The sequence below is a fragment of the Pseudoalteromonas sp. TP27 genome, from assembly GCF_056470645.1.
Map to the genome: position 1 here is coordinate 1 of NZ_JARDAK010000024.1, position 49,116 is coordinate 49,116.

Below are 49,116 nucleotides of genomic sequence, written 5' to 3' on the forward strand. Positions count from 1 at the left end.
AACAAAAAAATAAATGGTGGCTAAGACGGGATTTGAACCTGTGACCCCATCATTATGAGTGATGTGCTCTAACCAGCTGAGCTACTTAGCCATCTTTTTTTGTTAGCACTTCATCGCTGAGTGCGGGGCGTATTATGCTGATATGACCCAAATTCGTCAACACCTTTTTTGCAAAAAAACACTTAACTGTGTTTGTTTGCAGGAAAATTAAGCTAACAGGCTAAATTTTAATAAAAATGCTGTTTTTTTAGCTGCCTTAAATGCGCAGAATCTTAATTAACCCTGTACTTCTTTAATTGAGCGATATTACAAAGATGATTAGGGCCTGTTTATCTTTTGAGGTTAAATTTGCAGCAGTGTGTTTGGTATTTAGACAAGGCAGAGCCTATGTAGTGTGGTTATTCCCCATAAATAGGCGATAACGCAGCATAAATGCCAAACATGCGCTGCCCGAAGGGTTCTGCCTAGGGGCAATTTACTCTTTGTTGCTCGGTTTTTACTTAGCCCACTAGGTTACAAACCTCGCGCCGCGATTAAATAGCCCCTAGATTGAACAAATTTCAATCCTAAAAGGTCAACAGGCCCTGATTGTGCTCAATTATTATTTTTATAATACTTAAATACAAAAAAGGCTCGTAAAAACGAGCCTTTAAAAATTATTACCAAGCTAAATTGGTTTAATTTGTACTTATACGTTGAACAAGAAGTTCATTACATCGCCATCTTTAACAATATACTCTTTACCTTCTTGACGCATCTTACCTGCTTCTTTTGCGCCACTCTCACCTTTAAAGGCAACAAAGTCGTCAAAAGCAATAGTTTGCGCACGGATAAAGCCACGCTCGAAGTCGGTATGGATTTTACCCGCTGCTTGTGGTGCTGTTGCACCTACAGGGATTGTCCATGCGCGTACTTCTTTTACGCCAGCTGTAAAGTAAGTTTGTAATTGAAGTAATTCATAACCACCACGAATAACAAGGTTAAGGCCTGGCTCTTCTAGGCCAAGATCAGCCATAAACTCAAGCTTATCTTCGTCATCTAATTCTGAAAGCTCAGATTCGATAGCGGCACATACAGGAACAACAATCGCATCTTCAGCTGCGGCAATTGCGCGTACACGATCAAGGTATGGGTTATTTTCAAAACCATCTTCAGCAACGTTTGCAATATACATTGTTGGTTTAATCGTTAAGAAGTTTATAGAGCTAATTGCTGCTTTTTCTTCTTTAGTTAGTGCTAGACCACGTAAAGTTAAGCCTTCGTCAAGATGCACTTTTACTTTTTCAAGTACAGCATTTTGCTCTTTAGCGTCTTTATCGCCACCTTTAGCTTTTTTTGAATTACGGAAAAGGGCTTTTTCAGCACTATCCATATCAGCAAGCACTAACTCAGTGTTGATTACGTCAATATCGTCAGCAGGGTCAATAGTGCCTGCTACGTGGATGATGTTTTCATCTTCAAAACAGCGAACTACGTGGCCAATTGCATCGGTTTCACGAATGTTAGCTAAAAACTGGTTACCAAGGCCTTCACCTTTAGATGCGCCTTTTACTAAGCCAGCAATGTCTACAAATTCCATACTAGTGGTAAGAACTCGTTGAGGATTAACAATTTTAGCAAGTTCGTCTAGACGAGGATCTGGCACAGGTACCACACCTGTATTAGGCTCAATGGTACAAAAAGGAAAGTTAGCGGCTTCAATACCCGCTTTAGTTAGTGCATTGAAAAGCGTTGATTTACCAACGTTAGGCAAGCCAACGATGCCACATTTAAAACCCATAGTAAGATACCTTGTTTAGATTCGTTTAAACGATGTGCTTGAACCCAAGTTATTAGGGTTTAAACGAATGTAGTCTGTTTTGTGCTTTTAACACACCATCTTTTGCAAGTATTTCCATACAACGAACTGCTTCATCAACAGCAGCATCCATTTTTTCTTGGTCTACTTTGGCCGCTTTTCCAAGCACCCAACCAGTTACCATTTCACGATGCCCCGGATGACCTACACCTATGCGTAAACGCATAAAGTCTTTTTGATTTGCCATTTTTGCAATAATGTCTTTTAAACCATTATGACCGCCATGTCCGCCGCCTTTTTTTAATTTGGCAACGCCTGGGTCTAAATCCAATTCGTCATGGGCAACTAAAATGTCCTCGACAGGGATTTTGAAAAAATTAGCTAAACTACTGACCGCTTTACCACTTAAATTCATGTAAGTAGTGGGGATCAATAATTTGAATTCTTGGCCTTGAATTATCACTTTGCCAGTGAGGCCGTGATATTTAGGATCGTGTTTTAGAGTGCAGTTGTAGCGTGCAGCGATTTGCTCGATGAACCAAGCACCTGCATTGTGGCGTGTGTTTGCGTATTCGGGGCCTGGATTAGCCAGGCCCACAAGCATTTGAATAGAATTCAAGGTTGCGAGACCTTAAAAATTATTCTGCTGCTGCAGCGTCGTCTTCAACTGGAGCTGCTTTGTTTGCTTTGATAGTCAGGATAGACTGATCATGGCCTTCGCCTTTCGCTAAATCTACAGAGCTTACGCCTTTAGGGAAAGTAAGGTCAGAAATATGAACAGAATCGCCAACAACAAACTTAGACACATCTACTTCGATGAATTCTGGAAGTGCTTTTGGAAGACACGTAATTTCAACTTCAGTTAACTGGTGAACAACAGTTGCGCCAGCTTTAGTTACAATATCTTCACCGATGAAGTGAAGAGGAACTTTAGTTTGAAATTTATGAGTAGCATCTACACGTTGGAAATCAAGGTGAGTAAGCTTAGGTTTGAATGGGTGACGTTGGATATCTTTTAAGATTACTTCAACAGCTTCGCCATCTACGTTAAGCGTAAGGATATGCGTGTAGAAACCTTCGTCTTCTTGTGCTTTGATCATATCTTTATGAGCAAAAGTAAGAGATAAAGCTTCTTTGTCAGCTCCGTAAAGGATTGCAGGAACTTTGTCTTCGCGACGTAGGCGGCGGCTCGCACCAGTACCAGTTTCTACGCGAAGTTCAGCGTTATACGTATAAGTTTTGTTAGACATGATGTCTCCAGTTATTTAAATGTGTAGGGCCTTTGCGACCAAGGTCCCTAGCCAAAAGGCGCGCTATCATACCACCACGCTCAGACAAAATAAACATCGCTTACAAAAAAAGCGCCAAAAGGCGCTTTTATACTCAGGAATGTTTAATCTTAGTGTTCAAACATCGCTGAGATAGATTCTTCGTTACTAATACGACGAATAGTCTCTGCTAACATGTCAGCAAGCGTAAGTACCTTTATTTTATCAAGGGCTTTAAGCTCGTCAGATAGCGGAATTGAGTCAGTTACAATAACTTCGTCAATCATTGAGTCACGTAGGTTCTCTGCTGCTTTACCTGAAAGAATAGGGTGCGTTGCGTATGCAAATACACGCTTAGCACCATGTTCTTTTAGTGCTTCAGCGGCTTTACATAACGTACCACCGGTATCAATCATATCATCTACGATAATACAATCACGGCCTTCAACGTCACCAATAATATGCATTACTTGAGAAACGTTTGCTTGTGGGCGACGTTTATCAATAATAGCTAAATCGGTATCGTTTAGTAGTTTTGCAATTGCACGCGCACGTACAACACCACCAATATCTGGAGATACAACAACGACGTCTTCAAAGTCGCGTTCTTTCATATCTTCAAGTAATACAGGGCTGCCAAATACGTTGTCTACTGGTACATCAAAGAAGCCTTGGATTTGTTCCGCATGTAAATCAACCGTAAGAACACGGTCAACACCTACACTTGATAAGAAATCGGCAACAACTTTAGCGGTAATTGGAACACGAGCAGAACGTACACGACGGTCTTGGCGCGCATAACCAAAATAAGGAATGACGGCAGTAATACGACCTGCAGACGCACGACGTAGAGCATCAACCATAACGATAAGCTCCATTAAGTTATCGTTTGTAGGGGCACAGGTTGATTGCAAGATAAAAACATCCGAGCCACGAACGTTTTCATTTATTTGAACACTGATCTCACCGTCGCTAAAACGGCCAACAACAGCATCGCCTAATTCAATATATAAACGTTTTGCAACTTTTTGAGCTAACTCAGGTGTTGCGTTACCAGCGAAGAGCTTCATGTCAGGCACGGTAGGGTTCCTCAGGCACTGAATATTTGGACTAACGAGCAGTAATAAATACCACTGCAAGTTAACTTATGATTACTTGTACGTTACTTCATTGATCGAAAATGGCGGTTAACTCCGTATGAGCAGGTGAGACATTTGCGCTTGAAGCCACAAAACCCTGCCAAGTATGGGGGAGATTTTCAAGTACATCTTGTGCTTGAACTTGACTAGCAAATTCCACAAAACAACATGAACCTGTTCCGGTCATCTTCGACGGTGCGTATTTTAGCAACCACTGGAGGGTTTTTTCAACCTCGGGACAAAGCTTTTTAACTAAAGGCTCACAATCGTTGGTTAAAATATGGTGTTTCCAATCGCCTATTATTTTTGGTGTGTCGCGTTTTAAATCGGGGTGTGTAAATATTTTAGCCGTACTTACATGTTGATTTGGGTGCACAACACAGTACCATTTTTGTTCAAGTTCTACGTGGTGCAATTTCTCACCAATACCATGTGCTATGGCGCTTTGACCTTGTATGAACACCGGAACATCAGCGCCTAATTTAAGCCCTAATTGGGCTAGGGTTTCTAAACTCTGTTCTAATTTCCATAACTTATTTAGTGCTAATAAAGTACTGGCTGCATCGGACGAACCGCCTCCAACACCGCCACCCATTGGCAGGCGTTTAATTAAATTTATTTTTACACCAAGCGAGGTTTTGCAGTGAGTTTGTAATAAAAGTGCCGCTTTATAGATGAGATTATCAGTTAAAGGTATGTCTTGAGTATCCCCATCGATAGAAATACTACCATCCGTTGTTAGCTCAAAATGCAATTCATCACCAAAATTTAAAAAAGTAAATAAGGTTTCTAGTTCATGATAGCCATCTTCTCGGCGAGCATTTATATGTAAAAATAAATTGAGTTTTGCCGGAGCAATAAGGGAAAAAGAGGTTTTGTTATTCATGTTTATTTAAATTGCCAATCGTAGAGTTGAATCTTAATTTTTATTTGTTGATGCTTTAGCGTCAGTTTAGTTGGTAGCCAGTAACCTGCGTTTTGTATATAAGTGCCGTAATCTATTTGCCATTTTTTGCCTGTATTATCAAACCATAATACTTGCTTTGCGCGGCCTAACTCATCAACAACTAAACTTTGGTCATCAATAGTCCCTTTAAGCCAATTATCGGCATTATCAACAGGGAGTGTAAAACCCGTTAAGCGCTTTAAAAGCTCTGAAGCGTTAGTATCAAAGTACTCATCGCCGTCAAATTCTAATTCAGCACCGTTTGCTGTTTGTTTAAGCGACAAAATACGCGTACCAATAAAGGTAGTCAGTATTAAATTATTGGAATTTGTTGTTTGCTGCCAATTTAAGTTTGCAGATTGACGCTCTTGTGGGCTAATAAACGCGAGTTTACCCTCTACCTGCCAAGTTTTTTGAGCAGCTAAACGTGGTTTCCAATCATCATAAAGTGTTGTTTTTGTATCAATTTGATGAGCACAGCCACCTAAAAACAAAAAAAACATGAATAAAATCAAATATTGTCGAATCAAATGTTGTTCCTTACTTTCCATATTCCGCTGATTTTTGGTAAAATTACCGCCTTTGAAGTAGGGCTCAGCAATATTTGGCAAATATGACCATAATAGCACTAGGTATAAATCACAAAACCGCATCCGTAGAATTACGTGAAAAAGTGGCCTTTTCGCCTGAGCAAATTTCAGAGGCGTTGCAACAATTAAGCGGCCATGCCGACTTTAATGAAGCGGTTATTGTGTCTACCTGCAATCGAACCGAGATCTATTGTAGCCTCGCTCAGCAAAATTCCCAAACACTGTTAACTTGGCTTGCCAGTTTCCATGGTTTGGATGAACATGAACTGAGTAATAATATTTATTGCCACGAAGGTAATGACGCTATTAATCACTTAATGCGTGTAGCTTGCGGTTTAGATTCCTTGGTATTAGGGGAGCCGCAAATTTTAGGGCAAATAAAACAATCGTTTTTTAGCGCTAAAACCCACGATGCAGTAGGTGTTACTTTTGATAGATTGTTTCAAAAAACATTTTCGGTGGCGAAACAAGTTAGAACCGAAACAAATATTGGCGCAAGCGCGGTATCGGTTGCATTTGCGGCTGTTAATTTAGCGAAGCATATTTACGGTAAGCTCGATAAAACAAACGTATTATTAATTGGCGCCGGCGAAACCATAGAGTTAGTTGCTAAACATTTATATCAAAATGAGCCACAAAATATCACCGTTGCGAACCGAACTATTGAGCGAGCTCGAAGCTTAGCTGACGAGGTGTCGGCGGATGTAATTGCTTTAGCGCAATTGCCAGAGCGTTTACATAAAGCCGATATAGTGATTAGTTCTACAGCCAGTACTTTGCCTATTATTGGTAAAGGGGTTGTTGAACAAGCGCTTAAACAACGCCGTCACAAGCCTATGCTATTTATAGATATTGCGGTTCCGCGCGATATAGAAAGCCAAGTAGGGGAGCTAGATGCTGCCTATTTATATTCCGTTGATGACTTACAAACCATTGTAAGCGAGAATATGGCAGCGCGAGAGCAAGCTGCTGAGCAAGCACAAATAATTATTACTGAGCGCACCAAAGAATTTGCAATGTGGATGCGTTCACTCGATTCGGTAGATTTAATCCGCCATTATCGAAATGATGTACAAACAATTAAGTCAGAACTTGTTGAGCGAGCTGTTAGTCAGCTAAACACAGGTAAAGATGCAGAAAAAATTATATTAGAGCTCGCCAATAAATTAACCAATCGCTTAATGCACGCGCCTACCCGTGCAATACAAGACGCAGCGAAAAAAGGTGAAGTGGCGCAGCTAAACCAGTTGAAAAAAATGTTAGGTATTGATCAGGAATAACCGTTAAATGAAAGAGTCTGTTTATAATAAATTAGAAACCTTAGTAGAGCGTTACGAAGAAGTACAAGCGCTGCTAAGCGACCCGTCGGTCATTAGTGATCAAAATCGTTTTCGTGGGCTTTCAAAAGAATATTCTGAGCTTGAAGAGATTGTAAAAACGTTTTTAACTTACAAAGAAACGCAAGACGATTTAGCCAGTGCTGAAGAAATGCTTAAAGATTCTGACCCTGAAATGCGTGAAATGGCGCAAGAAGAATATAAAGAAGCTAAAGCACAAATTTTGGTAATTGAAGATCAAATTCAAGTATTAATGTTGCCAAAAGATCCGCGTGATAACAACAACGTGTTTGTTGAAGTGCGTGCGGGAACAGGTGGTGATGAAGCGGCTATTTTTGCTGGTGACTTATTTCGTATGTACAGTCGCTACGCAGAAACTAAAAAGTGGAAAGTAGAAGTTGTGAGCACCAATGAAGGTGAACACGGTGGCTACAAAGAAGTTATTGCGAATATTAGTGGTGAAGGCGTTTACGGGCAATTAAAGTTTGAATCTGGTGTGCACCGCGTTCAACGTGTGCCAGAAACTGAATCACAAGGGCGCGTTCATACCTCTGCGTGTACTGTTGCAGTAATGGCGGAAGTACCAGAAGCTGAAGCGATACAAATTAATACCGCAGATTTAAAAGTTGATACATTTCGTGCATCGGGCGCAGGTGGTCAGCACGTTAATAAAACAGATTCTGCTATTCGACTTACACATATACCTACCGGTGTTGTGGTTGAGTGTCAGGATCAGCGTTCACAGCATAAAAACCGTGCTAAAGCGATGTCGGTACTTGCAGCACGCTTGCAACAGGCTGAAGATGAAAAACGCCATGCGGCAGAAGCATCTGAACGTCGTGACTTAGTAGGTAGTGGCGATCGTTCTGAACGTATCCGTACTTATAACTACCCACAAGGTCGTATTACCGATCACCGTATTAACTTAACACTTTATCGTTTGAATGAAGTGGTAGCGGGTGATTTAAGCTGCGTTATTGACCCATTAATGCAAGAACATCAAGCTGACCTATTAGCGGCTATGGGCGACGAGTAATCGTGAGCCAAACTCTTGAACAAGCTATTGCTGCAGGCGCTAATTTATTAGCACCTAGCAGCGAAAGTGCTAAATTAGATGCACAAGTTTTACTTTTACATATTCTTCAAAAACCTCACAGTTACCTTTTTACTTGGCCAGAGCATGAGCTTAACGCTGAGCAACAACAGCAATTTGATAACTTTTGCCAAAGACGTTTAAACGGTGAGCCCGTTGCACATATTACCGGGCAACGTGAATTTTGGAGTTTATCGCTTGAAGTTAACGCAACAACCTTAATACCGCGACCAGATACCGAAACGTTAGTAGAGCAAGCACTTGAAGTGGCTGTACCTGCTACAGCTAAAGTGCTTGATTTAGGCACAGGTACTGGTGCAATTGCATTAGCACTGGGCAGTGAAATGCCTAACTGGCAAATTACGGCTGTAGATAGAGTAAGCGATGCTGTTGCACTTGCTACACGTAATCAGCAGCGACTGGCAATTAATAACGTGCGTGTTAAGCAAAGTAATTGGTTTAGCGAGTTACATGGCGAAAAGTTTAACCTAATTGTCACTAATCCTCCTTATATTGAAAGCAGTGATATACACTTGAATCAGGGCGATGTGCGCTTTGAGCCTTTGTCGGCATTAGTGGCCGATGATTGCGGAATGTCTGATATTAAACAAATAATTACACAATCACGTGACTATTTGTTATCTAGTGGCTATCTTTTAATAGAACACGGTTTTGAGCAAGGTGAAGCTGTTCGTCATTTTTTTAAAAAAATGGCATTCGTTAATATTAAAACAGTGAAAGACCTTGGTAATAATGACCGTGTAACGTTTGCACAGTGGCCCTAAAGAATAATAATTGCTTGCTAGTGCGTTAAATAATGCCATGAAGGAATTTCGATTATGATGGGTGATTTTTTATTTTCAGATGAGCCAGAAGAGACAATCGATGAGATTGAACACGGTACCTGGAAAGTATTAATTGTTGATGACGAACCTGAAGTTCATGCCGTTACAAAACTAGCGTTGAGTGATTTTGAGTTTCAAAATAAACGCTTAGAATTTATCAGTGCTTATTCGGGTGCTGAAGCCAAAGAGCTTATAAAAGAGCATACCGATGCAGCGATTGTGTTACTTGATGTAGTAATGGAAACCGATGATGCTGGGCTACAAGTTGCTAGGTTTATTCGCGAAGAGGCTAAGAATAATCATATACGAATTATTTTAAGAACAGGGCAGCCTGGACAGGCTCCTGAGCGCCAAGTAATTATTAATTACGACATTAACGATTACAAATCAAAAACAGAGCTTACTGCTCAAAAACTATTTACTGTTATCATGTCGAGCCTACGCTCATACCGCGATATTATTTCGATAGAGCAGTCACGCGAAGGGCTTGAAAAAATAATTATAGCGTCTCGTGATATTTTTTCTGCGCATTCAATAGAGCATTTTATTGAAGGGGTTATGCAGCAGTTAACATCTTTACTTGGCGTTACTGATCGAGCAGTATATGCGAGCACTTTGGTTGCGCAGAACCCAGGAAGTGGAAATAATAAAAAATTAATTGTGTGTTCTGGCACTGGCGATTTTGAAAAAAGTGAAGGTAAAGAGCTTGATGCGGTGCTACAAATCGAGCAGTTAAGTGCATACCATCAGGCCCTTAATGAAAAAAGTATTATTTATAAAGAAAACTACTTATTTGCGTATTGCAGCAGCAAATATAATCATAACTCAATACTATTTATATCAGGGATCCCAAAAGATTTAACTGATATACAGCGACATTTAATTGAAATTTTCACTCAAAATGTACAACTTGCGTTTGAAAACGTACAACTTCAGTCTGAAATGAGACAACACAGTAAAACGAATTGATAAGTAGAGGCGGTTATTAGCCGTTTGCTTAATTAGATTTTTATAAAACAGAAGTACAGGGGCATATGGATTATTTAGCAGTAAAGCACTCTCACATGGCAATTGCGATGTTAAGTGTGATTTTATTTTATGTTCGCGCATTTTCGCGAATGGGTAGTGGTAAATTAGCGAAAAATAAAGTGGTAATGATTGGCAGTCACAGCATAGATACTTTGTTATTAGTGTCTGCACTTACGCTTATATTTATGGCAAAAATAAACCCGTTTGAACAATATTGGCTATTAGAAAAAATAGTTTTAGTGGTTATATATATTGGTATTGGGGCTAAAAGCGCCAGACAAACTAAAATGACGGCTAAAGTTGCTTACGTTTTAGTTAACACTGCTGTTATTTTGGCTATAGGCTATTTGGCGACGTCTAAATCAGCTTTTTTGCTTTAAGTAATATTTAACTATTTGAGCTTTATAATTCTTTGTGAAGCTCAAATACGACTCCCTCTCAGAAAATATTCAAAAACATCTCTATATTGGTATATAGCTTTAAAGTTAGGTAAACTACGCTTTCGTTTTCTAAAATGTTGCAGTATTAATGACTACCCTCGGGTTTGACGAACACGATGAATCTTATCTTGATGATGCTTACGATGAATTTACACCTCCAGCGATTTATCGCTGTATTAAAGCAGAGTCAAAATGGGACCCTCAGATAGATTTAACACCATGTTATGAAACTTTAACTGACTTTGAACAGCAAATTTCAGCGCTGTGTTTAAAAGTGAGTGATGAGCACGATCGTCTCGAAAAATTATTAGATATGTTTTACAGCGATTGGCTATTTAGTGCCTCAGGCTTAAAAGTGCCTGAATATAAATTAAATACACTAAGCTATACGCTTTCTATGCGCAGTGGTTCACCTACAACACTGGCAATTATACTTTGTCACTTTTTACAACAAGCTAACTGTGACGCGAATCTTAGTCTTACACAAGGTGATGTTGGCGTACATGTGGCGATTAGTGATGAAGAAGGTTACATAATAGAGCCAAGTAGTGGACAACAAAGTTGGTATATCATCCCTGAAAATGCAGATGAAGATGATGGCCAAGAGCAAGAGCCACTCGAACTTATTTTTGATGATGAAGTATATAAGCTATTTTTAGCTCAGCAAAAATGGTCTTTCATTAGCGAAAACAAATTTGGTCACGCTTTAACCTGTGTAGAGATGCTAATGGAGCTAATAGGCGACGACCCGTATGAGAGACGCGACAGAGGTTACTTATTAAATCAGCTCGGTTGCCCTAAAATGGCACGTGATGATTTACAGTTTTTTGTAGATGAGTGTCCGGATGATCCTGCAATAGAGATAATTCAGCACCAAATTGAAGAACTAGAAGATAATAATAAAACGCACCATTAAGAATAGGAATAATTATGGTTGAAACTCAAAGTGCATTAATTACTAATGATGCCGTTGTGCTTGGTTTACTTGCTGTTATTTTGGGGTTTATTTTTAAAACTTCAAACAGTGAGCGTCCAGCTTTAAAACGATTTTACAAATACGTACCTGCTTTACTACTGTGTTACTTTTTACCCTCGTTATTAAATACTTTTGGTATTGTAGATGGTAATAAATCTAATGTTTACTATGTGGCTTCGCGCTATTTACTGCCTGCCTGTTTAATACTCCTTACAATAAGTATTGATTTAAAAGCCATTATTAACTTAGGCCCTAAAGCACTTATTATGTTTTTAGTGGGTACACTCGGGATTGTTATTGGCGGCCCATTAGCTATTTTAGTGGTCAGCGCATTTGATCCAAGTATTGTTGGCGGGCATGGGCCTGATGCAGTATGGCGCGGTATGACAACTGTTGCGGGTAGCTGGATTGGCGGCGGTGCTAACCAAGCATCAATGAAAGAAATGTTTGAAGTTGGCGGTGATATATTTTCTGTAATGATCACAGTAGATGTAATCGTCGCTAATATTTGGATGGCTGTTTTATTGTTAATGGCAGCAAATCATAAAAAAATTGATGCTGCTACTGGCGCCGATACAAGCGCAATTGAAGATTTAAAAAAACGTGTTGAAGCCTATCATGCAGAACATGCACGTATCCCTACTCTTAACGACTACATGACGCTGCTTGCAATTGCATTTGGTATAACCGGTTTAGCGCATTTTTGCGCTGACTTTTTAGGTCCGTACTTTGGCACGACTTATGAGTGGGCAAAAGAATACAGCTTAAACAGTAAGTTCTTTTGGCTAATAGTTATATCAACAACGATAGGTATAGGCTTATCGTTTACTAAAGTAAGGCAAATAGAAGCGTTTGGCGCTTCTAAAGTAGCCTCTAGCTTTTTGTATATTTTAGTCGCATCAATTGGTTTGCACATGAACGTAACGGCTATTTTTAATAACCCAGGGTTATTTTTAGTTGGCGCAATTTGGATGTTAGTGCATGCAAGCATAATGTTAGTAGTAGCTAAACTTATTAAAGCACCGCTATTTTATATGGCCGTAGGCTCTCAGGCTAATGTAGGCGGCGCAGCGTCTGCACCTGTTGTAGCATCAGCGTTTCATCCGTCATTAGCGCCTGTTGGTGTTCTGCTAGCTGTATTAGGCTACGGCGTGGGCACTTATATGGCTTATATTTGTGGATTAATGATGCAAGCAGTTGCACCTTAAGGAATTTAAATGAAAGACCAAATTATTAAAATTAATGAAATTGAACTGGCAAACAACAAACCATTTGTATTGTTTGGCGGTATTAACGTATTAGAATCTCGCGACTTAGCTATGCGTGTTGCAGAGCATTACGTAGAAGTGACGACTAAATTAAATATTCCTTATGTATTTAAAGCGTCATTTGATAAGGCTAACCGTTCTTCAATCAATTCGTACCGTGGTCCTGGTATGGAAGAAGGTTTAAAAATATTTGAAGAGATTAAAAACACGTTTAAAATTCCACTTATTACTGATGTACACGAACCGCATCAAGCAGCACCTGTGGCTGAAGTTGTTGATGTTATTCAGTTACCCGCCTTTTTAGCACGTCAAACTGACCTAGTTGTGGCGATGGCTAAAACAGGTGCAATTATTAACGTAAAAAAACCACAGTTTTTAGCGCCACACGAAATGCGCCATATCATTACTAAATTTAATGAAGCGGGTAATAATAACATCGCACTTTGTGAGCGTGGTTCTAGCTTTGGTTACAACAACTTAGTGGTTGATATGCTGGGTATGGATGACATGAAAGCCATGGCGCCTGTTATTTTTGATGCAACGCATGCTCTTCAGCGCCCTGGTGGGCGAGCTGATTCTGCTGATGGTCGTCGTGCACAAGCTGCAGAGCTTGCTCGCAGTGGTATGGCTTTAGGCATAGCTGGTTTATTTATTGAAGCGCATCCTAACCCTAACGAAGCTAAATGTGATGGTCCATGTGCACTAGCGCTTAGCAAGTTAGAAGGGTACTTAACGCAAATGAAAGCGGTTGATAATTTAATTAAAAGCTTTGCACCACTTGATACAAGTGCAAGCGACTTATAACTCAGCATAATGTTTATTAAAAAGCGACTTAAGTCGCTTTTTTTATGCCTTTAATATACACAAACTTATATGATGTATATAATCTCACGCATAAGAAAAACTAATTCTAAGCTTGGTTATTATGTCAAGACGGGTACCTCCATTAAACGCATTAAAAGCTTTTGAAGCGGCTGCGCGCCATTTAAGTTTTACTAAGGCTGCAGAAGAGCTCTATGTAACGCAGGCGGCAGTAAGTCATCAAATAAAAACACTTGAAGAGCATTTAGGCCTAAAGTTATTTTTACGTAAAAACCGCTCATTACTATTAACTGAAGAAGGCCAAGGCTATTTTTTAGATATTAAAGAGATTTTCACTCAGCTTATTGATGCAACTGAAAAGCTATTAGCCCGTGGTGCTAAAGGTTCATTAACAGTAAGCCTAACCCCAAGTTTTGCCATTCAGTGGTTAGTGCCTCGTTTGAGTTTGTTTAATGAGCTACACCCAGAAATAGACGTGCGAATAAAAGCGCAAGATCAAGATGAAAACTCACTGACTGATGACGTAGATATTGCTATTTATTATGGTAGAGGTCATTGGAATGGTGTACAAGCGTACAAACTTCATACCGAATACTTAGTACCACTTTGTAGTCCTATGTTATTAAGCGGGCCAAAGCCACTTGATCAACCTAGTGATTTAGCGCATCACACTTTATTGCACGACACGACACGTAAAAACTGGAAAACATGGATGAAAACCGCAGGTGTGCGCAATGTTCAAGTTAACCAAGGTCCTATATTTAGTCACTCATCTATGGTGCTGCAAGCTGCAGTACACGGCCAAGGTGTGGCAATTGGTAATAGTGTTTTAGCTAAACCTGACATAGATGCAGGGCGATTGGTTATCCCATTTAATCACAGCCTAGAGAGTAAAAATGCGTATTATTTAGTGCTACGTGAATCGCAAACAGAGCTTGGCAAAATAGTCTCGTTTAAAGAGTGGATGCTGAGCTTAGTAGAGCATGAGCAAGAATATGAGTATTAATAATGATTGAATGGTTTAAAAGCACGGCGCGACCTGCAATTGCACAGTTTATATTTGCGCATGGGGCAGGCGCCGGTAGCGATTCTGACTTTATGCAACACATGGCAAAATTAATAAGCGAGCAAGGTATTGATGTTGGTTTATTTGATTTTGAATATATGCAAATTGCTAAACAAACCAATAAACGCAGGCCTCCTGAAAGAGCGCCAAAACTACTTATTTATTATGAACAAGTGCTAACGAATGCGCAGCCAGATTTACCGTTATTTATAGGCGGTAAATCGATGGGTGGGCGTATGGCATCAATGCTCGCATGTACCACTGAGCAGCCCGTTAAAGGTGTTGTTGCATTTGGGTATCCATTTCATCCGCCGGGTAAGCCAGAAAAACTACGCACCGACCATTTTGCTGATATTATTTGTCCGTTTTTAGTATTACAGGGCGAGCGAGATACATTTGGTACGCGTGAAGAACTGCTTACTATGCAAATGCCAAAGCAGCCTTTGCTTACATGGCTAACTGATGGCGATCACTCATTAAAGCCGCGTAAAAAAAGTGGTGTAACTGAACTGCAAAATAGAGAAACAGCAGCATTAAGGGCTGTTGAATTTATTAAGCAACAAATTGAGATGTGTTAAAACTCGATTAGGAGGTTAAATGATTAAATTATTTTTAATGGCCGGCAGTATTTTTTGTATGCTTTCGGTTATGTTAGGTGCATTTGCTGCCCATGGTTTAAAAAGCCGTTTATCGGAGTATTCATTAGGGGTTTTTAAAACAGCTGCTGAGTATCAAATGGTTCATGGACTTGCATTGATTGCGGTGGCTATTTTAATTAAATGGGGCATAAACCTAAGTTGGGCTGGTGGCTTTTTTATAACGGGCACACTACTTTTTAGTGGCAGTTTATATTTACTCGCTCTAACAGGAATGAAGTGGCTAGGGCCGATAACACCACTTGGTGGGTTGTGCTTTATTATTGGTTGGATTGTTATTTTAGTGCAAGTTGCACGATTTAAGTTTTAAAGAGTTTAAGGGTTAATATGTCTAGTGTTGTGATTTTTTGTCGTAGTGGTTTTGAAAACGATGCCGCTGCTGAAATAACGTTTCATGCTGCAGAGCAAGGTTTTGCAGGGTATGTAAAAGCAAAACCAAATACAGGTTATGTTGTTTACGAATGTTTTGAAGCGCATCACAGCGACGAAATAATCAAAAAGGTCGATTTTAAAAACATGGTGTTTGCACGCCAATGGTTTGCCGGTACATTACTCGAAAATATGCCAGTAGAAGACCGTGTAAGTGCAGTAGTTGAAGCTGCTAAAGACTTTACATTATGCTCAGAGCTACGCGTAGAAACGCCAGACACAAATGAAGGCAAAGAGCTTTTAACGTTCTGTAAAAAAATATCAACACCGCTTAAAAAAGCCCTCGAAAAACAAAATACTGTACTGCGCGAGCCAAAAGCAAACCGCCCGGTAATGCATGTTATGTTTTTAACAAACAATACGGCTTATGTGGGTTACTCGTATAGCTTTAATAACTCTCCATTTTTTATGGGTATTTTACGCCTTCGTATGCCAAGCGATGCGCCGAGTCGTTCGACGTTAAAACTCGATGAAGCATTTAATGTATTTATTCCTGAGCAACAACGCGAATCACGCGTGGCTGCAGGTATGCGCAGTGTTGATTTAGGCGCATGCCCAGGTGGGTGGACTTATCAACTTGTTCGCAGAGGTATGTTTGTAAGCGCTATTGATAATGGCCCAATGAACGACGATTTAATGCAAACCGGACAAGTTAAACATTTTAGAGCTGATGGTTTTAAATATCGTCCTGAAAAAAGAAATATTACTTGGTTAGTGTGCGATATGGTGGAAAAACCGACCAAAGTGACTACGCTAATGATTGATTGGGCAGTAGCTGCATATGCAAAAGAGTTTATATTTAACTTAAAACTACCTATGAAAAAACGCTTTGATAGTGTTTATGAATGCCTCTCGATGATCAGAAAAGAGCTTGAGAAACAAGGTATTAATTACGAGTTACAAGCTAAGCATCTATATCATGATCGTGAGGAAATAACCGTTCATTTAAATGTAACTAAAGTGCCACAAAATCTATACAGCTAACATTTTTATGGGTAACAAAAATGGGTCGCTAGACCCATTTTTACTTTTAACTTCTGTATTTAGGGCGATAGTTATCAACCCATAAACGAGTTGCACCGCATACAGCCACAGGCATAACGATTAAGTTTATAAATGGTATAGCGGTTAATAGCATAACGGCAAAACCAAACCCATACGATAAACCTTGCTTAGATTTTAAATCGTCTTTCATCTGCTTAAAGCCAATTTTATGGTTATCAAACGCATAGTCTTCATACTGCACCGCGTACATCCAACAGGTAAACAAAACCCATAATATTTGGCCTATGACAGGTAAAACCCAAAGTAGTATGAAAAAGCCAATAGCGCGAGGAAGGTAATAACATAATTTTGTCCACTCACGGCCAAGCATTCTAGGCACATCTTTTAATAAATCGGCAAAGCCGTCATCATTAATTTTTTGACCCGTTAAATAAAGCTCAACTTTTTCGCTTAATAAAGCATTAAAGGGAGCTGCAATAAAATTAGTGATGACTGTAAAGAGCATACTATAGCTAAATAGCACGACTAATAATGCAATTGGCCACATTAGCCATTCAAGCCAGCTTAACCATTCTGGTAGCATGTTATTGATATAGCTAAAGCTATCACTTAACCATCCAAACAAGAAAAACAACGAACTACCAAATAGCAAAATATTAATTAACAGCGGGATAAGTACAAAACGCTTTAACCCCTTTTGGCTAATTAATTTAAATCCTGAAAAAAAATATTCCATACCTTGTGTGATCTGCACTATAACCTCAAAAAATATTCACCATTAGTGACAGTATAAATAGCTTAATAATTTTAAACAGTATTTTTAGGTAACAAAGTGTTTAAGTTAAATAATAACAACGGCCAGTTTACTATTTTTTCCTCCCAGCTTAATAAGCGACAATTAGTTTGCAAGCTTTATATATTGGCACTATGGCGTAACTAAACGCTAACTTAGCTTGATTTTTTGGCAGTGCAAAGCGTACTATAGCTGATCTAGCCACTCTAGGCTTAGGCATCGTTTTGATGCATTGTGGAGAAATTAGTAAAGTTGCCGCGTCAGTGCGTTGCAAAAATAAAGGGTATAAATAGTGATGTACAAAAATCAGGAAGTAATTTTACGATTGCGCGCTAATATTCCAGCGTTTGAATGCGTAAAAGGATGCCACGACTGCTGCGGGCCAGTAACAACGTCTTCAGAGGAAATGTCGCGCTTACCGATAAAAACAGATGCGGAGCATGAAGCGGCGTTAAACGAGTTCAATTGTGTGCATCTTGGTCCCGATGGCTGCACTGTATATGATGAGCGCCCATTAATTTGTCGCTTATTTGGTACTACGCCAAGAATGCCTTGCCCGAATGATCGTCGACCAGATGAGCCAGTTGACCCTAAAATTGAGCGCGAAGTACATCACTTTATAGCAAACACGCGTCAAGTATTAGTGTAAGTATCGTATTTATTAAAGTTATAGAGCGCTTATTAAGCGCTTTTTTTATGTGTTATGCGCGTTGCTAATAATTTAAAAACTATCAATAAATTTACCCAAAATAATATCTTAGTTATTTTTACAAAAATACTATCAATACATATTAAATATATGCGAGATTAATTATGCATTTGGCTATTAATATACTTAGCCTTATGTATCTTGTTCTATCGCTGTACTTTCCATCTCTTTATTTATATTGCTATTTCTGTTTTCCTAACCCCTTCAAAATTGTTGTTTTATATTTGTTTATTATTAAAAATAGCTGTAAGCAAGGCTTTACTATTGTGTAAATTCACTATTAATAATTAGAGTACCGTTGGATTAGGTGGCTGAAAAGGGTAAAATATTCACAAGTTGGCAGTTAAGATATTTGTTATGGCATTTTCTAAACTCGAAATAAAGCAAGATCGAAAGATAATTTAACCTTTTGATTCGCGTCGCTTCATTTCGTATTTAGGGTGGGTGTTGTGGTATGTCGCTATGTCGGTAACTAAAAATCCATCAAGAGACGATAAATGAGTACTACTGGAGTAACAAAACAACATGAGGATGAGCATTCATCTACAACAAAGTATTTGGCAGGGGTTGATATACCGGTATTTTTAATCAGTGGTGGCATTCTTTTGCTATTTGCTGTGCTAGCACTTTATGATATTGATTTGATGTCGGGCTGGATAAATACCGCTTTTGCTTTTTCTACTAAAACGTTTGGTGCCTTTTGGCAAATATTATTGCTTTCGACATTTATAATTGGGTTGTTTTTAGCCTTTGGACGTACCGGGAAAGTGGTATTAGGTGGCTTAAAAAAGCCAGAAATTAACACCTTTAAGTGGATCAGCATTATTATGTGTACACTCCTTGCTGGTGGCGGGGTGTTTTGGGCTGCTGCTGAGCCAATGGCACATTTTATTTCGCCGCCGCCAATTTTTGGTGGTGAGTCAGGGATTAAAGAGGCTGCATTTAATGCTTTAGCGCAAAGCTTTATGCATTGGGGATTTTTAGCTTGGGCTATTTTAGGCAGCCTGACTGGCATAGTTTATATGCATTTACATTACGAAAAAGGTTTACCACTTAAGCCGCGTACTTTGTTGTATCCGGTATTTGGCGATCGCGTAATGAAAGGCGCATTTGGTGCTATTGTCGATTCGTGTTGTGTTATAGCTGTAGTAGCAGGCACGGTAGGACCTATTGGTTTTTTAGGCCTGCAAGTAAGCTTTGGTTTAGAAAAACTATTTGGTATTCCAGATACTTATACGACTCAAGTGGCCATTTTGTTTAGTTTAATTGCAATTTATACTCTATCTGCCGTAAGTGGTGTTACTAAAGGAATTCAATTACTCAGTCGCTTTAATGTAATTTTAGCTGTTGCGTTAATGTTGTTTATTTTACTGATGGGGCCTACAGCCTTTATTTTTGATAGCTATATTCATTCGTTTGGGCTTTATATTAATAACTTTATACCTATGGCCACTTTTCGTGCCGATACCGCTTGGTTAGACTGGTGGACGGTATTCTTTTGGGGCTGGTTTTTAGGTTATGGACCTTTAATGGCTATGTTTGTTGCACGAATTTCACGCGGCCGTACTATTCGCGAAATGATCACGCTTATTTCAATAATTGCTCCTGTTATTACTTGTTTTTGGTTTACGATAGTGGGTGGTTCAGGTATATTTTTTGAGTTAGCAAACCCGGGTGTTATTTCAGAACCCTTTGCGGGCTTAAATTTACCTGCGGCACTGTTGGCTATTACTGAGCAGCTGCCTATGGGCTTTGTTATATCTGTGTTGTTTTTAATTTTAACCACAATATTTGTAGCAACCACGGGTGACTCCATGACCTACTCGGTATCTATGGTAATGACGGGTAACGATCATCCGCAAACATCCGTTAGAGTGTTTTGGGGCATTATGATGGGGGTTATGGCAGCAATATTAATTTCGATAGGTTCAGGTGGTATTTCTGCACTGCAGTCGTTTATTGTAGTAACTGCCGTACCTGTATCATTTGTGTTGTTACCATCACTTTGGACAGCCCCACAAATTGCGAAAAAAATGGCTACTGAGCAAGGTTTATAAGCAATAGGTATTAAAGCTAAATAAAGGATTGATTGCCCAACGAGAGGCAATCAACCTTATTTATAGGTTAGCGCCCCCTGCATCGAGTCTAGAGTGGTCGGGGTTTTCTACCAAGACTCCCGCACCGAGATAATTTATTTTTAGACAAATATCTTCGTTAATTTCGATCTCATGATTAATACCAATCTGCATAAATCTTTGATCAATTTAACGAATTAAATTACGCTATAACGTCGTTAAAAATTTTTTATTTAGAACAACTAGATACAAAAATTTTTGCCTAGTTACAGCGTAATTTTCTTAACGTTAAATAGACCCCGTATATAAGCAGATTGGTATAATAAAATTAGTGATGACTGTAAAGAGCATACTATAGCTAAATAGCACGACTAATACTGCAATTGGCCACATTAGCCATTCAAGCCAACTTAACCATCCAAATAAGAAAAACAAAGAACTACCAAATAGCAAAATATTAATTAAAAGCGGGATAAGTACAAAACGCTTTAATCCCTTTTGGCTAATTAATTTAAGTCCTGAAAAAAATATTCCATACCTTGTGTTATCTGCACTATAACCTCAAAAAATATTCACCATTAGTGACAGTATAAATATCTTAATAATTTTGAAGAGTATTTTTAAGTAACAAAGTGTTAGCTTTAATGCCGCTATTTTGGTTATATGGTAACTATAGATGTTTTGTAATATGCAATTATGATTGATCAAAATAGGCCTTATGAGTTTTTTATTAATATAATAATAAACTTACTAATCATGACTATAATGAACTTTACTACGTCGTAAAAAAGCATCTGCTTGAGGCTTTTGTTGTATCAATATGTATAAATAATGCGAGCAAGTGAAAATGGGTACGGACAGGTTAAAAAAGTTATTATCTCACCAGCAAGGCATATTATCTAAGATTGCACTAGGGGCACCTTTAAATGAGGTGCTTACTGAAATTTGTTTATCGATAGAACAAATCATGGATGATGAGTCAGCTAGATGCTCCATTTTGTCAGCTAAAGGCGATCAGCTTTTTCATTGTGCAGCCCCTAATATTCATCCAGAGTACTGTGGTTTGCTTAATGGGGTTTATATAGGGCCAAAAGTGGGTTCATGTGGTACTGCTGCATTTTCGAAATCGCGAATAATTGTAGAAAATATTGAAACTTCACCACTGTGGGTGGATTTTAAAGACTTAGCGTTAAAGTTTGATCTTAAGTCATGTTGGTCAACGCCTATTATGTCAACTCAAGCTGATTTGTTAGGCACCTTTGCTATCTATCACAGCACCCCTAGAATTCCATCAAAACAAGATTTAGAATTAATAGATTTTTTTGTACACTTTTCAAGTATCGCTCTTGAAAAAAGTAACGAATTTGAAAAGGCAAAACAGCTTGTCGCTAATTTACAGCACAGTAATGAAAAATTTAAAGCCTTTACCAAAGTGATGCCCGATCTCATCCTTATTTTAAGCGAAGAGGGCATATATACCGATGTTTATGGTACTTCTAATGAGTTACTGCTTGAGTCGACGGTAGATATTATTGGTCAAAATGTTAAAGACTTACTTCCTCAAAAAGATGCGCAAATGATAATGGCAGTCATTGCAAAAACGTTGTCGACTAACGATATGCAAATCTTTGAATATGAATTAAATGTCCCGAAGGGGAGTATAGTTTTTGAAGGGCGAGCCGCTGCTTTAGATCATTACCACCCTGAGAACCCGACAAAACGGCATATTGTATGGATGGCCAGGGATATTTCAATAAGGAAAAAAGCAGAGCAAGAAGTCCATAAGCTCGCATTTTATGACCCACTTACTAATTTGCCAAATAGAAGAATGCTTAGCGATAGGTTAAAAACGTGCGTAGAGAGCATCAAAAGTATAAAAAATATTGGAGCTTTGTTGTTTTTAGATTTAGATAACTTTAAGCGTATTAATGATTCGTTGGGGCATAGTGCTGGAGACGAAGTGCTTGTAGAGCTATCAAAAAGATTAAACGCCATAATCAAAAGCTCAGACACGTTAGCTAGAGCCGGTGGCGATGAGTTTATTATTTTACTTGAAGACATAGGTGAAAATACAAAGCAGGCAATTTATGAATGCGAATCCGTGGCTAAAAAAATTCAAAGCGTGTTTCATGACAATTTTGAAGTAGGCGAACTTGCCTTTCAAGTAAGCTGCAGTATAGGTATTTGCCTAATTGACAGCGTAAACGCACAAACTGACAATATATTAAAGTTTGCCGATACTGCTATGTATCGCTCTAAAAATAAAGGCGGAAACAGCAGTAGCTTTTACGATCCAGCGTCGCAAACACTGCTGGAAAAGCAAACTGAGCTTGAAACCGACATTGTTAGAGCTATTGCTTCTGATGAATTTTGTGCTTATTTTCAGCCACAAGTTAATACTTGCGGAGATATTATTGGAGCTGAAGCGCTAATTAGATGGAACCATCCGCAAAGAGGCCTGATAGCACCAAATGAATTTATACCTATAGCCGAGCAGTACGGGCTTATACAAAAACTACAAAATGCAGTATTACGCGATATATGTATTTTAATTAATGAACTTAAAGAAGCCAGCGCTATTGACGATTCGTTCAGTGTTTCAATTAATATTAGCCAAAGTCAGTTTAATTCATCAAATTTAAAAAAGGAGCTGTTTAGTACTATAAGCAAATTTGATATTCGAGCTTCACAAATTAAGTTGGAAATAACCGAGTCGATGATTTCAAACGATATAGAATATACAATTAAACAAATGAAAGAGCTTATTGCTGCAGGTTTTATATTTTCGATTGATGACTTTGGAACCGGGTATTCTTGCTTAGCTTACTTAAGTGCGTTTCCCGTGAAGGAATTAAAAATAGATAAAAGTTTTATAGATAAAATTTTAGACAATGAGATTGGTTTTAATATCGCGAAAACAATTATCAGCTTAGGAAAAAGCTTAAACTTAGCAGTAGTGGCAGAAGGTGTAGAGACCGCTGAGCAGTATAATTTACTTAAAAAAATGAATATTGATTCGATGCAAGGTTACTTAATCGCAAAACCAATGGATAAGGAGCGCTATTTAAAATGGCATAACGCTAAAAATAAGCCTCACGATCTCATTACTTAAAGCTCAACGCAATTTAAGAGCAATAATCTAACTGCTCATTGTGGTACTGGATTATTTATTGCTCTTATTGATGAAATTTCACAATACAGTCTCCCCTAAAGATTTTTTTGTTAAACAGTGCTAAGCTACGCCCGCTTAAATATATTATTTAAAGCTTAATCAACTTATAACAATGAATGGAAGCTTTATGCAGTTAGTCGATTTGAACCCTAATGACCCCGATGTAGTCAATGTATTTGATGATATAGACCGACTTATAAATTCGTTGTACCCTGTTGCTACCGCGCAGTCTCTGGAGTTAAACGAATTAACCTTACCTAATGTGTATGCGATTGGTTTAAAAACCGAAGAGGGAATTATAGCCTGCGGGGCGATTGTAGAGAAATTTGATACTCAACCTTATGGCGAAATAAGACGTTTATACGTTAAACCAAGCCATCGTGGTAAAGGGCTATCGAGACGTATTATGCAAATTTTATTGCATCAAGCTGGTGAAAAGCAAATCCCGTTAATACGTTTAGAAACAGGGCCAAAGCAAATAAAATCGATTAGTTTATATGAAAACTTAGGCTTTAAACGTTGTGGCAGCTTTGGCTCATATGTCGATAATCCACAAAGTGTATTTATGGAACTAGGGCTTAGCCAAGAAGTTAACTAGCTCTGCGGCATGTTAAAGTTTAACGTGTCGTAAATATCCTTCCCTACAATCACCCATTATTACCTTGCAATAAACGCTATACTTAAAACTAATCACTATAAAAATACTTTTATGGTGATGCAAAAAATACTTCACTGTTTTTAACACCTGTCTTCGTATAAAATCTGTCTCGATAATTAGTAATTAACTTACAAAGCGAGAATTTTTATCTTTTCTAATAGTAGCGATAAAGCAATGAGCGAAATAACAGTAGTAACCCACAATGGTAATTTTCATGCAGACGACGTTTTTAGTATTGCGGTACTTAAACATATTTTTCCAGCGTTTAAGCTTGTTCGTACTCGCGATAAAGCGCTTATAGAAAGTGCTGATATTGTGGTTGATGTAGGCGGCGAATATAACCCAGATACAGGTCGATTTGATCACCATCAACGCGGTGGTGCGGGTGAGCGTGAAAATGGTACTCCTTTTTCATCATTTGGTTTAATTTGGAAAAAGTACGGTTTAACGCTTTGTAATGATAATCAAGCAGTAGCAGATAGAGTTGACTCTGGTTTAGTATCGACTATTGATGCCATTGACTGCGGTTACGTAAAAGGCGTGGTTGAGGGCATAACACTGAGCCAAACAATTTCAATGTTTAACCCTACATGGGAAGAAGAAAGTAACTTTGATACCTGTTTTGATGAAGCGGTTGAATTTGCAGCGCGTATGCTAACGCGTTTTATCGCTTCAGCTCACGGTAGTGTTAATGCAAAAGCGATTGTTGCTAAAGCAATTGAAAATGCAGAAGATGCCCGAGTAATCGTGCTTGAAAAATACACTCCATGGAAAAAAACAGTCCATATTTTATCAAGTGATGCGTTATACATGGTTTATCCGTCGCATTCAGGGCAGTGGATATTACAAACAGTGCCAGTTGAGCCTGGTTCATTTGAAGATAGAAAATCGCTTCCTAAAGCATGGTCAGGCCTATCTGATGAATCTTTTGTAGATGAAACAGGTATTGATGATGCCGTGTTCTGTCACAATGGTTTATTTATAGCGGGTACTAAGTCGTTTGAAAGTACAATGAAGCTTGCTGCAATGGCATTAGCTGAATAAGTAAAATAGCTAAGTAACAACATTTGTAAGTTACTTAGCTAATTAAATTACGTGAGAACGTTATGTTTGAAGTAAAAACTATTGCGCTATTTGTCATAACTGCTCTTGCCGAAATTATTGGCTGTTACCTTCCTTATCTTTGGCTTAAAGAGGATAAAAGTATATTACTTTTAATTCCTGGTGCTTTAAGTTTAGCTTTATTTGCTTGGTTATTATCTCTCCACCCTGATGCAGCAGGTCGTGTATATGCAGCTTATGGCGGCGTATATATTTGTGTTGCGCTATTATGGTTATGGGTTGTTGATGGCGTAAAGCTCACTATGTGGGATGTTATTGGTGGAGCTGTTGCTTTACTAGGTATGGCCATTATTATTTTTGCACCTAAAAGTGTTTAATCTCGTCCAATTTCCTTTTGTTAAAATATCCTATACTCAAATAAATTAAACTGCAGAGATAGGAAGCTAATTATGAATATTTATAAATCACTGCTTTTACTCTTTGGCTGCTTTGTTTTGATAACCGCTTGTAGCAAAAATCCTTTAAAAACCAATGTTACTACCTCGATACCTACGCCTTGGTGGAAGCCATTAACACCTGATGTTGTTATTAATAACAATGAATTTTATTTACAAGGTTGCTCGTCTGTAACTCGAGTTGCTAGTGAAGGCAGTATAAAAACAGCAAGCATTGTTTTAAATATCCCAACTCGGTTATTGTCTAGCTGCCTAGAAAATCAAAGCAATAAACGCCTTAAATACGATGGCACATATCTTAAATTAACGCTTTGCAGGGTGACATTTGGCGCTGGTGGCTGCGCAGATGAGCGCTATAGAACTCTCGATTTTGTTAATTGGGAAGAGTACATAGGTATTACATGGTTCAAAAGTGAAAAGTACGAAGCATGGCGTAAACTTGGATCTACATCTTCAAAAGCAGACTCAATAACCAAAGTAGTAATTAATTAAGCAAAAATTTATATAATTTTGGAAGTGAAACTCACCATCATAACCCGCTATACACTGCTCAATAATAAAGTTAATTAGCAGCTAAGCCTTATTAATTAAGGGCTCGTTGGCTGTGCAATAAAGTGGGTATTTGTAATCTTAAAAATTACTCGTTACGAGTAAAAATACTTGTTGGACTTGAATCCCTATTTTTCTTTTAATGCGCGCAATCAGCCGATACTCACTATTGGCATTCATCAAATAAAAGAGAAAGATAAATGAAAGAAACAACATCACTAGAACAAGCTCGTACGAGCTACAATGTTCGTCATTGGAGCCAAGGTTTTTTTGGTATTAATGATCAAGGTGATGTGTATGTTGCGCCAAAGGCTCATGCCCCAGAGCAAACTATCGCGTTAACAGATATCGCAAAACAGCTGCAGGATAAAGGTTTAAGCCTACCTGCGTTAGTTCGTTTTCCGCAAATTTTACACCATCGTGTACACAGCTTATGCGGCGCATTTAATACTGCGATTGAAAACTATGGTTACCCTAAAGACTACTTATTAGTTTACCCAATAAAAGTAAACCAACAACGTGAAGTGGTTGAAGAAATAGTAGCAAGCCAAGCACAAGTAGAAAAAAAGCAACTTGGTTTAGAAGCGGGCAGCAAGCCTGAACTACTTACAGTATTAGCATTAGCTGAAAAAACCAGCGCCGTTATTGTATGTAACGGCTACAAAGATAAAGAATATGTACGTTTAGCACTGATTGGTGAAAAGCTAGGTCATAAAGTGTATATCGTTCTTGAAAAGCTTTCTGAGCTAGATATGGTGCTTAGCCAGGCAAAAGAGCTTAACGTAAAACCACGCATTGGTATTCGTGTGCGTTTAGCGTCGCAAGGTAAAGGAAAATGGCAAGCAAGTGGCGGCGAAAAGTCAAAATTTGGTTTATCTGCATCGCAAGTTTTACACGTAGTAAATCGTTTAAAAGATGCAAACCAACTTGATTTATTACAGCTAGTACATTTTCACTTAGGGTCGCAAATGGCGAACATTCGTGACGTACGTTTAGGTGTAAGCGAAGCTGCGCGTTTTTACTGTGAGTTACGCAAACTAGGCGCAGAAATTGATTGCCTTGATGTAGGTGGTGGTTTAGCGGTTGATTACGATGGCACACGTAGCCAGTCACATAACTCTATGAATTACAGTTTGGCTGAGTATGCAAATAACATTGTATACACCATTGGTGATACATGTAAGCAATATGAACAACCAATGCCGACTATTATTTCTGAGTCGGGTCGTGCGCTTACAGCGCATCATGCAGTGCTTATTTCTAATGTTATTGGTACTGAAAGCTATACGCCAGAAGAGTTAGTAGCGCCAGTAGCAGATGCACCACTTTTATTAAAAAATATGTGGGCGTCGTTTGTACAGTTAACTGATTTAACAGATGACCGTGCATTAATTGAGATTTATCACGACAGCCAAGGTGATTTAGCTGAAGCGCATAACCAATTTGCATTAGGTTTATTAGACTTATCGCAGCGTGCGTGGGCTGAGCAAATTAATATCCGTATTTGTTACGAACTTAATAAGCATATGGATAACAAAAACCGTTTTCATCGTCCTATTATTGACGAGTTAAACGTACGTTTAGCCGATAAGTTTTTTGTAAACTTCTCGTTATTTCAATCGCTTCCAGACGCATGGGGCATTGATCAAGTGTTTCCAGTATTGCCATTAAGTGGCTTAACTGAAGCACCAAAAAAACGTGCTGTATTACTTGATATAACCTGTGACTCAGACGGCGCACTTGAGCATTACGTAGATGGACAAGGTATTGAAAGCACATTACCAGTACCAGAGTTTAGTGCTGATAAACCATACTTAATGGGCTTTTTCTTGGTGGGTGCTTATCAAGAAATTTTAGGTGATATGCATAACTTGTTTGGCGATACGCACAGCGCAATTGTTAATATGGATGAGCAAGGCGTTGCAAGTATTACCGAGATAAACCAAGGTGATACAGTTGCCGATATGATGCGCTATGTACATTTAGATGTTGAGAGTTTTCAGCAATCATACGAGCACTTAGTAAGCACTAAACTTGAAAAACACGAACAGCAAAGCGTTTTAGACGAATTGCAAAGCGGCCTTGATGGCTACACTTATTTAGAAGAGTTATAAGCAATGTCGACTTTGTTTGGTCACGCAGATCACTCATTGTACTCAAATGGGATGACGTTTTTGCGTCGTCCTATGGTGCAAAACATTAATGCAATTGATGCAGACGTAGTGGTTTTGGGCTTACCGTTTGATTTAGCGACATCAGGCAGGCCTGGTGCACGCTTAGGTCCTGATGCAATTCGCAGAGCGTCGGTTCATTTAGCATGGGAAGACACAAAATACCCTTGGACGTTTCCTTTGTTTGAACGCTTAAAAGTGGCAGATGCAGGGGACTTTACTTACCCTGTTGGCGATCCTGAGTATTTTACTGCGCAACTAGAAATGGCTGCTGAGCAAATACTTCGTCAAGGTAAAACGCTATTAGGTTTAGGGGGGGATCACTTTGTGACGCTTCCGCTATTACGTGCTCATGCAAAAATACATGGCAAAATGGCGTTAGTGCACTTTGATGCGCACACAGATACCTATAGCAACGGCTCACGTTTTGATCACGGTACTATGTTTTATCATGCGCCAATGGAAGGGCTAATTGATGTTGAGCACAGTATACAAATAGGTATTCGTACCGACTTTGATCAAAGCAAACATGAGTTTGCTGTGATTGATGCAATGCAAGCTAACGATTTACATGCAAATGATATTGCAGCGCAAATACTCGAACGAGTAGGTGACCTACCTGTTTACTTAACCTTTGATATAGATTGTTTAGACCCTGCGTTTGCGCCTGGTACAGGCACTCCTGTGTGCGGTGGTTTAACGTCAGATAAAGTACTTAAAGTACTGCGTGCGCTAAAAGGCATAAACATGGTAGGTATGGATGTGGTAGAAGTTTCACCTTCGTATGACCAAAGTGAGCTTACCGCAATTGCCGCAGCAACCATTGCGAGCGAATTACTGCATTTGTGGACGCATAAAAATAAGTACTAATTTTATAAATTTTGTACTACAAAAAAGGGTATGCGCAGGCATACCCTTTTTTAGTTAGAGGTATCGATTATTCAGCAGCTTAATCTCTTTTAACCAAATAAAGCTTAGTCCAATAAGAGGCAGGTTAGTAGTTACAGGGTTAAATGCTTCAATAAGCAATTGTGGCTGCATTACAACTACAGCGAGTAAAAGGCCAATTAACGCTAAAATATTTAAAATTACTAGGTGTTTATTTTTGTAAAACACAAATAAACACAGTCCAAATATAATTTCGCCAACACCCGCCGAACGTGTAATCAAGTCAGACACTTCTGCTGAAAAGCCAGCACTGCCCGTCATTAATTTTTCAAGTGGCGCTACGTGATAAAGCTTTGGAAAAAAGCCGTGGTATATCCAACTTAAACTCACTATGTAGCGAGCAAGTTGAATATAACCGCGATTATTTCCTAGCATTATCAATACGCTCTTGTGCACTTGGGTGGCTAGATAAATACTCTAATAAGTTATTCACTTTTTCGAGATGTTCGTTTTCGCTAGTATGTGCACTTTGCAGTGCTTCAATTGCATCAGCAAAATCATTGCTCGAATACCCTAAGTGTTCAAGTTGTATGAGTGCAAAGCTATCTGCTTCACGTTCCATATCACGTGAGAATCCTTGCTGAGCAAACGAGGCACCAGTTCCTAACGCTACCTCTGCAACACCTTCTAGATCACCAAATACAACCGCCAGCACAATAGTACTTGCGGCAGATTGCGCTGTAATACGTACGCTATGCTGGTGGACTACATGACCCATTTCGTGTAGCAATACCGCTTTTAGTGCATTGGGTTTATCGGCAAGTAAATTGGCTAACTCATCGGTGACGACTATGCGACCATGGGGCAGTGCGAATGCATTAGCGCCAAAGCTGTCTGATTTATAAAACGATAATCTATAAACTGATTGATCAAGCGATAACGCATTAAGCATACTTTTAAAGTGTGCTTGTACTTTAGCTTGCTGCTCTGCGGGTAGCTCACTTGGGTCAAGTGCAATTTTTTTAATAAGGGTAAAACTCTGCTCACCCATTTGCTCTACAACACTACGCGGTAGAGTATCAACACTATAAACAGCAATGGCAGGTACCGCTTTATAAAGTACTAACCACATAAACAGTGGTGTAAAAATTACGGCGGCTAAAATGGCCCATTTACTTTTTTCGAGGCGTTCCATTATGTGATGGCCATTTTCTTTAAATGGCCACCTGTAACTTACATCAAGTGGAATAAAACGACTGCCATCTTCAAAGTTTAGTTCGTCAGCAAGTCCTGCCATCCCCGAACTTAAATTAAGACTTGAGATTGCGTGGCGAGCAATAACATATTCATCGTTAATAATTTCAATGTGTGTGTCGCTAATAGTTGCAACACACACTTGATAATTACTCGATGCTTTGGGGAAAAAATGTCCCTTTATATGCATGGTGAGCTCTTAAGTTAAAGAAAGGTCAATATCAAATACGTTTGCAGCTTCTTCAGCAAATGATGATTGCTGATCCTGCGCGGTATCAATCAGATTCAATACACCAGGATAAATAGTGACGTTCGTTACATCGGCAAGCATTTTTGTTGTACGCACTTTTGTCCATGGATATGCAAGCCCTAAAGAAAATACAATAGCCAACATATTAGTGAGTAGTAAAACAGCGAAAGGAACTGGTTTTAGCTCAGATTTAAATGTAGCAACGCCTTCAAAATGGCTATTATCGAAAATGTGATTACGAATAGCCGCGTGCCATACAGCTGAAACAATGGCAATCATTAGCACATAGGCAATCATCATAAAGATAGGAAGCATAATCATAGCAGGGGAGTTTTCTAAGTTTTGTGCATTTTCAACATCTAATAAGTTGAGGCCAAATAATCCTAAAACCCCCATAAATACGACCATGGTAATAGAGCTGACCACAAAACAAATTAGCGCTGTTAGGTAATAGGTTTCGCCTTTTAGATTTACAGTAAGTGGTTTGTCGCCGTAACTAATGTTGCTATGGATATAACTATCAATACGTTTTATAACATAAGGCATTAATAAATAGAGTGTAAATATGCTTGCTATAGGTAAAAGTATAAAGTTAACAAAGGCTTCGCCATAACTGCCTTTAAAAGCAAAGCGAACATTACGATGGCGTGTCATACGCAAATTAAAACGTAAACCTTGGTTAATAATCCATGGCATTAAAAAGATAAGACCAAGAGCAAAAAACAGGCCTAGTATAGGCATAAAACTGATAGAGAATGTGTAAATAAAAAACACAATAACCGCTAAAATCCGGCCTTTTAAAATTTGTATTGGTGTTGCTAGGTAGTCAAAGCTATGACCATCTATTCGAGTATGACCGTAAAAATAGCGATGCGTACGTACTTTAGCCCACGCAGAGTATATGCCAAGCGTAATAACACTCAGTAATATATTTACAATCCAAATGCCAAAAAACTCACCGCCTTTACCACTAAACTGCACTTTTCCGCTAAAAATGGGTGCAGCTGGCTCATTTACTGGTGGGTTTGCTTCGGGGGGAGTAGGGTGTATTGATTCCATTAAAATTATATCCATGTTTTTTTTGTTAATTTACCTAAATTTGGTGCAAAATTCAATGTTTATAATAACACCACAGTTTTGCAAGTAGCTGATTAAAAGACTATAAGTAATAGCAGTAGGCTTAAAACTGTGTGCCTATTAATTTTAAATTAAGCACAAAATTAATATAATCAGATATCTGCTTTATCGCATTCTACTTTTAACCGTTTTTAAACACATATGGATTTTTATTATGCTGCAAGCTGTTGTTTTAGGCGGGGTAGAGTTTAGCCCTTTGATTGTTTACTTTCCTATCGCTTTTATTTTAACAGCCATTACACGTTTTATATTACATCGTTTAGATTGGCACGACCGTATTTGGAAGGTGGCTTGGTTTGAGGTGTCTTTATTTATTTGTTATTTGGCCTTAACCGTTTACCTACTCAGTGGAAGATAAATTAGATGACAAAATATCTACGTATACTTTTAACCATAATCGTTGTTATAGCCGCTGTATTTGCAGGACGATGGGTATGGACTGATTACATGCACACTCCTTGGACGCGTGATGGGCGTATTCGAGCCGATATTGTCACGGTTGCTCCAGACGTGTCGGGTTGGGTGACTGCTTTAAACATTAAAGATGGTCAAAACGTACAAAAAGGCGAAGTACTTTTTAATGTTGATAAAAAGCGTTATCAAGCAGCGCTTGATAAAAGTAAAGCAAACACTGAAAACGCATTGTATACATGGGAACTTGCCAAACATAAATACGAAAGACGTGTTGAGCTAAACACTCAGCAAGCAATAAGCGAAGAAACGCTAGAATCAACACGTATTAATACAAAAATTGCTGAAGCAAATTATAACCTAGCTAAAACAGAGCAAACAATTGCGCAATTAAATGTTGATAGAACTAAAATTGTTGCGCCTGCATCGGGGCAAATAATTAATCTGAATTTACGCCAAGGTAACTATGTAGCTCAAGGTACACCTGTGTTTGCTATAGTGCAGTCAGATTCATTTTACGTAACGGGTTACTTTGAAGAGAGTAAAATACCGCTTATTTATCCTGATCAAAAAGCTAAAATAGCACTTCTAAGCGGTGGTAAGCAATTAACGGGGCATGTAGTGAGTGTAGGTAAAGCAATTGCAAATACGAATACACAAAGTAACGGACAGCTTTTACCACAAGTACAACAAACATTTAATTGGGTACGTTTATCACAGCGTATACCTGTTGATATTAAGCTAGATTCATTGCCCGAAAATACACAGCTTAGCGCAGGAATGACCGCCACTATACATCTCGCTACACGTTAAGGGGAATACAGTGGGCGTTGTATTACAAAATTTGTTTTTTCCTAAAAAGCAGGCAATTATTTTTGCGACTAAGGGCGTTATAGCCATGGTAATGGCGCTTACTATTGCTATGTGGCTTAATCTTGAAAGACCTTATTGGGCATTAGTCTCGGCTATATTTTTACAATTACGTCCGCAAAGCGGATTGGTTATTGAAAAAGCAATTTGCCAAATAATAGGCACCATAGTGGGTGGCTTATTTGGCATATTGCTTTTAACTCAGTTAATTCTCTATCCTTATTTAGCGCTCGGTGCACTTGCATTATGGCTAGGGGTAAACTCTGCGTTATCGGCAATGGTACGCCAAGCAAACTTTGTTTATGCGTTTGCTATGGCAGGTGTAACCGCCGCTATTATTGTACTTTTAGTCATGGTTACTCCGGCAATGGTAAGTAGTCAAAGCATATTTGATATTGCACAAGCGCGCGTGAGTGAAATAGTAATAGGCTCAATATGTGCAGGCCTTGTGAGCCATTTATTTTGGCCTGTAAAAGTTAAACACTTACTGCAAGTACAAGCGCGGTCGGTTATAAACCAAACGCTGCATTATTTAGTTACTGAGCTTGATTCTAAAGGCTCGCACGAAAATCGCCATCAGCAAATAGATGGCATTATGGCAACATTGGGATCAATAAACGAAGATTCCAGCGCAGTAAGGTACGAAGGACCAAAAGGTCCAGGGCGCTCACGTGCTGCAAATCAATTGTCGCAAAAAGTACTTTCTTTATTGGCTTCAATTCAAATAATTGGTCGCCTACAGCGAAACCACGCAGACCTTATAACACCTACTTTAGATAAATTAATAAGTAAACTTAAGCACGTATTTTCGCAAATTAAAGAGTCTGACGATTTTGATTACTGCGCCGAACAAGTTAAAACGCTACGTAAAGAGCTAACCGACTATAGAGCAAATACGGTGTGTGATTCGCCATTTGAATCTCACATGCTCAATGTGAGCTTAGAAGTGGCAGCCGACTTAACAATTTTACTACGCGCATACAGAGCGTTAGAGCAACGCGATAAAACATTATTAAATGCACCCAGTATGCTTACATATCGCGACCCATTAGCTGGCATTATTGTTGGATTTAGAACTGCGTTGGTGTTTTCTATCGGCGCATTTATTTGGATTAATACAGGTTCTTCAGCTGCATTATTAATTATGATATTACCGGTCATATTTTCGATAATGCTGGCGCGAATACCCTTGGCTATTTTACAGGTGGTAATAAAGCGTTTATTGGTAGGCGTGGTGGTTGCTGCTTTTGTAACTATTTTTTATGCTTTAAATTTATTGTCGCAAAGTGGTGGGCAATTAGAAATATTGCTATTTGTATTAGCAGGGCCTTATTTTCTGGGTTTACTGCTGCTAGCTGATCAACAAACATTGCCATATGGCTTGGGGTTTTGTATCCCATTTACGATTTTGGTAAGACCCAGTACCGATATGAGCCTTGCGTTTTCAATCGATTATACACTTAGCTCTGCAATTGCTATTTTTGCTGGCGTGAGTATTTTATTTTGGATTTTTCAGTTATTCACAGGACCAAGTGTTCAGTTACTTGTTCATCGTGTTTTTAAGGCTACCTATAAAGATTTACTTGAAATAAATACCCATCAAACTCCGAGTATTTGGTATAACCGCCGAATGGCAGATAGGTTAATCCGCTTAACTAATTACGATCAGGGCTCACACTCACGCGCTATTACTGATCTTGCACTAACCGGTCTAAACTTAGGGCATGCGTCAGTGCGATTAAAAGCAATTTGCGAAAATCTTGCAGGTAATACAAAGCTAAAATACTTAAATGAGTGGCAACGCACGTTGGCTGATGCATTTATGCTGGCTACCAAAGGTAAGTTTGATGAAAAGTTTAAGCAAGCGTCAGATAACCTTTACGAGGAACTCGCAGCAATAGTTGATGATTCAAATCAATTAGAAGCCATAAAAGGAATGTTTATTCGCATTAATCTGACCTTTGAAAGAAGTGCCAGCAAGATAAATTAATCCCATTCGCTGCTTTTCGAGTTCAGATGTTATGTTGATATCTGTTATACTGGGCGGATAATTTTATGGGGCTGTTATGATTTCAAAAAACCAACTCAAGCTTATTCGCCAACTTGGCCAAAAAAAGTACCGAAAGCAATATAATCAATACCTTGTACAGGGGGGGAAAAACGTACTTGAGTTATTAAACAGCCCATTAAATGTGGTTAATATTTTTGCTACAAACGAATTTATAAGTACGTATCAAGGTAAATATCAGCACGCTAACTTTATTGAAGCAGATGAAGATGTTCTTACTAAAGCCAGTACATTAGTGAGTAATAATGCAGCTATTGCTATTGTTGATATGCCAAATGCAGAGCTACCTAAAGCCAATGGCTTAATACTCGCGCTTGATGGCGTGTCAGACCCAGGTAATTTAGGCACAATAATTAGAGTGGCTGATTGGTACGGCATTAAACATATAGTAACCAGTACCGACAGCGCTGACGCTTACAACCCTAAAACAATTAGCGCCACTATGGGCTCGTTTGTAAGGGTATCGGTAAGCCAAGTAGATTTACCTGATTATTTACAGTCTTTAAACCTACCTGTTTACGGTGCTTTTTTAGATGGACAAAGTGTACATAAAACCCAGTTTACGGGCTCAGGTGTTTTACTAATGGGCAGTGAGTCGCATGGTATACGCGAGGCATGTGCAAAGTTAGTGACCGATAAAATAACAATACCAGCGTTTGGTGGAGCAGAATCGCTAAATGTGGCAATGGCTACTGGTATTATTTTAGATAACTTTAAACGCCAAGCTTAACTTTTTAACTATTTATGAGTTAAATTGTTTGTAATCAATAACAACAATAAATTGGTAATAACAATAAGATGCGCTTAAGCACTATTAAATTAGCGGGCTTTAAATCCTTTGTAGAGCCCACTAAAATTCCATTTCCTGATCAAATGACGTGTGTTGTAGGCCCCAATGGCTGTGGCAAATCTAACGTTATAGATGCAGTGCGATGGGTGCTAGGTGAAAGCTCTGCTAAAAACCTGCGTGGCGATGCCATGACCGACGTTATTTTTAATGGTTCAACTAATCGTAAAGCCATATCACAAGCTTCTGTAGAGCTTGTTTTTGATAACGATAAAGGTAGCTCTTCGAATACATTTGCCGACAGAAACCAAATTGCCATTAAGCGTTTAGTAACGCGCGACGGGCAGTCACTATATTTTTTAAATGGCAGCAAATGCCGTAAGCGTGATATTACTGATATATTTTTAGGTACAGGCCTTGGTCCGCGAAGTTATGCGATTATTGAACAAGGGATGATCTCGCGCTTAATAGAAAGTAAACCACAAGAATTACGCGTATTTTTAGAAGAAGCCGCTGGCGTTTCTAAATACAAAGAGCGCCGCCGTGAAACACAAACACGTATTAAAAGTACCCGCGAAAACCTTGAACGTTTACTTGATGTGCGCAAAGAGCTGCAAAGTCAGTTAGATAAATTGGCTGTGCAGTCGGTTGATGCAAAAAAATACCGAGAGTTAAAAGCGCAAGAACGAACGTTAAAAGGGCAAATTGCGGTTTTAAAATGGCAAAAGTTACATCAGCAGCAACTTGAAAAAAGCGCCCAAATTAAAAAACTTAATGATAAAATTTCGTTTTTTAAAACAGCTAATTCAGGGCATGACGATGTACTTGCAAGCTTAGAAGGGCAAGTACAAGCTCAGCAAGATAAACTAAGCGATGCACAGCACCAGCAACATGTAATACACACCGAGCTTACCCGCGCTGAGCAACAGCAAATAAATGTAAAGCAACAAACTCAAACGCTTAAACAAAATTTAATTAAATTACAGCAACGCCAAACCCATAGCACTGAGGTTAAAACGCAGCAGCAAATTGTGTGTGAACAACTTAATGAAGCCCTGCAAGAGGCAAGTGAAAACGCCTTAATATGTGAAGAGCAAGTTAGTGGGTTAACGCATGAGCTTGAGGACTTATTATCACTTAAGCAGCGCCGTAACACTCACTGGCAAGCTTTGTGTGAGCAACAGCAACAACTTAATAATAATGCGCAACTGCATAGCAGCCATATTAAGCAAACACAGCAGCAAATTGATCATGTTAACGAGAAAATTGATCAGTTAACTGCGCAGCTTACTGACTTACAAAGTAGCGATGTAGAACAGCAATTAGCGCAGCAAACACAGAAAACACAAACATTAACTCAAGAACTGGCCGCTAAACAAACAGCGCACACGCAGTGCAGTGCTAAGCTTGAAGTGCAAAATGAGCGTGTTAATAACTCACAAAAGCAATACTCAGCGCTTACTCAAACAATAAATGAATTAAAAGCCAGTATAACGGGGCTTAAAAGTACATTAGGGCTTGGTGAAGAAAGTGAAAGTACTAATGTTTTGTTTAATCAGCTAAGTGTAAAAGAAGGCTTTGAGCCCTTAATAGAGCAAGCACTTAAATCGCTAGAGCACCTAAATGTAAGTGAGCAGCAAGCTGATAATAGTGTGTGGCCAATTAGTACTAAGCACATTGCTGAAAATAGCTTAGCGGCATTTGTAAAAAGCGGCGTGTATCCAGAGCATTTAACGCGTATTGCTTATAGCGAGAGCGGTGATTTAACCCTGCTAAAAGATACTTTTTATACAGCCGTTATGGATAAAAAAGGTGCTTTATATGGTCGTAACTGGCATGTAAACGCCGATCGCAACGCCGAAAACTCATTACTTTTAAAACATAAGCAATTGCAGGATAAAGCTCAGCAGTTAACCAATGCCGAGGATGAGCTAAAACAAGTAACACACATTCGTGATGAACATACAGCTGATCAAATAAAGTTAATTAACGAGCAAAGCGAGCTAAAAGAAGCCATACATGAGCTTGCGCAAAATATAGCAGTAGCCGGTACGCGAAGCGATATGCTTGTGCAGCAAGTAGCGCACTTTAAGCTGCAACTAGAAAAGCTACAGCAGCAAAAGCTGCAGTTAACCACTCAGCATTTGCAATTAAATACCGTACTTGATGAACAAACTACACAATTTGAAGTGTTAAATGAACAGCAACTCAACTTAACGGATGAAGTAGACGCTGCAAATAGCCTGCGCTCACAAAGTGATAAAAATTATAGCGAAGCATTAAGTATGCTTGAGCAATATAAAACGCAAGCGCATAAGGCAACGCTCACTGAGCAAAAGGCACGCAGTGAATGGCAGTTAAGCCAAACCAAGTTGAGCCATGCAGAGCAAGAGCATGTTAGTGCCTCTGAAGGCGCACAAGAATTACTTAATGAAATAGAAGAACTACTTATACCAGAGCAAGAACTTGGCGATAAAATAACGCAGTTTTTAGCGCAGCATCAAAAAGGTGAACAGGCGCTGGTATTACTTCAAAAAGAATTAGTTCAAGCCAAAGAAAGCTTAAACACTAAGCAAGCAAGCCTTAAAAATTCACAAGGTGAGCTGGTGGGCTTGCAACAGCAACATCAAAAGCTAACAATTGAAGAACAAAGTTTACTAATAAAAGCGCAGCTTGCGCTCGAACCATTAGAAGATTTAAAGCAAAGTTTAAAAGCAATACTTGATGAATTACCTGATTCATTAAACTTAAGTGCAGCACAAAATCAGTTAGCCGGATTTACTAATCAGGTAGAAAAATTAGGCGCGGTAAATTTAGCGGCAATAGAAGAGTTTGATTTAGCTAAAGCGCGTAGTGATTATCTTGATAATCAATTAGATGACTTAACCAAAGCGTTAAGTACCCTTGAAGGGGCTATTCGTAAAATTGATAGTGAGACTAAAACACGCTTTAAAGCGACGTTCGATCAAGTAAATGAAGACTTTGCAGAGCTCTTTCCTAAAGTTTTTGGTGGCGGGAGCGCGTATTTAGAATTAACCAGTGACGATTTACTCGAAAGTGGTGTTAGTATTATGGCACGACCACCGGGTAAGAAAAATTCAACAATTCATTTGTTAAGTGGTGGAGAAAAAGCGCTGACCGCATTATCATTAGTGTTTTCTATATTCAGGCTCAATCCAGCTCCTTTCTGTATGCTGGACGAAGTGGATGCACCATTAGATGATGCCAACGTTGTGCGTTTTTGCCGTTTGGTTGAAGAAATGTCACAATCTGTGCAGTTTATTTATATTAGTCATAATAAAATTGCGATGGAAATGGCGGGTAGATTAACGGGTGTTACTATGGCAGAACCTGGCGTATCGCGTATGGTTGCTGTAGATATAGAACAAGCTGTGCAACTTGCACACGTATAAATTTTTATAACAAGTGTATTAGTTTTTAATTAATATACAGGCTTTAGGCATATCAAATAATAAAAGGTGAGGGGATGGCCGAACAATTAAGATGGGTTTTAATCGTTATCAGTGTAGTTGTCATTGGTGGTTTATTAATACATGGATTGTGGTCTGTTAGAAAAAAAGACCGCCCAGAAATATCGGATAATGAACGGGTTGAGCCATTACAAGAGAGCGCACCGGCTTCATCTAAACCGTTTCGTACTGAGGCTGAGCCAAAAGAGCCTATGCACAACGAACGTGATGAGCCGCAATTTGGTGAGCTTAACTTTGATGAAAATGAGCCGCAAATTGATACGAGCGCCCCAGAAGTTCCTATTGAAGATGACTTAGAAATAGTTGATGACCTAGAAGCAAAAGAGCAAAGCGCTGAAGAAGCACCAGCCCAAATGTCTGACTTTGTTATTGTGCATATTCAAATGCCAGAAGAGCTTAGCATGCAAGGTAGTAAATTATTGCCAGCAGTTAACACTTTAGGTTTTAAATATTCTGAGGAAGGCTTTTTTAATCGCCACTTAGATCCGGCTGGTCAAGGCCCTGTTTTATTTAGATTAGTAAATATGTACAACCCTGGTACGTTCGATATTGATAATATGGAACAATTTAGTACCGCTGGGGTAAGCTTATTTATGACATTACCTTGCGACGGCGATGGCTTAGCTGCATTTAATATGTTGCACAGCGCAGCTAAAAAATTAGCGGATGAGTTTGGTGCGCAAATTTTAGATGCCGAACGAAATGAAATGACCGTAGATCGCGTTAGGCAATATGTTGAACAGGTTCGTTCTTTTTCAGCGTAAATATCGCGTACATTATATTTTTGTAAGCCACTGGACGGTGAATCGTCAAAGTGGCTTTTTTTATGTTTATTGAGGTTTAAATGTCTAGCAGCATTAGTGAGCAAGTTAATCATCTTCGTACCACATTAGAGCAGCACAATTATAATTATTATGTGCTCGACACCCCTAGTATTCCTGATTCTGAATACGATAGGTTATTACGCGAACTAAGCGCACTAGAGATGCAGCACCCAGAATTTTTAACCGCTGATTCACCTACTCAAAAAGTAGGTGGTGCGGCGCTAAGTAAATTTGAGCAAGTAGCGCATAAAGTGCCCATGTTATCGCTTGATAATGCCTTTAGTGAAGAAGAGTTCACTGCGTTTAATCGCCGTATAAAAGAGCGTTTAATGAGTACCGATGAACTTACATTTTGTTGTGAGCCAAAGCTTGATGGTTTAGCTGTATCGATTATTTATCGCGATGGTGTGCTTGTACAGGCAGCTACTCGAGGCGATGGTTTTACTGGTGAAAACATTACTCAAAATGTAAAAACAATTCGTAATGTACCCCTTAAGTTACGTGGCGATTATCCAAAAGAACTAGAAGTGCGCGGTGAAGTATTTATGGACAGCGCGGGCTTTGACAAATTAAACAGTGAAGCTGAGAAACGTGGTGATAAAGTATTTGTTAACCCACGTAATGCCGCAGCAGGGAGTTTGCGTCAACTCGACTCTAAAATTACCGCCAAACGGCCACTTATGTTTTACGCTTACAGTACCGGGCTTGTTGCTGATGGCAATATTCCTGAGGATCATTATCAGCAATTAGAAAAGTTGACTGATTGGGGGTTACCGCTTTGCCCTGAAACAAAACTAGTCGAAGGCCCACAAGCAGCGCTTGAGTATTACAGCGATATTTTAACGCGCCGTGGTGAGCTTAAATATGAAATTGATGGCGTAGTAATAAAAATAAACCAAAAGACCTTACAAGAGCGTTTAGGCTTTGTAGCGCGTGCTCCTCGCTGGGCTATTGCGTATAAGTTTCCGGCGCAAGAGGAAATAACCCAACTACTTGATGTTGATTTTCAAGTCGGTCGTACTGGCGCCATTACACCGGTCGCACGTTTAAAGCCTGTTTTTGTGGGTGGCGTTACCGTATCAAATGCAACGCTTCATAACAGTGATGAAGTTGCACGTTTAGGCGTAAAAGTAGGCGATACAGTTATTATTCGCCGCGCAGGGGACGTGATCCCGCAAATAACTCAAGTTGTGCTTGAACGCCGCCCTGATGATGCACGCGATATAGAATTTCCTGTAACATGCCCGATTTGTGATTCCCATATTGAAAAAGTAGAAGGCGAAGCTGTAGCTCGTTGTACTGGCGGGCTTGTATGTCCTGCACAGCGTAAGCAGGCTATTAAGCATTTTGCTTCTCGCAAGGCACTAGATATAGATGGCCTTGGCGATAAAATTGTTGATCAGCTAGTCGATAGAGAGCTTATAAAAACACCTGCTGATTTGTTTATATTAAAACAAGGGCATTTTGAGTCGCTTGAACGTATGGGACCTAAGTCAGCTAAAAACTTAGTAACAGCACTTGAAGAGGCTAAAGGCACTACGCTTGCTAAGTTTTTATACTCTTTGGGTATTCGTGAAGCCGGTGAAGCAACAGCACAAAATTTAGCAAATCACTTCCTATCCCTTGAAAATGTAATAAATGCCAGCATTGATAGTTTAACGCAGGTGAGCGATGTAGGCGAAATAGTAGCTGCTCATGTTCGTGGTTTTTTTGATGAAGAGCATAATTTAGCAGTTGTTAATGCGCTTATAGATCAAGGTGTAAATTGGCCAGCACTAAGTGCACCTTCTGAGGAAGAACAGCCGCTTGCTGGGCTTACATATGTACTTACAGGTACGCTTAATACACTTAATCGTAATGATGCTAAGGCACGCTTACAGCAACTAGGCGCCAAAGTATCGGGTAGTGTATCGGCTAAAACAGATGCACTAGTAGCAGGTGAAAAAGCAGGTTCAAAATTAACTAAAGCGCAAGACCTAGGTATCGAAATACTAACTGAAGACGATTTGATTAAACTTTTGGAAAAATATCATGGATAGTGTTTTACATTTTTTAAATACACTGCAGTTAAGTACTGGGCAATGGCTACTTGGTTACGTAAATAATATAGCTATGTTATTTACGGTATGCTTAGTGTCATTATATGCAAACGATGTGATCAAACTAACAAAAAGTACGGTTTCCCGGTATAACTTTGTCGTTAGAGTGTTGTGTTTTGTATTAATTACCGCTTTTGGCTTTGGTTTTATGGTTGTTTGGTTAAGCCCACTTATAGCTAAAGGTTTGTTATTCTTTGGAAAAAAATGGCTGACAGTCACACTCATAATCGCATTTTTTGTCCTTGGTACAATTGCAGATAAAAAAAATCAATTATGAGCCGATATGGACCCGAATACTGGGATAAGTATGGGAGCTACCGGACGCCTGTTGCATTTCATTTAAGTGTGCTTGTGTTATTACGCAGTTATTTTATTTGGGTTATTGCGGCTTTAAGCCGCAGACCCGAATTGGATTTAATGTCGCTATTTTTTAAAAATAAAAATGACTTCTTTGTCGCAATCGCGATTGGAAGTATTGCAATAATACCGACTATTTTATTTTGTTTACGCAGACCCCGAGACTCACACAGTACGAGTGATAGGTTAGCAAAAATATGGCGACATATGCGCTGGCCTCTTATTTTATGTGCCGTTGTTGATTTAACATGGTTAAGCATTCAAGCAGCGCATAGCCATTATCGATTTTCACCATTTTTAGCCATACAAATGATGATTGTTTTATGGGTACTGTGGTATTTGGTAAAAAGCCGTTATTTAACTGTTTTTTTTAATGATTGGCCTGAGCCGACAGAAAAAGCATGAGAAGAAAAAAAGTTACTTAAATAGGACTGGTTGTGGACGCTGTAAATAAAAAAATAGCGATAGCGGTTTCGCTAATAGGGCTTGTACTTATTATTTTAATGATTAGCACTGAGCTTTTAGAGTTTATGTGGTTTAAAGTGTTATTTGGATTATGGACATTTATTTTTTGTTCAAGTATTTATAGACTTACCCCGCTATTTAAATCAAGAAATAGGTTAGAAGATTTTATTCAACGAGATGCCCAGCACTTATTACTTTTTAGTTTGATGGGATTTTTTGATAAAAAGCACGGTCCTGATTGGTTAGTTATTGAGAGTATCGAACGTATAACAACTAAGGATGACGAGCTAATAATTTATAGTAATAACGAGCGTCAAATGAGTGTTAGTTTGCCTGTAAAAAAAGCAGAACTAGCTAGTTTTATTAAACGAATACTTACCGATTCAGAAAAGCAAAACATTACCTTTGATTAGGCTGATCTTCGCTCTATTCAAAAACGTAATATTTGGTGATATTTTTCTATAAATTTAGAAAGTACCGCTAATCAACTATTCAATGAGGTTATTATGTTGAAGTGGAATGATGTTATTAATTTTGCCACTAACGGCAATCCTACCCCGAGTAAAAAAGTAGTCAAAACTGATGAGCAGTGGCGGATGCAACTATCAGAAGATGAATATTACGTAACACGTAAAAAGGGAACAGAGCGCCCAGGTAGCTCGGGTAGTTGTACATTGCTCGAACCTGGAAAGTATGTGTGCATTTGCTGTGATAATCTATTATTTGATGCAGATGAAAAGTTTGATAGCGGTACAGGTTGGCCGTCATTTACGCAACCTGCAACAATTGAAGCAACTGGTTACGTAAGCGATACAAGTCATGGTATGCAGCGCATAGAGGTGGTTTGTAACGTGTGTGATTCGCACTTAGGTCATATATTTCCAGATGGTCCATTGCCAACAGGTTTACGTTATTGCGTTAATGCTGCATCAATGAAAAAACTCTAATATTTTATTTATTAGCGTTTTGAATATCTAAATTCGTTTCTTTTGCTATGTGCAAAATCTTATCTAAACGCTGCGTCTGATCTTCTTGTAATTTAGCTTTATCAAGAAGGGCGTAGCATCTTTTAGCAAGTTCTATATTGAATAAACTGCCAGATTGCTTGGTTGAATCAAATAAACACTGTAATAAATTAAGTGCGATACTTTGATTACGAGGCATAACCCTAAATGCTTGTGTAAAAGCTTCCAGAGCAGTATTTAATTGGCCTCTATTAAATTGATGAACGGCATGGTTGTTAAGTTCTTTCGGACCCATTTTAATATCGCGTCGCTCACTTTGTTGTTGTTGAATATAACGTAAGTAAGTAGTGTCGTTAATTGTCGGATGCCTTTCGCAGTGACTAATTATTTTAGTAAATAAGGTCTGCGCCTTTTGATGAAAGCCTAATTCATGAAACGCCTTTGCTTTATCAAGTGCGCCATCAACCGATCGGATATGAGTATCGTCATCATCAAGCTGTTCAATTAGCTTTTTAGCTTTTTGGTGCTCGTCTTTTAAATAATGAAGTCGTGCATTAAGTACATCAATTTGAGCTTGATTTGCATTATTTGGAAATTGTTTTTTTAAATCATTAATGTACTGATTAGTTTGCCTTGAAATTCGCTGTATTTGGTCGGTTTGATCCGTCGTTAACGCAAAGTCGATACCAGCACGAGCTGCATTTAAATATACATCCGGGTGGTCGTGTATTGAGTGTTTTGCAAAGGTGGCTATATTTTTTTGAGTTAAATAGCTTTTTTCGTAGTCGTGATTAATTAGCGACACATTACTTAGCGATTTTTGACGTGTGATATTTCGCGGTGCAATTTCTGCTGCTTGACTTAAAAAGCTTTGCGCTAGCTCAAACTGATTTAGTTTTATTTCTAATCTACCTAATAAATCAAGGGCTACTAAACGAGTTTCTTGGCGCTCTAACATTGTTTTGAGCATTCGCTGCGCCAAAATATGTTCGTTATTAGCTATAAGTGCCTCTACTAAGCCCACTTTTGCCCAAGCAAATTTTTGAATATCGAGAACAGATTTAAAAAAGTCTTTTGCATCTTGAGCGCGTTTTAAGCGAAGTAGGGCATCGCCTTTTAAACGCAGTAGGATAGGGCTGTAACTATTATTTTTTTTATCTAGAGTGGTATCAATAAATTTAATAGCTTTTGAATCGTTACCATCATCAATTAGTGAATACACTGTTTCTAAATCGTGTTTACGCTTTAAAATTCGTTCAATGCGTGTTTTGAGCTCTTGCACTGTAAAAGGTTTGACTAAAAAGTCATCAGGCTGAAGTTCAAGAACACTATGAACGAGTGAGCCACTTGTTTCTGCTGAGATGAAAATAAACCCAGTCGAACTTTTTATAAGGTGTTTTACACGTAGCTCTTCATAAAGTTGGTAGCCATCTTGGTGTTTATTTAAGTTAAATGAACAAACTATTAGATCAAATTCTTCACTTAAACACTGCTCTTTTGCAGAGTTTGCATGATCGGCAAAGCGCAACTGCCGAAAGCCAAGCCTTTCTAACGATTGTTTCATATAGCTTTGAGCAAGTGGCTGCTCCTCTACTATAAGTATTTTGGCTTTTGCATAGATCTTAGTTGGCATTGGCTTAAGCGTTATTGTATTTAACACAGACTATAATCAACAGTTTAACGCCTTACAAGGGAATTTAAATGATAGGTGTATTTATTAGGTACTTAATTTTTACTAGTACGTTTATCTAACTACGAAAGTACTGAGCCGAATAACATAATTAAAAACTAAATAAGTAAAATGGATAACTCTAATTTGATGAGTGCTTTGATATAGAAATTTAGATTTTAATAAAAATATGAAATGCATTTAAGGTAAAAAGAGTAGTTAAATGTATTTAATATGGGAAGAAAGAGTTATTACTAGAGAAGTTATTATTTAAAGAGTTGTCTGGTGGTACTTATATGTGGTGGGTGATACTTGGCTTGAATCAGTGACCCTTGCCATTATTTGTAAAGGGAGGCGATGCTCTCTTTTCTTACAACTGAGTTAATTACACGAATAGGATTTTTACGATAAATAGTCAGAAGAATTAAGATTAGATGATGTAGAGGTGCTTATATGTGGTGGGTGATACTGGACTTGAACCAGTGACCCTCGCCTTGTAAGGGCGATGCTCTCCCAACTGAGCTAATCACCCACATATAATAGGTATGCCTGCTATTTAATTCTTTATTATCAATAAACCGCTTGATGTAATTTGGTGGGTGATACTGGACTTGAACCAGTGACCCTCGCCTTGTAAGGGCGATGCTCTCCCAACTGAGCTAATCACCCAAATTACATTTTAATATGCACCACTGTAAGTAGTGGTGGGTCGTACTGGACTTGAACCAGTGACCCTCGCCTTGTAAGGGCGATGCTCTCCCAACTGAGCTAACGACCCATATTAAATTTTAAAACGCGACTATTGATCTAATAATAGGTTTATATGTGGTGGGTGATACTGGACTTGAACCAGTGACCCTCGCCTTGTAAGGGCGATGCTCTCCCAACTGAGCTAATCACCCACATATAAATTAAAACGCTACTATTAAAATAAATAGTACTGGACTTTAACCAGTGAACTTCGCCGTTACTTGTAAATAGCGGTGATGCTCTCTTTTTTCTAACTGAGCTAATCACCCATTTAGATTTTTGTAATATACACCATTTAAAAAATGGTGGGTCGTACTGGACTTGAACCAGTGACCCTCGCCTTGTAAGGGCGATGCTCTCCCAACTGAGCTAACGACCCATATTACATGCTACTACCTATACAGATAGTACTGGACTTTAACCAGTGAACCTCGCCATCTTTTATTAAAAGCGGTGATGCTCTCTTTTCTTGTAACTGATCTAACGACCCATATTACAATTTTAGTACGCAACTATTAATATAATAATAGCTTTTATATGTGGTGGGTGATACTGGACTTGAACCAGTGACCCTCGCCTTGTAAGGGCGATGCTCTCCCAACTGAGCTAATCACCCACATATAAATTAAAACGCTACTATTAAAGTAAATAGTACTGGACTTTAACCAGTGAGCTTCTCCATTACTTGTAAGTAGCGGTGATGCTCTCTTTTTCTAATTGAGTTAACAACCCATATAGAATTTAGATGTGAACACTTATAAAAAGTGGTGGGTGATACTGGACTTGAACCAGTGACCCTCGCCTTGTAAGGGCGATGCTCTCCCAACTGAGCTAATCACCCACATCTAAACAACATCACATTGCTGCGTTGTTGTGGGGCGCTATTATAGATAGAGTTGGAAATGTGTCAACACTTGAATGATAAAAATGTACTGAGTGAAGATTTTATAAACAATAGGATACAGTTGAAGTCTATTTTATCGTCAAATTTAAGATTGCAGTTCAAATAAGCACCTAAAAGTGAGTAGGGAGTTGTAATAGTACGTAGCTCATTGTCTTTTTATTGGTATCACTTTTCATTGTTATGAACAAAATGGATTAATATTAGGATTAGTTATTTAGTTAATAGGGCAGGCCCTTAGAATAAAATTAATCTAAATTTCTCAAAGTGAGTGAATTAATAGCACTTTAACTCTCTTTTTATACTTACTTTATTTAACAAGCCAGCCCTAGCTAACTCGTAAAGATGCATTCTTCAGTAATAGCCTTCGATTTAAAACTGGATAGATCAGATATCATTACTATCTTGTACGCAGAATCATAAGGCGCCGTAGTTCCTCTATTCAAAAATAAGCGAGCATTTCTAAATTAAACTTATCTAGTAATAGAGTGAAGATGACGATACTTACAGATTTATATTTAAGCCTTGTTGTTTTGCAACCGGTTAAAAGATTAAGATGATTAGTAAGGTCTAATTTGGAAGTTTTTTAAATAAGTTCAATTTGCATATAAATGTATACCTTTTCTTTGATACAACTTTGTTGCATCAATTAGGGGGAGTAGGGCTAGATTGAGTATTCGCTGCAATATAGTGATGTTATTATAAGCAATAGGGCTAGAATCTTATTCAAATTGTATTTTTTAGCACGCTTGATAGCCAGTTTGTTGAAAATTAAACCATTTAAATAAAGCTAGGTAAAAAACTGTTGACTTTATTTTGGGTGGTGCATAGAATGCGCCCCGCACTAAGCGATACACGATGTGTTTATCACGACGGGTATTGATTAAGTTGGGGCCATAGCTCAGCTGGGAGAGCGCTTCGCTGGCAGTGAAGAGGTCTGCGGTTCGATCCCGCATGGCTCCACCAAAAATTAGTGTTTTGTCCTAGGGTAGCAGTTTTCTGTGTCCCCATCGTCTAGAGGCCTAGGACACCGCCCTTTCACGGCGGTAACAGGGGTTCGAATCCCCTTGGGGACGCCACTTAACTTTTATTGGTTAAAGGCGGTTTTACCGAGAAAATAGCGTCACAATTAAAGCTCGAGTCTTTACTTGTATTAAACGCAATTACCTTAAAGCTCATGATGTGAGTTAAACTTATCAACTGTCCTAGTGACACATTTATGTGTCCCCATCGTCTAGAGGCCTAGGACACCGCCCTTTCACGGCGGTAACAGGGGTTCGAATCCCCTTGGGGACGCCACTTACTATTTTAATAGTGGGTGCAGTGTTATTAAGAAAGCTCGTCTGAAACGAGTCTAAAAATTCAGTTGTCCTAGTGGCACATTTATGTGTCCCCATCGTCTAGAGGCCTAGGACACCGCCCTTTCACGGCGGTAACAGGGGTTCGAATCCCCTTGGGGACGCCACTTACTTATTTTAATAGGGAAGTGCAGTGTTATTAAGAAAGCTCGCCTGGAACGAGTCTAAAAATTCAGTTGTCCTAGTGACACATTTATGTGTCCCCATCGTCTAGAGGCCTA

General features: G+C 38.8%; 42 protein-coding genes, 12 tRNA genes and 2 pseudogenes. 36 read left to right on the forward strand and 20 right to left on the reverse strand.

Going from position 1 to position 49,116, the window contains the following annotated elements:
- Positions 1-14: 14 nt before the first annotated feature.
- From PX700_RS19140 to lolB, 7 genes are all read right to left on the reverse strand, one after another.
- Positions 15-91: transfer RNA gene (locus tag PX700_RS19140), tRNA-Met, on the reverse strand.
- Positions 92-688: 597 nt separating this feature from the next.
- The gene (gene ychF, locus PX700_RS19145; protein WP_007583951.1) at positions 689-1,780 is read right to left on the reverse strand and encodes a redox-regulated ATPase YchF; all 1,092 of its coding nucleotides are present in this window, start codon (positions 1,778-1,780) and stop codon (positions 689-691) included.
- A gap of 52 nt (positions 1,781-1,832) precedes the next feature.
- Entirely contained in the window at positions 1,833-2,417 is a 585-nt protein-coding gene (gene pth / locus PX700_RS19150) for an aminoacyl-tRNA hydrolase (protein WP_166419131.1), read from the reverse strand.
- 19 nt (positions 2,418-2,436) lie between these two features.
- Entirely contained in the window at positions 2,437-3,048 is a 612-nt protein-coding gene (locus PX700_RS19155; protein ID WP_149594563.1) for a 50S ribosomal protein L25/general stress protein Ctc, read from the reverse strand.
- A gap of 149 nt (positions 3,049-3,197) precedes the next feature.
- Positions 3,198-4,145, reverse strand: a complete 948-nt coding sequence (locus PX700_RS19160) for a ribose-phosphate pyrophosphokinase (protein ID WP_007583957.1) — start codon at positions 4,143-4,145, stop codon at positions 3,198-3,200.
- Between the two features lie 88 nt (positions 4,146-4,233).
- Complete coding sequence (gene ispE / locus PX700_RS19165) at positions 4,234-5,091, reverse strand: 4-(cytidine 5'-diphospho)-2-C-methyl-D-erythritol kinase (protein ID WP_479521604.1); 858 nt, start codon at positions 5,089-5,091, stop codon at positions 4,234-4,236.
- A 2-nt stretch (positions 5,092-5,093) separates the two neighbouring features.
- Positions 5,094-5,681, reverse strand: coding sequence for a lipoprotein insertase outer membrane protein LolB (lolB, locus tag PX700_RS19170; protein WP_479521605.1), 588 nt, complete (start codon positions 5,679-5,681; stop codon positions 5,094-5,096).
- 83 nt (positions 5,682-5,764) lie between these two features.
- Here lolB and hemA point away from each other — a divergent pair, with 83 nt between their 5' ends.
- The 12 genes and pseudogenes from hemA to rlmM all read left to right on the forward strand — a co-directional run bounded on the left by hemA (position 5,765) and on the right by rlmM (position 16,686).
- Positions 5,765-7,021: a glutamyl-tRNA reductase gene (gene hemA / locus PX700_RS19175; RefSeq protein ID WP_294119031.1), complete on the forward strand. Its 1,257-nt coding sequence runs from the start codon at positions 5,765-5,767 to the stop codon at positions 7,019-7,021.
- Between the two features lie 7 nt (positions 7,022-7,028).
- Entirely contained in the window at positions 7,029-8,114 is a 1,086-nt protein-coding gene (prfA, locus tag PX700_RS19180; RefSeq protein WP_007583962.1) for a peptide chain release factor 1, read from the forward strand.
- Between the two features lie 2 nt (positions 8,115-8,116).
- A complete protein-coding gene (gene prmC / locus PX700_RS19185; protein ID WP_479521606.1) occupies positions 8,117-8,956 on the forward strand; it encodes a peptide chain release factor N(5)-glutamine methyltransferase in 840 nt (279 codons plus the stop codon).
- Positions 8,957-9,010: 54 nt separating this feature from the next.
- A pseudogene (locus PX700_RS19190) lies at positions 9,011-9,961 on the forward strand (DUF3369 domain-containing protein); the annotation flags it as partial.
- An 89-nt stretch (positions 9,962-10,050) separates the two neighbouring features.
- On the forward strand, positions 10,051-10,425 hold the full coding sequence (locus tag PX700_RS19195) for a SirB2 family protein (protein ID WP_197240079.1): 375 nt from the start codon (positions 10,051-10,053) through the stop codon (positions 10,423-10,425).
- A gap of 148 nt (positions 10,426-10,573) precedes the next feature.
- Positions 10,574-11,401, forward strand: coding sequence for a tetratricopeptide repeat protein (locus PX700_RS19200; protein ID WP_002958558.1), 828 nt, complete (start codon positions 10,574-10,576; stop codon positions 11,399-11,401).
- A gap of 14 nt (positions 11,402-11,415) precedes the next feature.
- Positions 11,416-12,669, forward strand: coding sequence for a DUF819 family protein (locus PX700_RS19205; protein ID WP_415637641.1), 1,254 nt, complete (start codon positions 11,416-11,418; stop codon positions 12,667-12,669).
- A 9-nt stretch (positions 12,670-12,678) separates the two neighbouring features.
- The gene (kdsA, locus tag PX700_RS19210) at positions 12,679-13,533 is read left to right on the forward strand and encodes a 3-deoxy-8-phosphooctulonate synthase (protein WP_479521607.1); all 855 of its coding nucleotides are present in this window, start codon (positions 12,679-12,681) and stop codon (positions 13,531-13,533) included.
- A 121-nt stretch (positions 13,534-13,654) separates the two neighbouring features.
- Positions 13,655-14,557: a transcriptional regulator GcvA gene (locus tag PX700_RS19215; protein WP_479521608.1), complete on the forward strand. Its 903-nt coding sequence runs from the start codon at positions 13,655-13,657 to the stop codon at positions 14,555-14,557.
- Positions 14,558-14,559: 2 nt separating this feature from the next.
- A complete protein-coding gene (locus tag PX700_RS19220) occupies positions 14,560-15,195 on the forward strand; it encodes an alpha/beta family hydrolase (RefSeq protein WP_479521609.1) in 636 nt (211 codons plus the stop codon).
- A gap of 19 nt (positions 15,196-15,214) precedes the next feature.
- Complete coding sequence (locus tag PX700_RS19225; protein ID WP_166419119.1) at positions 15,215-15,583, forward strand: DUF423 domain-containing protein; 369 nt, start codon at positions 15,215-15,217, stop codon at positions 15,581-15,583.
- 17 nt (positions 15,584-15,600) lie between these two features.
- Positions 15,601-16,686, forward strand: a complete 1,086-nt coding sequence (gene rlmM, locus PX700_RS19230) for a 23S rRNA (cytidine(2498)-2'-O)-methyltransferase RlmM (protein ID WP_479521610.1) — start codon at positions 15,601-15,603, stop codon at positions 16,684-16,686.
- A gap of 46 nt (positions 16,687-16,732) precedes the next feature.
- Here the strand turns inward: rlmM and cysZ are convergent, their stop codons facing one another.
- The gene (gene cysZ, locus PX700_RS19235) at positions 16,733-17,443 is read right to left on the reverse strand and encodes a sulfate transporter CysZ (RefSeq protein ID WP_415637756.1); all 711 of its coding nucleotides are present in this window, start codon (positions 17,441-17,443) and stop codon (positions 16,733-16,735) included.
- A 352-nt stretch (positions 17,444-17,795) separates the two neighbouring features.
- Between cysZ and PX700_RS19240 the strand changes: the two genes are divergently transcribed.
- Positions 17,796-18,149, forward strand: coding sequence for a YkgJ family cysteine cluster protein (locus PX700_RS19240; protein ID WP_479521621.1), 354 nt, complete (start codon positions 17,796-17,798; stop codon positions 18,147-18,149).
- 557 nt (positions 18,150-18,706) lie between these two features.
- Positions 18,707-20,266: a BCCT family transporter gene (locus PX700_RS19245; RefSeq protein WP_415637637.1), complete on the forward strand. Its 1,560-nt coding sequence runs from the start codon at positions 18,707-18,709 to the stop codon at positions 20,264-20,266.
- A gap of 339 nt (positions 20,267-20,605) precedes the next feature.
- Here PX700_RS19245 and PX700_RS19250 read toward each other — a convergent pair.
- Positions 20,606-20,838: pseudogene (locus PX700_RS19250) on the reverse strand (EI24 domain-containing protein); the annotation flags it as partial.
- Between the two features lie 293 nt (positions 20,839-21,131).
- Between PX700_RS19250 and PX700_RS19255 the strand changes: the two are divergent.
- The 7 genes from PX700_RS19255 to speB all read left to right on the forward strand — a co-directional run bounded on the left by PX700_RS19255 (position 21,132) and on the right by speB (position 29,221).
- Positions 21,132-23,396 carry a sensor domain-containing phosphodiesterase gene (locus tag PX700_RS19255; RefSeq protein WP_415637755.1) on the forward strand — a complete coding sequence of 755 codons (2,265 nt, stop codon included), beginning with the start codon at positions 21,132-21,134 and terminating at the stop codon, positions 23,394-23,396.
- Positions 23,397-23,583: 187 nt separating this feature from the next.
- Entirely contained in the window at positions 23,584-24,054 is a 471-nt protein-coding gene (locus tag PX700_RS19260; RefSeq protein ID WP_415637636.1) for a GNAT family N-acetyltransferase, read from the forward strand.
- A gap of 234 nt (positions 24,055-24,288) precedes the next feature.
- A complete protein-coding gene (locus PX700_RS19265; protein ID WP_415637635.1) occupies positions 24,289-25,158 on the forward strand; it encodes an MYG1 family protein in 870 nt (289 codons plus the stop codon).
- Between the two features lie 62 nt (positions 25,159-25,220).
- Positions 25,221-25,553, forward strand: coding sequence for a YnfA family protein (locus PX700_RS19270; RefSeq protein WP_197180856.1), 333 nt, complete (start codon positions 25,221-25,223; stop codon positions 25,551-25,553).
- Positions 25,554-25,625: 72 nt separating this feature from the next.
- Complete coding sequence (locus tag PX700_RS19275; protein WP_415637634.1) at positions 25,626-26,123, forward strand: hypothetical protein; 498 nt, start codon at positions 25,626-25,628, stop codon at positions 26,121-26,123.
- A gap of 257 nt (positions 26,124-26,380) precedes the next feature.
- Positions 26,381-28,294 (forward strand): biosynthetic arginine decarboxylase, encoded by a 1,914-nt coding sequence (gene speA / locus PX700_RS19280; protein ID WP_415637633.1) that lies wholly within the window; start codon positions 26,381-26,383, stop codon positions 28,292-28,294.
- A gap of 3 nt (positions 28,295-28,297) precedes the next feature.
- On the forward strand, positions 28,298-29,221 hold the full coding sequence (gene speB, locus PX700_RS19285; RefSeq protein WP_007583987.1) for an agmatinase: 924 nt from the start codon (positions 28,298-28,300) through the stop codon (positions 29,219-29,221).
- Positions 29,222-29,275: 54 nt separating this feature from the next.
- Here the strand turns inward: speB and PX700_RS19290 are convergent, their stop codons facing one another.
- Genes PX700_RS19290 through PX700_RS19300 form a run of 3 tightly spaced genes read right to left on the reverse strand, consistent with a single transcriptional unit; the run spans position 29,276 to position 31,802 of the window.
- Positions 29,276-29,674: a DoxX-like family protein gene (locus PX700_RS19290; protein ID WP_415637632.1), complete on the reverse strand. Its 399-nt coding sequence runs from the start codon at positions 29,672-29,674 to the stop codon at positions 29,276-29,278.
- Positions 29,661-30,683 carry a M48 family metallopeptidase gene (locus tag PX700_RS19295; protein WP_415637631.1) on the reverse strand — a complete coding sequence of 341 codons (1,023 nt, stop codon included), beginning with the start codon at positions 30,681-30,683 and terminating at the stop codon, positions 29,661-29,663. Before PX700_RS19295 ends, PX700_RS19290 begins: the two co-directional genes overlap by 14 nt.
- Positions 30,684-30,692: 9 nt before the next feature.
- A complete protein-coding gene (locus tag PX700_RS19300; RefSeq protein WP_415637630.1) occupies positions 30,693-31,802 on the reverse strand; it encodes a YjgN family protein in 1,110 nt (369 codons plus the stop codon).
- Between the two features lie 232 nt (positions 31,803-32,034).
- On the opposite strand from PX700_RS19300, the gene PX700_RS19305 reads away from it, so the two are divergent.
- From PX700_RS19305 to msrB, 11 genes are all read left to right on the forward strand, one after another.
- Complete coding sequence (locus tag PX700_RS19305) at positions 32,035-32,238, forward strand: DUF1656 domain-containing protein (RefSeq protein WP_479521611.1); 204 nt, start codon at positions 32,035-32,037, stop codon at positions 32,236-32,238.
- Positions 32,239-32,243: 5 nt separating this feature from the next.
- Entirely contained in the window at positions 32,244-33,104 is an 861-nt protein-coding gene (locus PX700_RS19310; RefSeq protein WP_415637629.1) for an efflux RND transporter periplasmic adaptor subunit, read from the forward strand.
- Positions 33,105-33,114: 10 nt separating this feature from the next.
- The gene (locus PX700_RS19315) at positions 33,115-35,151 is read left to right on the forward strand and encodes an FUSC family protein (RefSeq protein WP_479521612.1); all 2,037 of its coding nucleotides are present in this window, start codon (positions 33,115-33,117) and stop codon (positions 35,149-35,151) included.
- Positions 35,152-35,227: 76 nt separating this feature from the next.
- Positions 35,228-35,959 carry a TrmH family RNA methyltransferase gene (locus PX700_RS19320; protein ID WP_479521613.1) on the forward strand — a complete coding sequence of 244 codons (732 nt, stop codon included), beginning with the start codon at positions 35,228-35,230 and terminating at the stop codon, positions 35,957-35,959.
- 68 nt (positions 35,960-36,027) lie between these two features.
- Positions 36,028-39,429, forward strand: coding sequence for a chromosome segregation SMC family protein (locus PX700_RS19325; protein WP_479521614.1), 3,402 nt, complete (start codon positions 36,028-36,030; stop codon positions 39,427-39,429).
- A 74-nt stretch (positions 39,430-39,503) separates the two neighbouring features.
- The gene (gene zipA / locus PX700_RS19330; RefSeq protein WP_479521615.1) at positions 39,504-40,271 is read left to right on the forward strand and encodes a cell division protein ZipA; all 768 of its coding nucleotides are present in this window, start codon (positions 39,504-39,506) and stop codon (positions 40,269-40,271) included.
- An 80-nt stretch (positions 40,272-40,351) separates the two neighbouring features.
- Positions 40,352-42,370, forward strand: coding sequence for an NAD-dependent DNA ligase LigA (gene ligA, locus PX700_RS19335; RefSeq protein ID WP_479521616.1), 2,019 nt, complete (start codon positions 40,352-40,354; stop codon positions 42,368-42,370).
- The gene (locus PX700_RS19340) at positions 42,363-42,707 is read left to right on the forward strand and encodes a DUF3392 family protein (protein ID WP_415637623.1); all 345 of its coding nucleotides are present in this window, start codon (positions 42,363-42,365) and stop codon (positions 42,705-42,707) included. The genes ligA and PX700_RS19340 overlap by 8 nt, the downstream gene beginning before the upstream one ends.
- The gene (locus PX700_RS19345; protein WP_479521617.1) at positions 42,704-43,192 is read left to right on the forward strand and encodes a DUF2919 domain-containing protein; all 489 of its coding nucleotides are present in this window, start codon (positions 42,704-42,706) and stop codon (positions 43,190-43,192) included. Before PX700_RS19340 ends, PX700_RS19345 begins: the two co-directional genes overlap by 4 nt.
- A 32-nt stretch (positions 43,193-43,224) precedes the next feature.
- A complete protein-coding gene (locus tag PX700_RS19350; RefSeq protein ID WP_479521618.1) occupies positions 43,225-43,665 on the forward strand; it encodes a hypothetical protein in 441 nt (146 codons plus the stop codon).
- 93 nt (positions 43,666-43,758) lie between these two features.
- Entirely contained in the window at positions 43,759-44,199 is a 441-nt protein-coding gene (gene msrB / locus PX700_RS19355; protein WP_479521619.1) for a peptide-methionine (R)-S-oxide reductase MsrB, read from the forward strand.
- 4 nt (positions 44,200-44,203) lie between these two features.
- Here the strand turns inward: msrB and PX700_RS19360 are convergent, their stop codons facing one another.
- The 8 genes from PX700_RS19360 to PX700_RS19395 form a co-directional block, all read right to left on the reverse strand.
- The gene (locus PX700_RS19360; RefSeq protein ID WP_479521620.1) at positions 44,204-45,850 is read right to left on the reverse strand and encodes a response regulator; all 1,647 of its coding nucleotides are present in this window, start codon (positions 45,848-45,850) and stop codon (positions 44,204-44,206) included.
- A gap of 492 nt (positions 45,851-46,342) precedes the next feature.
- A tRNA-Val gene (locus PX700_RS19365) sits at positions 46,343-46,418 on the reverse strand.
- A 61-nt stretch (positions 46,419-46,479) separates the two neighbouring features.
- A tRNA-Val gene (locus PX700_RS19370) sits at positions 46,480-46,555 on the reverse strand.
- Between the two features lie 33 nt (positions 46,556-46,588).
- Positions 46,589-46,664 (reverse strand) — tRNA-Val (locus PX700_RS19375).
- Positions 46,665-46,712: 48 nt separating this feature from the next.
- A tRNA-Val gene (locus tag PX700_RS19380) sits at positions 46,713-46,788 on the reverse strand.
- Positions 46,789-46,939: 151 nt separating this feature from the next.
- A tRNA-Val gene (locus PX700_RS19385) sits at positions 46,940-47,015 on the reverse strand.
- Positions 47,016-47,176: 161 nt separating this feature from the next.
- Positions 47,177-47,252 (reverse strand) — tRNA-Val (locus tag PX700_RS19390).
- Between the two features lie 149 nt (positions 47,253-47,401).
- Positions 47,402-47,477 (reverse strand) — tRNA-Val (locus PX700_RS19395).
- 950 nt (positions 47,478-48,427) lie between these two features.
- On the opposite strand from PX700_RS19395, the gene PX700_RS19400 reads away from it, so the two are divergent.
- The 4 genes from PX700_RS19400 (at position 48,428) to PX700_RS19415 (ending at position 49,002) form a co-directional block, all read left to right on the forward strand.
- Positions 48,428-48,503, forward strand: a tRNA-Ala gene (locus PX700_RS19400).
- 37 nt (positions 48,504-48,540) lie between these two features.
- Positions 48,541-48,616 (forward strand) — tRNA-Glu (locus tag PX700_RS19405).
- Between the two features lie 144 nt (positions 48,617-48,760).
- Positions 48,761-48,836: transfer RNA gene (locus tag PX700_RS19410), tRNA-Glu, on the forward strand.
- A gap of 90 nt (positions 48,837-48,926) precedes the next feature.
- Positions 48,927-49,002 (forward strand) — tRNA-Glu (locus PX700_RS19415).
- The last annotated feature ends 114 nt before the right edge of the window (positions 49,003-49,116 follow it).

Bases quoted from the DNA above. Each gene is read 5' to 3' on its own strand.
- PX700_RS19345 (WP_479521617.1), top strand. From the start codon at position 42,704: ATGAGCCGATATGGACCCGAATACTGGGATAAGTATGGGAGCTACCGG.
- PX700_RS19240 (WP_479521621.1), top strand. From the start codon at position 17,796: ATGTACAAAAATCAGGAAGTAATTTTACGATTGCGCGCTAATATTCCA.
- PX700_RS19300 (WP_415637630.1), bottom strand. From the start codon at position 31,802: ATGGAATCAATACACCCTACTCCCCCCGAAGCAAACCCACCAGTAAAT.
- PX700_RS19215 (WP_479521608.1), top strand. From the start codon at position 13,655: ATGTCAAGACGGGTACCTCCATTAAACGCATTAAAAGCTTTTGAAGCG.
- PX700_RS19225 (WP_166419119.1), top strand. From the start codon at position 15,215: ATGATTAAATTATTTTTAATGGCCGGCAGTATTTTTTGTATGCTTTCG.
- kdsA (WP_479521607.1), top strand. From the start codon at position 12,679: ATGAAAGACCAAATTATTAAAATTAATGAAATTGAACTGGCAAACAAC.
- ychF (WP_007583951.1), bottom strand. From the start codon at position 1,780: ATGGGTTTTAAATGTGGCATCGTTGGCTTGCCTAACGTTGGTAAATCA.
- PX700_RS19270 (WP_197180856.1), top strand. From the start codon at position 25,221: ATGTTTGAAGTAAAAACTATTGCGCTATTTGTCATAACTGCTCTTGCC.
- PX700_RS19195 (WP_197240079.1), top strand. From the start codon at position 10,051: ATGGATTATTTAGCAGTAAAGCACTCTCACATGGCAATTGCGATGTTA.
- ispE (WP_479521604.1), bottom strand. From the start codon at position 5,091: ATGAATAACAAAACCTCTTTTTCCCTTATTGCTCCGGCAAAACTCAAT.
- PX700_RS19245 (WP_415637637.1), top strand. From the start codon at position 18,707: ATGAGTACTACTGGAGTAACAAAACAACATGAGGATGAGCATTCATCT.
- PX700_RS19275 (WP_415637634.1), top strand. From the start codon at position 25,626: ATGAATATTTATAAATCACTGCTTTTACTCTTTGGCTGCTTTGTTTTG.
- PX700_RS19255 (WP_415637755.1), top strand. From the start codon at position 21,132: ATGGGTACGGACAGGTTAAAAAAGTTATTATCTCACCAGCAAGGCATA.
- PX700_RS19310 (WP_415637629.1), top strand. From the start codon at position 32,244: ATGACAAAATATCTACGTATACTTTTAACCATAATCGTTGTTATAGCC.
- PX700_RS19360 (WP_479521620.1), bottom strand. From the start codon at position 45,850: ATGCCAACTAAGATCTATGCAAAAGCCAAAATACTTATAGTAGAGGAG.
- PX700_RS19325 (WP_479521614.1), top strand. From the start codon at position 36,028: ATGCGCTTAAGCACTATTAAATTAGCGGGCTTTAAATCCTTTGTAGAG.
- rlmM (WP_479521610.1), top strand. From the start codon at position 15,601: ATGTCTAGTGTTGTGATTTTTTGTCGTAGTGGTTTTGAAAACGATGCC.
- PX700_RS19205 (WP_415637641.1), top strand. From the start codon at position 11,416: ATGGTTGAAACTCAAAGTGCATTAATTACTAATGATGCCGTTGTGCTT.
- zipA (WP_479521615.1), top strand. From the start codon at position 39,504: ATGGCCGAACAATTAAGATGGGTTTTAATCGTTATCAGTGTAGTTGTC.
- speA (WP_415637633.1), top strand. From the start codon at position 26,381: ATGAAAGAAACAACATCACTAGAACAAGCTCGTACGAGCTACAATGTT.
- prfA (WP_007583962.1), top strand. From the start codon at position 7,029: ATGAAAGAGTCTGTTTATAATAAATTAGAAACCTTAGTAGAGCGTTAC.
- PX700_RS19320 (WP_479521613.1), top strand. From the start codon at position 35,228: ATGATTTCAAAAAACCAACTCAAGCTTATTCGCCAACTTGGCCAAAAA.
- PX700_RS19340 (WP_415637623.1), top strand. From the start codon at position 42,363: ATGGATAGTGTTTTACATTTTTTAAATACACTGCAGTTAAGTACTGGG.
- PX700_RS19265 (WP_415637635.1), top strand. From the start codon at position 24,289: ATGAGCGAAATAACAGTAGTAACCCACAATGGTAATTTTCATGCAGAC.
- msrB (WP_479521619.1), top strand. From the start codon at position 43,759: ATGTTGAAGTGGAATGATGTTATTAATTTTGCCACTAACGGCAATCCT.
- PX700_RS19305 (WP_479521611.1), top strand. From the start codon at position 32,035: ATGCTGCAAGCTGTTGTTTTAGGCGGGGTAGAGTTTAGCCCTTTGATT.
- PX700_RS19290 (WP_415637632.1), bottom strand. From the start codon at position 29,674: ATGCTAGGAAATAATCGCGGTTATATTCAACTTGCTCGCTACATAGTG.
- cysZ (WP_415637756.1), bottom strand. From the start codon at position 17,443: ATGGAATATTTTTTTTCAGGATTTAAATTAATTAGCCAAAAGGGGTTA.
- PX700_RS19260 (WP_415637636.1), top strand. From the start codon at position 23,584: ATGCAGTTAGTCGATTTGAACCCTAATGACCCCGATGTAGTCAATGTA.
- speB (WP_007583987.1), top strand. From the start codon at position 28,298: ATGTCGACTTTGTTTGGTCACGCAGATCACTCATTGTACTCAAATGGG.
- PX700_RS19200 (WP_002958558.1), top strand. From the start codon at position 10,574: ATGACTACCCTCGGGTTTGACGAACACGATGAATCTTATCTTGATGAT.
- hemA (WP_294119031.1), top strand. From the start codon at position 5,765: ATGACCATAATAGCACTAGGTATAAATCACAAAACCGCATCCGTAGAA.
- PX700_RS19155 (WP_149594563.1), bottom strand. From the start codon at position 3,048: ATGTCTAACAAAACTTATACGTATAACGCTGAACTTCGCGTAGAAACT.
- PX700_RS19220 (WP_479521609.1), top strand. From the start codon at position 14,560: ATGATTGAATGGTTTAAAAGCACGGCGCGACCTGCAATTGCACAGTTT.
- ligA (WP_479521616.1), top strand. From the start codon at position 40,352: ATGTCTAGCAGCATTAGTGAGCAAGTTAATCATCTTCGTACCACATTA.
- PX700_RS19295 (WP_415637631.1), bottom strand. From the start codon at position 30,683: ATGCATATAAAGGGACATTTTTTCCCCAAAGCATCGAGTAATTATCAA.